We start from the raw sequence: 55,866 nt of genomic DNA, 5'->3' as shown, positions 1-55,866 counted from the left end.
TCCTGACGAGCCGGCTGAGCCGACGCGAGTCGTCGGCGGTGGCGCGCCTGAGGGTGAGGGAGGACATGGTCGGAGTATAGGGGCGTGACCGGATTCGGATCCTTACATTTTCGTTGCGGGAGGATCACTCCGCACGCGGTGCGCCCACCGGGCCGGCTCCCCCGGACCCCTGCGCGCGGGGCCCACTCGCACGGGGCCCACTCGCACGGGTCCCACTCGCACGGGTCCCACTCGCACGGGCCCTGCCCGCACGGGCCCCACTCGCGGGTGGTGCTACTCGCAGGGGCCGAGGTCGTCCGGGTCGACGCTGCCCAGCCGGACGGCCAGCTCGTCGAGCCGGGCCCGCATGGCGCGCATCTCCTCCAGCTCCATGCCGGTCGCGGCGGCGATCCGCCTGGGCACGGCGCGCGCCTGCTCCCGCAGGGCGGTGCCGGCCTCGGTGGGGCGGGCGGTCACGGACCGCTCGTCCTCCGCGGAGCGGCGCCGCTCGACGTATCCGGCCGCCTCCAGGCGCTTGAGCAGGGGGGACAGCGTCCCGGAGTCCAGGCGCAGGTGCTCGCCGATCCGCTTGACCGGCAGCTCGCCGTGCTCCCAGAGCACCAGCATGACCAGGTACTGGGGGTAGGTGAGCCCGAGGTCCTTGAGCGCGGCGCGGTACACGCCGTTGAAGGCGCGGGTCGCGGCGTGCAGCGAGAAGCAGATCTGCTGGTCGAGGCGGAGGAAGTCCTCGTCCCGGTTCGTGTCGAGCGTCTCCATGGCTCCCAGGGTACGGGACATCTCATGGTGAGCCATTAAGTTGTGCACAACTGAATTGCGCGCTACTGTCTCTCTCAGACCCCGACCGCACAGGGAAACGAGGACCCATGAACGCGATCTACACCGCCGTCGCCACCGCCAACGGCCGCGAGGGCCGCGCCGTCAGCTCCGACGGCCACATCGACCTCCCCCTCGCCCACCCGCAGGCCCTCGGCGGCAACGGCCAGGGCACCAACCCTGAGCAGCTCTTCGCCGCCGGCTACGCCGCCTGCTTCGCCAGCGCGATGGGGCTCGTGGCGCGCCAGGAGAAGATCGACATCGCGGACGCCTCCATCACCGCCGAGGTCTCCATCGGCAAGGACGAGACGGACGGCGGCTTCGGCCTCGCGGTCGTCATGCGCGCCGAGTTTCCCGACCACCTCCAGGGTGAGCCCGGCCGCGAGCTGCTGGAGAAGACCCACGCGTTCTGCCCGTACTCCAAGGCCACGCGCGGCAACATCCAGGTCGAGCTCGTCGTCGAGTAGTCCTGTCGCGGTCCCGGCGCCCGAAACGCCGACGAGGGCCCGTACGTGTCGTCCGACACGTACGGGCCCTCCCTGTTTCTCGGCACCCCGCGCCCTCAGGCCGCGGGTTCCCGTTCGGCCGGCACCCGGGCCGCCAGCCACTCCCGGGCCTGGTGGCGGCACGTCCGCCCGTCGTGACCGGGCGGGATCAGGGTGCTGGCGGGGAAGGCGACGATCGCTCCGAGCAGGACCAGGGGCTGCCATCCGTACAGCAGGCCGACGGTCACGAGGGCCCCGCCGACCACTCCCGAGCCCGCGGGTCCGCCGAGCGCCACCGCCAGGTTCCGCGCCGCCCCGAGGCTCTCGTGCGACACGGCCATCGAGCCGCCCCGCCACTCGGCCCGCAGTTCACGGGCCCCGAGGAGGAGCGCCGTCCGGGCGTGGCCGTACTCGTGCACGACGACACTGAGGGGGACGGCGACGAACCCCGCCAGTACGAAGGACCGGAACGTCCAGCCCGCCGGCCAGACGCAGACCAGCATCAGCCCGGTCGCGAGCGCCAGCCAGGCCATCGGCCTGCGGCCGTGGACGAGGGCGACCAGCACCAGGCGCAGCAGGATCACCGCTCCGCCGTCCGGGCGAAGTCGCGGTCCTTGACCCGCATCACCTGCTGGACCGCGCAGAGGGCCGCCCCGCTGACGAGCAGCCAGTGGGCCGCGGTCGCCGCGGCCGTCGAGAGCGCGTCGACCGAGGAGGCCAACCAGAACAGCGCCCCCAGGGTCGCACCGCTCGACAACCCGCTGACCAGCAGGGTCACCCGCTTCTCCGCGAAGTCGGCGGTGACCGTGGCGAGTCCGTACAGGACACTCAGCGCGCTCCCGGCCAGCGCCATGGTGAGGATGACCAGGTCCCGGCCCGCCTCGAAGGGCACCAGGCTGACCACGCGTACGGCGACGACGGTGGCTAGACCCGCGGCGATCGCCCCGAAGGCGTTCTGCCGGCCCCAGCGGGAGAAGCCCCGGGGGTGGATGGCGTAGAGCCAGGCGTTTCCGGCGAGCCGGAACGGGGCGAGACCGGTGATGAGGGAGGAGATGCCGCAGACGGCGAGCAGGAGCAACGAGGCCGTGGCGTCCTGGAGATAGTCGAGGTGGTACAGGACCGCGATGGCCGCCGCGGCGGCGAGGGAGACGGACGTGGCGGAGATGTAGAGCGGGTCGCGCAGCAGTTGGCGCGCCTCCGTCCGGGCGCCGCGTCCCGGCAGCCGGACGAAGCCCAGCCGCCACGGCGCGCCGCTCTCGTTGTTGCGGGCCGTCGTGCCGGCGAACGAGAGGACGTACGCACAGAGCACGCCCCAGGCAAGGCCCGCGACCACCGCGAGGAGCACGCCGGGGAGGGTCTCGGGGACGCCTCCGGTCACGGCCAGCGGCGGGCACAGGACGTACAGGCCCCAGGTGCGGCCGGCGAGGACGAGACCGATTCCGGTGATGAGGAGGACGCCGCAGAGGGAGGCGCTGACGGACTTCACGCCGAGCGCGTCGTTCGACGACCGCATGACCAGCGCCGTCAGGGCCTGGACCGCCAGCGTGGTGACGGTGGCGACCAGCGCGGTGAGCGCGGTGAACAGCAGGGCGACGGCGAGCGCGAGCCAGAAGCCGGTGCCGCCGGTGGCCTGCACGCGCGTGAGCGACAGCACGGTGACGGGGCCGACCAGGAAGGAGGCCACGGTCATCGCGGTGACATACGGGGGGATCAGCTCGCCCAGGGCCCGGTTCCAGCGGCCGACCCCCTTGGAGACGGCGAGGACGCGGACGCCCGCGGGCTGGAGACCGAGGATGTCCAGGATCAGCGTGGCCCCCGACGCCGCGGCCGCCATCCCGGCGAGCGCCGCCCGGTTGACCTCCTTCAGCTGGCGGTCCTGGAGGGCGGTGAGGGTCTGCTCGTGGACCAGCGGGGCCAGCGCCTGGACCTGGAAGGCGACCATCGCGAGGCCGAACACGACCAGGGCCAGCAGGACGGCCGAGGTGACGACCGGGGAACGGCGCAGCATCTGGCGCACGGTGTTGCGCTGGGACCGTGCGGTCGCCCCGGCGATGGCGAGGGAGGGCCGCAGGGAGCGCCGGTTCGAGGGCCGCGGGGACGCGAGGTGGAGCCCGCGCGCGCCGGCGGAGACGGGGGCGGCCGTCATGAGCCCGGCCCCATGAGCTCGGCGAAGATGTCGTCCGCGGTCTCGGAGACGTTCTCCAGGCCGCTCAGGCGCAGCACCGCGGCTTCGAGCGAGGACGTCCCGGCCACCTCGCTGATGGACCGGGGCGCGCCCTGCGCCACGAGCCGGCCGTCGGACAGCACCACGATGAAGTCGCATTCGCGTTCGGCGGTGTGCAGGTCGTGGATGGTGACCAGCGCGGAGCGTCCGGATCGCGTCCAGGTACGCAGCGCGAGCCGCAGGAGCACGGAGCCCTCGACGTCGAGGCCCGAGAAGGGCTCGTCGAGGATGAGCAGCGGGGCGTCGCTGCTGAAGGCTCCGGCGAACTGCAGGCGCCGCTTCATGCCGTGGCTGTACGAGCCGACGAGCTTGGTGAGGGCGCCGTCGATGCCGAAGATCTCGGCCAGCCGCTCCGCGTTCCTCATCAGGTCCCGCGGGCGGTCCTCCAGACCGGCGATCAGACCCAGGTACTCGTGGCCGGTGAGCATGTCGGGCATGGGCAGTTCGTCGGGCGCGTACGACACCAGGCGCTTCGCCGAGTCGGTACCGAGCTTCTCCCCGAAGACCCGTCCGGTTCCGCCGCTCGGTTCGGTCAGCCCGATGACGCAGCGCAACAGGGTGGACTTGCCCGCTCCGTTGGCCCCCACCAGCCCGCACACGGCGCCGGCGGGCATGGTCACGGTGACGTCGCGCAGGGCGTGGCGGCCGCCGAACCGCTTGCTCAGGCCCTCCAGAGCCAGGGGGATCTCGTACGGGGAGTCCTCGGCGCGGGTGGGCGCCGCAACGCTCTCGACGACGGCGGAGTCACCGCGCGGCATGGCCGTCACCCCGCTTCCTGGACAGCGCGCCGTACGCCACGGGGAAGCAGGCGACACCCAGCGCGACGATGACGAGCGGGAAGTACCCGGAGGGCTGCATGCTCAGCTGGGCGTCGGTCTGCACGTAGTCGATGAGGCCCGGCACACTGACCGAACCGTCCCGGGACATCGCGTACATCATGGAGAGCACCAGAGCCGCCAGGCTCAGGCCGGCCCCGCCCAGGAGCGCCAGGAGGGCGGACTTGACGATCTTCTTCACGCTGGGTCCAAGAGGTCGTGGTACGGGTGAAGGGGAAGCCCGCCCCCACGTCGGGGGACGTGGGGGCGAGCCGGGCGTCAGACTCAGTACTTCTCGCAGATGATCTTGAACTCCCAGACGCGCCAGCCGTTCGGGCCGCTCCACTTGACGCGGTCGTAGCCACGGCTCACGCACTGGTACGCGACCAGGGCGTAGGACACGATGCCGGCGACCAGGACGACGGCGATGGCGACGATCAGGACGATCTGCCAGATGCGGTGCGCGAGGAAGCGCGGCTCGTCCTCGGTGCCCTTGGCCTTGGCCAGCGCCATGGAGGCGTGCTGGGTCAGGGCCGCGGGGGCGGTGGTGGCGAGGATCTGGGCCTGGGTGGCAAGACGCAGCGGCGTCTCGCGCAGGGCAGTGAGCACCTGTCGTTCCTTTCGATGGGATCGATACGATCGAGCAGGTGCCCGCCCCGATTGGAGCGGGGCGGGCACTCCCCCGGTGGCGGGGCCGCCGGGATGCCCTGATCCTCTGCGCTCGGCGCGGCCCTGCACACTGCCGATCGCGCGCCTCCTTTGGTTGGTCCGCGGGACAAGTCGGCCGATACGTCACCGTCCGCGCGAACCTGGTTCGTCAGACCTCAGGACCGCAACCGTTTCTGATCGAATTCCCTCTTAACTGTCCCTGGGGCGTGGCTGATTGTCTGGGGTAGGTTTCCTCCCGACCACGGCTTATTGCAGTACTCAGGGGGATTCACCATGGACCACGTCACCCTCATTCATCACCATCCATGGATTCGCAGAGGGCTCGAACAGGCATTGACCGAAACAGGGGAGTTCACCGTCACCGTGTGCTCGTCCGCGGAGGCGGGAACCGCCGCGGTGCGCGATCGGCCGCGGACGAGCGTGCTCGCCGCCGACCAGCTGCCCGGGCTCGATCTGTTCCTCACGGCTCTGCGAGGGCGGGAACTCCGGCGCGTGCCGGTCGCGTTGATCGGCGACCCGGACAGCATGGCGAGCCGGCCCCAGCCCCTGCCGCCGGGCGTTTCGGGGTACTTTCCCGAGGGGGTGGACCCCCGGGCTCTGGCCCACGCCGTGCACACGATGGCCGCCGGCGCGGCCGTGCTGCCGCTCGCGATGCTGTGGTGCTCGTTTCTGCCGGGCCCGAAGCTGGGCGGCCGTGAAGAGAAGCCGCTGCCCGCGTTTCTGACATTGCGTGAGCGCGAGATTCTGGCTCTGATCGGGGGCGGGTTGACGAACGTGGAGATCAGCGGCCGACTGGGGCTCACGGCGTCGACGGTGAAGGCGTACGTCAGCAATATCTACTGCAAGATCGGCGTCGACAACCGGGTCCGCGCCGCCCTCTTCGCCCACGGCATCGACCTGCCCACGGCGCCGGCCGCGTACGCTCCGCTGATGTAGGCACGCGACCGGCCGCGCGAGGGCCGCCCGAGTCCGCGCCGCGCCCCGCGGGCGGCCCTCGCGGATTCCGGCGGCTCAGGTCACCTCACCCTGCGCAGACGCGTCACCACGGTTCGGCGCGTCACCATGCGTCGATGACCGGGGCGTCGGGCTCGTGCCGGCCCCAGGCGCCGCTGAGCCGTCCGAGCCGCTCCGCCGCGGCGATGCCGTGCAGGGAGGCGACCTGGCCGTCGTTCACCCCGAACGCGACAGCGCCCACGACCCGGCCGTCGAGCACCGCGAGCACGGCCGGGGAGCCGTTGACCGTCGCGATGTGGAACGCGGGCGAGCCGCCGGCCAGCCGCCGCTTCGCCGCGGTGGGCTTGAAACCGGCGCGTACGAAGGAGGCGACGCGCTCGGGCGTCCGGACCCGCAGCAGCCGCCTGGCCAGTCCCGCGCCGTCCGAGACCGCCGTCACGTCGTCGGTGAGCAGCGCCACCAGCCGTTCGGTGCGCCCCGACACGGCGGCGGCGAGGAACTCCTCGACGACCCGGCGGGCGGACGCGGGGTCTGTCTCCGCGCCACGGCGGCGCCCGGCGCCGACCCGGGCCCGGGCACGGTGGAGGTGCTGCTGGCTCGCGGACTCGGTGATGTCGAGGATCCCGGCGATCTCGGCGTGGCCGTACGAGAACGCCTCGCGCAGGACGTAGACGGCCCGCTCGACCGGCGAGAGGTGCTCCATCAGCGTCAGTACGGCGAGAGACACCAATTCGCGCTGCTCAAAGGTGTCGGCCGGGCCGAGCATCGGGTCGCCCTCCAGGAGGGGTTCCGGCAGCCAGGCACCGGCCGCGCGCTCGTGGCGCGCCTGGGCCGAACGGAGCTGGTCGAGGCAGAGGTTGGTGGCGACCTTGGTCAGCCACGCCTCCGGCACCCCGACCCGCGCGCGGTCCGCGGCCTGCCAGCGCAGGAACGTCTCCTGCACGGCGTCCTCGGCGTCCGCGGCGGAGCCGAGCAGACGGTACGCGAGCGAGGCCAGCCGGCTCCGGCTGGCCTCGAACCGATCGACGGCTGAGCTGTCCATGCGGAACACCCTAGGGCGCGTCACGAAGGTCCGGCCCGCCCCGCGGACGGACGGCGCTGCTTCCGCGACACGCCTCAGGCGGCGACCCCCACACCGGAAACGGCGGGCGCGGCGGCCAGGCGGCGCCTGCGCTTCGGCATGCCGAAGGTCGGATGGGCGATGCCCCACCCGGCCCCCTTGAGCACGGCCGCCTTGAGCCGCGCGGCGGTCCGGCCGCCCAGGTACCAGGACTTGGACCGGACGTCCCCGTCGACCATCTGGAAGATCGCGTCCCGCCGTCCGAGGCTGATGTGGTTGCCGTAGTACTTCAGCCCGGTGGTCGGGACCTCGTCGCCGGTCAGACGGGCGATGATCGCGGCGGTCGCCTGCATGTTGGTGAATCCGGCCGAGGCGCAGGACATCGGCAGCGGACGCCCGTTCTCGCCGATCGCGTAGGCGGAGTCACCGGCGGCGTAGACGTCCGGGTGCGAGACCGAGCGCATGGTGCGGTCGACGACGATCTGGCCGGTCTCGGCCACCTCCAGGCCGCTCGCGGCGGCGATGGGGTGGACGGCGAACCCGGCCGACCACACGGTCACGTCGGCCGGGATCGACCTGCCGTCGGCGCAGACCGCCCACGACGGCTCGACCGCTTCGACGCCCGTGTGCTCGTGGACCGTGACGCCGAGCCGGTCGAAGGCCCGGCGCAGATGGCGGCGGGCCTTCGGGGAGAGCCAGGCGCCCAGCTCGCCGCGGGCGGCGAGCGCGACCTCGAGGTCGGGCCGGGACTCGGCCAGCTCGGTGGCGGTCTCGATGCCGGTCAGCCCCTCGCCGACCACGAGCACGGTGCCGCCCGCGCCGAGCCCGTCCAGGCGCTCGCGCAGCCGCAGCGCAGAGGCGAGGCCGGTCACGTCGAAGGCGTGCTCGGCCACGCCGGGGACGCCGTGACGGGCGGCGGAGCTGCCGAGCGCGTAGAGAAGGGTGTCGTACCCGAGCTCGCCGTCGCCCTCCTCGCCGGTCACGGCGACGGTCCTGCGCTCGGGGTCGACGCCGGTGACGCGCGCCAGGCGCAGCCGGACTCCGGTTCCGGCGAAGACGTCGGCGAGCTTGCGGACCGCGAGGTCCTGGCCGACGGCGAGCTGGTGGAGCCGCATCCGCTCGACGAAGTCGGGTACGGCGTTGACGACGGTGATCTCGGTGTCGGCGGGCGAAAGCCGGCGAGCCAGGTTCCCGGCGGCGAAGGCCCCGGCGTATCCGGCGCCGAGTACGACGATGCGGTGCTTCATGGCGTTGCTCCTGTCTCGTTCGCGTACCCCCTTGACGAGACGGGGCCCCGATAGCTGACAGAAGCGTGGTGTGACGCCGGTCACCCGGGACGGGCTGTCACGAGCGCCCGCGGAGGGGGCCAAGGGTGGCCGAGGGGTGCGGCATCCGAGTGACGTGGGCGTGTCGGACCGCTTGCGTCGACGCGCGGTACGCACACTGGGAGAGACGCGCGGGCAAGGCCCGCCGCGGTCGTGGAGAGAATCGTCCGACCAGGGAAAGCTCCTGGTCAGAACGATTCTGCTGCACCATGTGATGGTGGGGCGGGTGGGACTCGAACCCACGGCCGACGGATTATGAGTCCGCTGCTCTAACCGGCTGAGCTACCGCCCCTTTACGTGTGGCGCGTACATGTGTGCGCGCCGTCTGCCGCAGCATAGCCGCTCATACGATCTCCTGCTCCGGATGGTCGGGCTCTGCCGCGCGCTGCTCGACCATGAGGACCGCGCAGCGTGGCGCATGGTTCCCGGACATAAGAAAAAGGACCCCGAAGGGTCCTCTTTCGCTTGCTCCCCCGGCTGGACTCGAACCAGCAACCCTCCGGTTAACAGCCGAATGCTCTGCCAATTGAGCTACAGGGGATCGCGCTCCCCCGACTGGACTCGAACCAGTAACCTGCCGGTTAACAGCCGGCTGCTCTGCCAATTGAGCTACAGGGGATTGCTGCGTTGCACCGAACGGATCCACCTCGGGTGTTCCCGGGCGGCGCTCGCTCGCTGCGACACATACATTAGCGCAAGCAGGGGGGTGCTCCGCCAATCGGTATGCCGTGGGCGCTCGTGGGCACCAGTGAAGGATCAGGGAAGCTCAAGGGAAGGGTGGTGCCGCCGTGCGGTACAAGCTGACGTTCGTCGTGGGACTGGCCGTCGGTTACGTCCTCGGCACGCGCTCCGGGCGCGAGCGCTACGAGCAGATGAAGAAGTCCGCGCGGGACTTCTCGCAGAACCCGGCGGTGCGCAACGCCGCCGAGTCCGCTGCGCAGACCGGGCGGCAGGTCGCCGGCAAGGCGTTCCACGTCGTGAGCGACAAGGTCGGCGACAAGCTGCCGGTCTCGGTCACCGACCGGATCCACGCGCTGCGCCACCACAACGGCCAGGTGACCGAGGACGACTGGGGTGTGAGCAACACCTAGCCGGGCAGGCTCCGGCACGGCGTCGGCGGCCGAGCCGGCCGCCGACGGGCCGATGTGTGCCCGAAAACGCGTCTCCTACCCCGCACGCGCTCCCCGTACTCCCCCGCGTGCGGCAGAATCTCCTCCATGGGGATAGTCGCCGGCTTGGACAGCTCTGCCGAGTTCACACGCATCGTCGTCTGCGACGCGGACACGGGTGCCGTGCTGCGCCAGGGGTACGCCCCGCACCCGGGTGAACCCAAGGCCACCGACGTCGACCCGCAGGCCTGGCTGCTCTCGCTCGGCGAGGCGGCCGGCGGCGGGCTGCTCGAAGGGGTGCAGGCCATCGGCGTCTCCGCCCAGCAGAACGGCCTCGTGCCGCTCGACCCGCAGGGCGGCCTCGTGCGGCCCGCGATGGTCGGCAACGACAAGCGGGCGCAGGTCGCCGCCGCGGATCTCGTCGAGGCGTTCGGCGGGCGGCAGGCCTGGGCCGAGGCCGTCGGCTCCGTGCCCCAGGCCGGGCAGCCCGTCGCCAAGCTCCGCTGGCTGGCCCGCTCCGAGCCGGAGAACGCCCAGCGCGTCGCGATGCTCCTCCAGCCGCACGACTGGCTGGTCTGGCAGCTGCTCGGACGGCCCGTGCGCCGCACCACCGACCGCGGGGCCGCCTCCGCCACCGGCTACTGGTCGGCGGGCACCGGTGCCTACCGCCCCGACCTGGTCGAGCTGGCCCTCGGCCACCAGGCCGTGCTCCCCGAGGTCCTCGGCCCGGCCGACCCCGCCGGGACCACCCCCGAGGGGCTGCTGATCTCCGCCGGTACGGGCGAGACGATGGCCGCCGCGTTCGGGCTGGGGCTCGGCCCCGGCGACGCGGTCGTCTCCCTCGGCGCCTCCGGCTCCGTGATGGCCGTGCACCACGAGGCGCTCGCCGACCCCCAGGGTCTGATCACCTCCTTCGCCGACGCGACCGGGATGCACCTGCCCGTCGTCCACACCTCCAACGCCGTGCGGGCGCTCCGCGGCACCGCCGAGATGCTCGGCGCGGAGAGCCTGGAGGAGCTGTCGGCGCTGGCGCTCAAGTCGACGCCCGGTTCCTCCGGGCTCGTCCTCCTGCCGTACCTGGAGGGCGAGCGCACCCCGCAGCTGCCGCACACCGCCGGCACGCTCAGCGGTCTGCGCCGCGAGTCGATGAAGCCCGAGCACCTCGCGCGGGCCGCGTTCGAGGGCATGCTCTGCTCGCTCGCCGACGCCATGGACGTCCTGCGCGGGCGCGGCGTCGAGGTCCGCCGGGTGTTCCTGCTCGGCGCCGCGGCCGGGCTGCCCGCCGTCCAGGCGATCGCCCCCTCGGTCTTCGGCGCGCAGGTCGTCGTCCCGCAGCCCGCGGACTACGCGGCGCGCGGCGCCGCCCGGCAGGCGGCGTGGGCGCTCGGTGTCGCGCGCGGAACGCTCTCCCCCGCCGCTCCCCCGGCCTGGCAGGGCGCCGCCGCGCAGGTCTTCGAGCCGGGTGAGGAGCTGGCGGTCGGCCAGGCGGTGCGGCAGCAGTACGCGGCCACGCGGGAGCAGACGCATCCGGGCGCGTTCGGCGCGTAGCGGCGACGGATTCGGCTGGTAGCGGAGTCCGTTCAAGGTTCGACAAAACCGGCTCGTAACGTCCTGGGAGCGCGGGCGATAGTAGGACCCGTGCTCCTACGACTTCTCCGAACCTTCCTTCGACCGTACAAAAAGCCCATCGGACTGCTGGTCCTGCTGCAGTTCCTGCAGACCTGCGCGTCCCTCTACCTGCCGAGCCTGAACGCGGACATCATCGACAACGGTGTCGTGAACGGTGACACCGGCTACATCCTGCTCTTCGGCGCCGTGATGATCGCCGTCTCGGTGGTGCAGGTCGTCTGCAACATCGGCGCGGTGTACTACGGGGCGCGCACCGCCTCCGCCCTCGGCCGGGACGTCCGAGCCGCGGTCTTCGAGCGGGTGCAGTCCTTCTCCGCCCGCGAGGTCGGGCAGTTCGGCGCGCCGTCGCTGATCACCCGGACCACCAACGACGTCCAGCAGGTCCAGATGCTGGTCCTGATGGCGTTCACGCTGATGGTCTCCGCGCCGATCATGTGCGTCGGCGGCATCGTCATGGCGCTCGGACAGGACGTGCCGCTGTCCGCGGTCCTGCTCGCGGTCGTGCCGGTCCTCGGCGTCTCGGTCGCGCTGATCGTGAAGCGGATGCGCCCGCTGTTCCGGACCATGCAGGAGCGGCTCGACACGGTGAACCGGGTGCTGCGCGAGCAGATCACCGGCAACCGCGTCATCCGCGCCTTCGTGAAGGACGACTACGAGCGCGACCGGTTCAAGGTCTCGAACACCGAGCTGACCGACGTCTCGATGGCGACCGGGCGGCTGATGGCGCTGATGTTCCCGACGGTGATGACGGTCGTGAACGTCTCCAGCGTCGCGGTGGTCTGGTTCGGAGCACACCGCATCGACAGCGGCGGGATGGAGATCGGCGCGCTGACCGCGTTCCTCGCCTATCTGATGCAGATCGTGATGGCCGTGATGATGGCCACCTTCATGTTCATGATGGTGCCGCGGGCCGAGGTGTGCGCCGAGCGCATCGAGGAGGTCCTCGCCACGGAGAGCAGTGTCGTGCCCCCGGCCGAGCCGGTGCGCGAGCTGGACCGGCGCGGCCACCTGGAGGTCCGGAGCGCGGAGTTCCGTTACCCGGGCGCCGAGGAATCGGTCCTGCGGGACGTGGAGCTGGTGGCGCGGCCGGGCGAGACGACGGCGATCATCGGCTCGACGGGCAGCGGCAAGTCGACGCTCCTCGGCCTGGTGCCGCGGCTGTTCGACGTGACCGGCGGCGAGGTGCTCGTCGACGGCGTGGACGTACGGAAGCTGGAGCGCGCGCTGATGGCGCGCACGGTCGGGCTCGTCCCGCAGAAGCCGTACCTCTTCTCCGGCACGGTCGCGACGAACCTGCGGTACGGCAATCCGGACGCGACCGACGACGAGCTGTGGCACGCGCTGGAGGTCGCGCAGGCGGCCGACTTCGTGAAGAAGCTGGAGCACGGCCTGAACGCCCCGATCGCGCAGGGCGGCACGAACGTCTCCGGCGGGCAGCGGCAGCGGCTCGCGATCGCGCGGACCCTGGTGCAGCGGCCGGAGATCTACCTCTTCGACGACTCGTTCTCCGCGCTCGACTACCAGACCGACGCGCTGCTGCGGGAGGCGCTCAAGGCGGAGACGGCGGATTCGACCGTCGTGATCGTCGCCCAGCGGGTGTCGACCATCAGGGACGCCGACCGGATCGTGGTCCTCGACGAGGGCCGGGTCGTGGGCACCGGGCGCCATCACGAGCTGATGGCGGGCAATGAGACGTACCGGGAGATCGTGCTCTCCCAGCTGACCGAGGCGGAGGCAGCCTGATGGCCGGTCCTGGCGGACGAATGATGGCCGGCGGAGGCCCCGACCAGCGGTCGATGGACTTCAAGGGCTCGGGCAAGCGGCTGCTGAAGCAGCTGGCGCCCGAGCGGGGCGCGCTCTGGCTGATGCTGATCACCTGTGTGCTCAGCGTGGCGGCCTCGGTGGTCGGCCCGAAGATCCTCGGCAAGGCGACCGACCTGGTCTTCGCGGGTGTGGTCGGACGGCAGATGCCCGACGGCACGACGAAGGCGCAGGCGATCGAGGGCCTGCGGGCCAAGGGCGACGACGGCATGGCGGACATGCTGTCCGGGGTGGACTTCACCCCCGGGCAGGGCATCGACTTCTCTGCCGTCGGCGAGGTGCTGCTCTGGGTCCTGGTGATCTACGTGGCCGCCGGTCTCCTCATGCTGGTGGCGACCCGGATGTCGATCAAGGTGATCAACCGGACGGTCTACCGGATGCGGGAGGACGTCCAGGCGAAGCTGGCGCGGCTGCCGCTGTCGTACTTCGACAAGGCCAAGCGCGGTGAGGTGCTGAGCCGGGCGACCAACGACATCGACAACATCTCGCAGACGCTCCAGCAGTCGATGGGGCAGCTGATCAACTCGCTGCTCACCATCGTCGGTGTGCTGGCGATGATGTTCTGGATCTCGCCGCTCCTCGCCCTGGTGGCGCTGGTGACCGTGCCGGTGTCGGTGGTCGTGGCGACCAAGGTCGGCAAGCGGTCGCAGCCGCACTTCGTGCAGCAGTGGCGCTCCACGGGCACGCTCAACGCCCATGTGGAGGAGATGTACACCGGGCACGCGCTGGTGAAGGTCTTCGGGCGGCAGGACGAGTCGGCGGCGGACTTCCGCGAGCAGAACGAGGCGCTGTACGAGGCGGGCTTCAAGGCCCAGTTCAACAGCGGTGTCATGCAGCCGGTGATGTTCTTCATCTCGAACCTCAACTACGTGCTCGTCGCCGTGGTCGGCGGGCTGCGGGTGGCGAGCGGAACGCTGTCGATCGGTGACGTCCAGGCGTTCATCCAGTACTCGCGCCAGTTCTCGATGCCGCTGACACAGGTCGCGTCGATGGCGAACCTCGTGCAGTCGGGCGTCGCCTCGGCCGAGCGGATCTTCGAGCTGCTCGACGCGGCGGAGCAGGCACCGGACGCGCCGAGGAGCGAGATGGGGGCACCCCCGGCCGAAGGCTGGGAGACGTCCGTGCTCGGCAAGGTCGCCCTGGAGGAGGTGGCGTTCCGCTACGAGCCGGACAAGCCGCTCATCGAGGACCTGTCGCTGACCGTGGAGCCCGGCCAGACGGTCGCGATCGTCGGGCCGACCGGCGCCGGCAAGACGACGCTGGTCAATCTGCTGATGCGCTTCTACGAGGTGACGGGCGGCCGCATCACCCTCGACGGTGTGGACGTCTCGGCCATGACCCGCGAGGACCTCAGGTCCGGCATCGGCATGGTCCTCCAGGACACCTGGCTGTTCGGCGGGACCATCGCCGAGAACATCGCGTACGGAGCGAGGGGCGAGGTCACCCGGGAGCGGATCGAGGAGGCGGCACGCGCCGCACACGCGGACCGCTTCATCCGGACCCTGCCCGACGGCTACGACACGGTCATCGACGACGAGGGCGGGAACGTCAGCGCGGGCGAGAAGCAGCTGATCACGATCGCGCGGGCGTTCCTGTCCGACCCCGTGATCCTGGTCCTCGACGAGGCGACCAGCTCCGTCGACACCCGCACCGAGGTCCTCATCCAGAAGGCGATGGCCCGGCTGTCCCACGGGCGTACGTCGTTCGTGATCGCGCACCGGCTCTCCACCATCAGGGACGCGGACGTCATCCTGGTGATGGAGAACGGCTCGATCGTCGAACAGGGCACGCACGAGGAGCTGCTGGCGGCGGACGGCGCGTACGCGCGGCTGTACGCGGCCCAGTTCGCCCAGGCGGTCGCCGAGGTCGACTGACGGCGGTCAGTCCAGGTAGCCCCTGAGCTGGTCCGCGAAGGCGTGGTCCCGCAGCTTGTTGAGGGTCTTCGACTCGATCTGGCGGATGCGTTCGCGCGTCACGCCGAAGAGCCGGCCGATCTCCTCCAGGGTGCGGGGCCTGCCGTCGTCGAGGCCGTAGCGGAGCTGGACGACCTTGCGTTCGCGCTCGCCGAGGGTGGAGAGGACGGCCTCGAGGTGCTCGCGCAGCAGCAGGAAGGCCGCCGACTCCACGGGGCTCGTGGCGTCCCCGTCCTCGATGAGGTCGCCGAGCGCGACGTCGTCCTCCTCGCCGACGGGGGCGTGCAGGGAGACCGGCTCCTGGGCGAGGCGCAGCACTTCGCCGACCCGTTCGGGGGCCAGGTCGAGCTGGGCTGCGACCTCTTCCGGGGTGGGCTCGTAGCCGCGTTCCTGGAGCATGCGGCGCTGGACCCGGATCACCCGGTTGATCAGTTCGACGACATGGACGGGGACGCGGATGGTCCGGGCCTGGTCGGCGAGGGCCCGGGACATCGCCTGGCGGATCCACCAGGTCGCGTACGTCGAGAACTTGTAGCCCCGCGCGTAGTCGAACTTCTCCACGGCGCGGATCAGTCCGAGGTTCCCCTCCTGGACCAGGTCGAGCATGGTCAGCCCGCGTCCGACGTACCGCTTGGCGACGGAGACGACGAGCCGCAGGTTGGCCTCGATGAGCCGGCGCTTGGCCATCCGGCCGAGGACGACGAGCCGGTCGAGGTCGAGCGCCAGCTGGGAGTCCAGATCGGGGGTGGACGCCAGCTTCGCCTCGGCGAAGAGCCCGGCCTCGACGCGGCGGGCGAGCTCGACCTCCTCGGCGGCGGTGAGCAGCGGGATGCGGCCGATCTCCCGCAGGTACTGGCGGAACAGGTCGGAGGAGGGCCCGTTCCCGCCCAGGTCGACGCGGCGCGGTACCGGCTCCGGTTCCGGTGTGTCGTCCACGAACTCGGCGGGCTCGGGCGGGTCGGCCGGCTCGGCCGGCTCCGCGGAGGCCGGCGCCTCCGGGTGATGGACGGCCGGGCGCTGCCCGGGCACGAGATCCGTCGGGGACAGGGTCTGGGTCTGCACGGGGGCGACCTCCAGGGTGATCGCTGCCGGTGCTCCGGGGGCTCAGGCACCGCTCCCCAGTGTGGGGTACGACACATCACCGCCACGAGGGGCGTGCGGTGACTTTTTGAGTTCGCGAGGTGACCGAACGTCAGAGCGCGTCGGCGCCGTTGGTGCGCAGCGACTGGGCGTACTGGGTGAGGACCCACAACTCGTTCTGCACTGCGGCCAGTTGTGCGGGGTCGCCGTGGGTGCCGAGGCGGGCCAGGCTGCCCTGGATGTCGCGTACGCGGCGGTCGACGGCCCGCAGGCGGACCGAGACGAGCTGGGCGCCCGCGTAGACCTCGTCGACGACCTTGGCGAAGATCGTCTCGACGGCGAGTTCGGTGACGAGCGCGCGGACCGTGTCGTCGGGGGCGGCCTCGCGGACGGCCGACAGGTAGTCGTCGGGGGCGCCGGTGGCGCCGCCGGCGTCCTGGACGCACTGGCGGACGGCCGCGTAGGGCGGGGCGGTGAACTCGTCGACGCCGTACGCGTCGAAGGCCGGGGAGACGAGCTCGGGGCGCTGGAGGGCCAGCTTGAGCAGCTCGCGCTCGGTGCGGTGCGCGGGGCTGCGCAGGTTGAGCGCGGGCCCGGAGGGAGCGGCCGAGGGGGCCGGTGCGCCGTACTCCCCCGCAGCCCTTCCGGCACGGGAGGCGCCGCCGTGCTGCGGGGCCGCCGGCGCGGCGGCGCCCCGGCCGCCGCGGTCGCGCTGCCAGCGGGCGATCTGGCCGACGCGCCTGACCACGAACTGGGTGTCGAGGATGCCGAGCATGCCCGCGAGCTGGACGGCGACCTCGTGCTGGGAGGCGATGTTCTTGATCCGGGCGACGATCGGCGCGGCCTCGTCGAGGGCGGCGGCCCGGCCGGCCGGGGTCTCCAGGTCGTACCGCCGGACGATCTGGCGCAGCGCGAACTCGAAGAGCGGGGTACGCGGCTCCACGAGCTCGGCGACGGCCTGGTCGCCCTTGGCGAGCCGCAGGTCGCAGGGGTCCATGCCGTCGGGGGCGATCGCGATGTACGTCTCGGCGGCGAACTTCTGGTCGTCCTCGAAGGCGCGCAGGGCGGCCTTCTGGCCGGCCGCGTCGCCGTCGAAGGTGAAGATGACACGGGCCGAGCCGTTGTCCATCAGGAGCCGGCGGAGGATCTTGATGTGGTCGCTGCCGAACGCGGTGCCGCAGGTCGCGATGGCGGTGGTGACGCCGGCCAGGTGGCAGGCCATGACGTCGGTGTAGCCCTCGACGACGACGGCCCGGCTGACCTTGGCGATGTCCTTCTTGGCCAGGTCGATGCCGTAGAGCACCTGGGACTTCTTGTAGATCGGCGTCTCGGGCGTGTTCAGGTACTTGGGCCCGTTGTCGTCCTCGCGAAGCTTGCGCGCGCCGAAGCCGACGACGTCGCCGCCGACGTCCCGGATGGGCCACATGAGGCGGCCGCGGAAGCGGTCGATGGGGCCGCGGCGGCCGTCCTGCGAGAGCCCGGAGAGGATCAGCTCCTTGTCGGAGAAGCCCTTCCCGCGCAGGAAGCGGGTGAGGTGGTCCCAGCCGGCCGGGGAGTAACCGACGCCGAAGTGCGCGGCGGCGGCCTGGTCGAAGCCGCGCTCGGCGAGGAACGTGCGGCCGATCTCGGCCTCGGGCGAGTCGAGTTGGTCGATGTAGTACTGGGCGGCGACCTTGTGCGCCTCGACCAGGCGGATGCGCTCGCCCCGCTGGTGGCCGGGGTTGTAGCCGCCTTCCTCGTAGCGCAGGGTGATGCCCGCCTTGGCGGCGAGGCGCTCGACCGTCTCCGAGAAGGAGAGGTGGTCGATCTTCATCACGAAGGCGATGGTGTCGCCGCCCTCCTGGCAGCCGAAGCAGTGGAACAGCCCCTTGCTCGGGCTGACCTGGAAGGAGGGCGACTTCTCGTCGTGGAAGGGGCAGAGACCCTTGAGGTTGCCACCGCCGGCGTTGCGGAGCTGCAGGTACTCGGACACGACGGCGTCGATCGGGACCGCGTCCCGTACCGCCTTCACGTCGTCATCGTTGATCCTGCCTGCCACGCATGAATTCTACGGGCGGGCGGGCGGCTCCTCCCCCAGGAGGACGCCGCCGGCTGCGCCTGTCTCCTCAGATCAGGCTCTCCAGAGGGACGGACGGGTCCGCGAGGGCGTCGGTGTCCACCGGGGACTGGGCGCGGATGAGGCGCTGGATCGGCTCTGTGACGTCCCACACATTCACGTTCATCCCGGCGAGCACCTTGCGGTCCTTGAGCCAGAACGCGATGAACTGCCGTTTGCCGACGTCGCCGCGCAGCACCACCTGGTCGTACGAACCGGGCGGGGCCCAGCCCGAGTACTCCATGCCCAGGTCGTACTGGTCGGAGAAGAAGTACGGGACGCGGTCGTACGAGACGTGCTGTCCGAGCATGGCGCGGGCGGCGGCCGGGCCGCCGTTGAGGGCGTTGGCCCAGTGCTCGACGCGGAGCCGGGTGTGCAGGACCGGGTGAGCGGCGGCGGCGACGTCACCGGCCGCGAAGATGTCGGGGTCGGAGGTGCGCAGCGACTCGTCGACGGCGACGCCGCCGCCGTGGGCCCGGTCGACCAGGGCGAGCCCCGCCGCCTCGGCGAGGGCGGTGCGCGGGGCGGCGCCGATCGCGGCGAGGACGGCGTGGGCGGGGTGCTCCTCGCCGTCGTCGGTACGAACGGCGAGGACCATGCCGTCCTGGCCGACGATCTCGGTGAGCCGCGCGCCGAAGACGAAGCGGACGCCGTGTTCGGTGTGGAGATCGGCGAAGAGCTGGCCGAGCTCGGGGCCGAGGACCTGGTGGAGCGGGGTGGGCTCGGACTCCACGACGGTGACCTCGGCGCCGTAGCCGCGGGCCGCGGCGGCGACCTCCAGACCGATCCAGCCGCCGCCCGCGATCACCAGATGGCCGTTGTCCCGGCCGAGGGCGGCCAGGACCTGGCGCAGCCGGTCGGCGTGGGCGAGCCGGCGCAGATGGTGGACGCCGGCGAGTCCCGTGCCGGGGATGTCGAGGCGGCGCGGCTCGGATCCGGTGGCGAGCAGAAGCCGGTCGTAGCGGATCGTGGTGCCGTCGCCGAGGCGTACGGTGCGGGCCTCGCGGTCGACGACCGTGACGGGCTGCCCGAGGTGCAGCTCGACCTCGGCGCGGGCGTACCAGGCGGGCTCGTGCACGAAGACGCTCTCCCGCGCCTCCTTGCCGGCCAGATAGCCCTTGGAGAGCGGTGGGCGTTCGTAGGGGTGGTCGCGCTCGTCGCCGATGAGGATCACGCGGCCGGTGAACCCCTCGGAGCGGAGCGTCTCCGCCGCCTTGGCCCCGGCCAGTCCCCCGCCGACGATGACGAAGGTCTGATCTGCGTCGACCACTTGATGCCTCCTCGTTGCGTCCGCTTCTACGCTACGCCTCCGGTCGTTCGGCGAGCCGTACCGCCTCGGGCGCTCCGCCGAGCGTCCCGCACGGAGCGTGATGGCGAAAGAGGGCGAGCGCCGGACGGCCGGGGCGGACGCCCCTAGGGGCGGTGGGGCCTGAGGCGGGCGTGGAGGGTGGAGGCGGCGGCGTCGGTGAGGGAGGCGATCTGGTCGATGATCACCCGCTTGCGTGACCTGTCGTCCTCCGCCGCGTCGAAGAAGGCCCGGAACTGCGGGTCGAGTCCCTCGGGGGCACGGGCGGTGAGCGCCTCGGCGAGTTCGGCGAGGATGATGCGCTGGTCGGCGCGGAGCGCCTCCTGCTCGGCGCGCTGCATCACGTACCGGTCGGCCACGGCCTTGAGAACGGCGCATTCGTTACGGGTCGCGCGGGGGACGACGAGCTCCGCCGCGTACCGGGTGAGCCGGCCGCTCCCGTAGGCCTGGCGGGTGGCGCCCTCGGCGGCGAGGCAGAAGCGGCCGATCAGCTGGCTGGTGGCGTCCTTGAGCCGGGCCTGGGCGACCGCCGATCCGTCGTAGCCGTGCGGCCACCAGTCCTGGTCGACGAGGCGGTCGAGGGCCTCTGCGAGCTCCTGCGGATCGGTGTCGTGCGGTACGTACCTGCCGATGGCGACGGCCCAGATGTCGGCGCGCTCGGGCTCGGCGAAGAGCATGTTCGGGTCGATGTGGCCGGCGTGCAGACCGTCCTCGAAGTCGTGGACCGAGTAGGCCACGTCGTCGGCCCAGTCCATGACCTGTGCCTCGAAGCACTTACGGTGCGCGGGGGCGCCCTCGCGGGCCCAGTCGAAGACGGGCAGGTCGTCCTCGTACACGCCGAACTTCGGCGAGCCGGGGTCCTCGGGGTGCCCGCCGCGCGTCCAGGGGTACTTGGTGGCGGCGTCGAGCGCGGCGCGGGTGAGGTTGAGGCCGACGCTGACGGGGCGGCCGGTGGAGGCGTCGGCGATGAACCGCTTCGGCTCGATCCGGGTGAGCAGCCGCAGCGACTGGGCGTTGCCCTCGAAGCCGCCGCAGTCCTTGGCGAAGTCGTTGAGCGCGACCTCTCCGTTGTGCCCGAAGGGCGGGTGGCCCATGTCGTGGGCGAGGCAGGCGGCCTCGACGAGATCGGGGTCGCAGCCGAGCGCGGCGCCGAGCTCGCGCCCGACCTGGGCGCACTCCAGGGAGTGGGTGAGCCGGGTGCGGGGGCTGGCGTCCCAGGCGTGACTGCGCGAACCGGGGGTGACGACCTGCGTCTTGCCGGCCAGTCTGCGCAGGGCGCTGGAGTGCAGCACGCGCGCCCGGTCCCGCTGGAAGGCGGTCCGCCCGGGCCGCTTGTCGGGCTCGGCGGCCCAGCGTTCGGTCGCGTCGTCGTCGTAGCCGGGGGTGTCCGTGAAGCCTTCCATGCACCGAAGGTAACGGGCGGGACGGACAGTGGGGCGAGGACGTGCGGTCGAATTCGGCCCGTGCGTGCGCAGAGGGGGCGTTCGCCGGGGCGGGAGCGGGATTCCCTCAGGCGGAGGCGAGTTGTCGCCAGGTGGCGGCGGGGGCGGCGAGGGACCGGTCGTAGCGGTGGAGGATCAGGCGGGCGAGGGCCGGGTGATCGCCGAGCGGGGGCGCGGCGATCCAGGGGGCATGGGCGGCGGCGCGGCCGGCGAAGAGGCCTGGGGCGGTGAAGCAGGAGGCGACGGCGACCCGGTGGCGGCCCCGCGCGGCGAGGACGCGCACCGCGTCGGGGACGGTCGGGGTGGCGGCGGAGGTGTACGCGGGCAGGACGGGCACACCGCCCAGCCGCTCGGACAGGGCGGCGGCGATCCGGCGGACGGCGGCGAGGCCCTCGGGGTCACGGGACCCGGCCGCGGCGAGGACGACGCCGGTGGCGCGCGAGGCGCTGTCGGCGGAGGTCCACCCCGCTTCGGCGAGCCGGTCGGCGAGGGCCTCGACGAGCAGCGGATGCGCGCCGAGGGGCGCGGCGATCCGGACCTGGCCCTCGGGCAGCGCGGCGGCCGCGGCGGGCAGGTCGTGCTTGACGTGGTGGCCGGGCCCGAAGAGGAGCGGGACGAGGACGGCCCCGGGTCCGGCCGCTTCCCGCCCCGGGAGTCCTGCCGGGACGCGCGCCGTGGCCTCTTCGGTGACGTCCGGCGTGACGCCGGGCGTGACGCGGGCCGTGACGCCCGGCGTGGAGCGCGCCGTGCCACCCGGCGTGACGCGCGCCGTGCCACCCGGCGTGGAGCGGGCCGTGACGCCCGACCGCATGTCCGCCGTGACGTCGGCGAGGACGCCCGACCCGATGCCCGCCGTGACGTCGGCGAGGACGTCCGGCAGCAGCGGGGCGTTCAGTTCGATGTGTGCCAGGCGGACGTCGAGGCCGGGGCGGAGTTCGCGGATGCGGTCGACGAGGTGGGAGAGGGTGACGGCGGCGCGCGGGTCACGGCTGCCGTGGCCCACGGCGACGAGGGCGGGGCGGCGCCGGACGTCGTACGGGCGGACCCGGCTCAGGCGCTCCGCGAGCCGCGTGGTGATCGTGCCGAGCAGCTCGGCCGTGCTGTCGAACGTACTGTCCCGCTCCGTCATGCACCGATCCTGACGGCGCCGCGTTGCCTCCCCGTTGCGTGGGCGTCACGAGTGTTTTCCACCGGCTCACGGACCGCCCCGCGGAACTGTCAGGCGTCGGCGGACAGCCAGACCCGGAGGGGGCCGATCTCCTCGAAGCCGGCGGCGAGCGCGGGCGGCAGGTCGTCGCCCGACTCGTAGCCGACGACCGGGCCGCCGCCGTCGGCCAGGCTCAGGCAGCCGGCCCAGGCCTCGGCGGGGTCGGTTCCGTCGGCGGCGAAGAGGTTGGAGACGCCGGTCACCCGGCCGTTCCCGCTGAGCACCGCTCCCCCGGCGATCCGGCCGTCGGCGCCGTATCCCGCGACCACGCGGGTCGCCGGGTCGTCGAGGAGTCCGGCGCGGAAGAGCGCGGCCTCGTCGGCGTCGCCCCCGCTCCAGGCCGTCGCCCACGCGGCGAGTTCCGCCGGGGTACGGACGGCCCGCCAGCGCGTCCCGTCCGGCGCGGCGGGGGCCGGGCGTCCGGCGGGCCGGTGGATCCAACTCGCCTCGAAGAGCGGCCGGAAGCCCTCGCCGGTCAGGTCGAGGCGGGCGAAGGAGTCCTTGACCGAGGCGCCGGGGGCCCGGCGGTCGATGCCGCCGAGGACGTCCCGTACGGACGCGTCGGCCGTGAGCGTCACGGCGTCCGGATAGTACGGCGGGGTGCGGCGCCCGTTCGTCCAGGCCCGTGGCCCGAAGGCGCCCGGGCGGCCGTGGGCACGGCACATCGCCTCGCACCACTCCGCGTTGTTGAGCGCCGCCTCGGTGATCATCTGCGGATCGTACGGCTTACCCCCTTCTTCCCTCATTCTTTTATCTAGCGGAATATCTTTTCCATCATGCGAATGACTCCGACCGCCCCGCCCCGGCTCTCCAGACGCGTCGCCGCCGAACTCGTGGGCACCGCCGCCCTCGTCACCGTCATCGTCGGCTCCGGCATCCGCGCCGAGGCCCTCAGCCGTGACGTGGGGGTGAGCCTGCTGGCCAACTCCCTCGCCTCCGCGATCGGCCTCGGCATCCTGATCGCGCTCCTCGGCCCCCTCTCCGGCGGCCACCTCAACCCCGCCGTCACCCTCTGCGAGTGGTGGGCCCGCCGGGGCGAGGAGGACGCCCCGGGCCCCGGCGAGGTCGCCGCCTACTGCGCCGCCCAGCTCGTGGGCGCGGTCACCGGCGCACTGCTTGCCGAGACGATGTTCGGCCGGGCGCCCGGCACCTGGTCCACCCAGGTCCGCTCCGACCACCACCTCCTCCTCGGCGAGACCGTGGCCACCGCGGGCCTCGTCCTGCTCGTCCTCGGGCTGCGCCGCATCGGCCGGCTCGCGCTCGCCCCGCTCGCGGTGGCCGCCTACATCGCGGCGGCGATCTGGTTCACCTCCTCCGGTTCCTTCGCCAACCCGGCGGCGACCGTCGGCCGCGCCCTCTCCGACTCCTTCACCGGCATCGCGCCCGGCTCGCTGCCCGGGTTCGTCGGGGCGCAGCTCCTCGGGACGCTGCTCGGCGTCGCCCTCGCCGCCCTTCTCTACGGAGGCGGCGAACCGAACAGCCCCGATCCGCGTCGAACAGGGTGACGGGGCAGGCAAGATCCACGGAGGTTCGTCCATGCGACGCGTACGCGTACCCGCCCAGCTGAAACGGGTCGCGCAACTGCTGCCCCCGGGCGCCCTGCCACGGCGCCCGTCCGCACTGCTGCCGCGCACCCGGCGGGCCCGCCGCCGTACCGTCCAGGCCGTCATGCTGGGCACCGTCCTCGCCCTCGCGCCCGCCACCTGGATGCACGCCGTCGCCGACGGCCGCCTGCGGACCACCGCCGACGTCCCCGCACAGGACGTCGCCGTCGTCTTCGGCGCCGGCCTCTGGAAGGGCCGGCCGACGCCGTACCTCGCGCACCGGCTCGACACGGCCGCCGAGCTCTACCGCGCGGGGAAGGTCAGGGTCGTCCTCGTCACCGGCGACAACAGCCGGGTCGAGTACGACGAGCCCGACGCGATGCGCGCGTACCTCACCAAGCGCGGAGTGCCCGACCGTCACATCGTCAGCGACTACGCGGGCTTCGACACCTGGGACTCCTGCGTCCGCGCCAAGAAGATCTTCGGCGTCGACCGGGCCGTCCTCGTGACGCAGGACTTCCACATCAGGCGGGCCGTCGCCCTCTGCGGGGCGGCCGGCATCGACGCGTACGGGGTCAAGGTCGTCGAACCGCACGACTCCGTCTTCTACTACGGCGGCGTCCGCGAGCTCGCCGCCGCGGGCAAGGCGGCCCTGGACGCGACGCTGCGGCCGGACCCGCACTTCCTCGGGGAGCGCGAGGAGGGCGTGACGGAGGCGCTCGCCCCGGCGCGCTGACCCTCGGCTCGCCCCGCCGGGCCGGCGCCCTCACCCCCGGCCCGGCGAGGACCGGCCCCCGGCTCGCCCCGGGGCCGCCCGGCCCTCACCTCCGGCCCGGCGTACGGCGGAGGAGAGCGCCCATCGCCCGTAATGCGGGGCGTCGCCTCCCGTAACACGGCCGGAGCACGCTTTCCGCATGTCCGAGGCTGCCACCACCCCCACGCACTGCCCCTACTGCGCCCTCCAGTGCGGCATGGGGCTGCGCCCCGCGAACGGCTCCGTGGAGGTGGTCGACCGCCCCGACTTCCCCGTCAACCGGGGCGCGCTGTGCGGCAAGGGCCGTACCGCCCCGGCCGTACTCTCCTCCCGGGTCAGGCTGACCGGGCCCCTGGTCCGATGCCCTGACACGGGGGTCCTGAGGTCGGCCACCTGGGAGGAGGCGCTCTCCGCCGTCGCCGACGGACTGCACCGGACCCGCGTCGACCACGGACCCGATGCCGTGGGGGTCTTCGGCGGCGGCGGGCTCACCAACGAGAAGGCGTACACGCTGGGCAAGTTCGCCCGGCTCGTGCTCGGCACCTCGCAGATCGACTACAACGGACGCTTCTGCATGTCGTCCGCCGCGGCCGCGCACCAGCGGGCGTTCGGTCTCGACCGCGGGCTGCCCTTCCCGCTGGAGGACGTCCCGCGCACCGGCTGCGTGATCCTCGTCGGCTCCAACCTGGCCGAGACGATGCCGCCGGCGCTGCGCTACCTCACCGAGCTGAAGGCGAACGGCGGGAAGCTGATCGTCGTCGACCCGCGCCGCACGCGCACCGCCGAGCAGGCCGACCTCCACCTCGCCCCGCGCCCCGGCACCGACCTCGCGCTCGCCCTCGGACTCCTCCATCTCGTGGTCGCCGAGGGGCGGGTGGACGAGGAGTTCGTCCGGGAGCGCACGGCGGGGTGGGAGGCGGCCCGCGCCGGGGCGATGGCGCACTGGCCGGAACTGGTCGAGCGCATCACCGGCGTACCGGTGCCGCTCCTGCGGGACGCCATGCGGATGTTCAGCGACGCGGAGAGCGGGATGGTGCTCACCGCGCGCGGCCCGGAACAGCAGTCGAAGGGCACGGACACGGTCGGCGCGTGGATCAACCTCTGCCTCGCGACGGGACGGGCCGGGCGGCCGCTGAGCGGGTACGGGTGCCTCACGGGACAGGGCAACGGCCAGGGCGGCCGCGAGCACGGCCAGAAGGCCGACCAGCTCCCCGGCTACCGGAAACTGGACGACCCGGCGGCGCGGGCGCACGTGGCGGGGGTGTGGGGAGTGGACCCCGCGTCGCTGCCCGGGCCCGGCCGCAGCGCGTACGAACTCCTGGACGCGCTGGGCGGCGAGGTGAAGTCGCTGCTCCTGATGGGCTCCAACCCCGTGGTCTCGGCGCCGCGCGCCGCGCACATCGAAGGGCGGCTGCGCTCGCTGGACTTCCTGGCCGTCGCGGACGTGGTCCTGTCGGAGACGGCGGAGCTGGCGGACGTGGTGCTGCCGGTCACCCAGTGGGCGGAGGAGACGGGGACGACGACCAACCTGGAGGGCCGGGTGCTGCTGCGGCGGCGGGCGATCACCCCGCCGGACGGCGTCCGCACGGACCTGGAGGTCCTGCACGGCCTCGCGGCGCTCCTCGGCTGGGAGAAGGGCTTCCCGACCGACCCGGAGGAGGTCTTCGACGAGCTCCGCCGTGCGTCGGCGGGCGGCCCGGCGGACTACTCCGGCATCAGCTACCGCCGTATCCGCGAGGAGGACGGCGTGTTCTGGCCCTGCCCGGAGCCCGCCGAGGGGGAGCCGCCCCATCCCGGGAGCCCCCGCCTCTTCCTCGACCGGTTCGCCACGCCCGACGGGCGGGCGCGGTTCGTGCCGGTGGTGCACCGGGGTCCCGCCGAGGAGACCGATGCCGCGTATCCCGTCGTGCTGACCACCGGCCGGGTCGTCGCGCAGTACCAGTCCGGGGCGCAGACCCGGCGCGTCGACGAGCTGAACGCCGCCGCGCCCGGGGCGTTCGTGGAGCTGCATCCGCGGCTCGCCGAGCGGATCGGCGTGGCCGAGGGCGAGCGCGTCGCCGTCGTGTCGCGGCGCGGGCGGGCCGTCGCGCCCGCCCGGATCACCACGGCCATCCGGCCGGACACGGTCTTCATGCCGTTCCACTGGCCCGGCGAGGGGCGCGCCAACACCCTCACCAACCCCGCGCTCGACCCGGTCTCCCGGATGCCCGAGTTCAAGACGTGCGCGGTCCGGGTCGAGCCCGCCAGTCCCCGCCCCTGATGAGCGGTCCGAACGGCGTGCCCGGCGCCGCGAAGTAGACCCAGGCCCGGACGGCCGCCCCGTCCCGGACCCGTACCACCTCGCGCTCGGACCGCTCGTACCCGGCGGGGAGCTCCACCCGGTCCAGTACCGCGAGGAGTTCGCCGTACTCCCCGGGCGCGGCCGTCACCAGGTCCCCCGCGACCAGACCCTCGCCCGGCACCACGTAGGGGTAGCCGGGCCCGTCGTGGAGGAGCGCTCCGGTGAGCCGGGCCGGTTCCTCCCGGGCCGTGCGGCCCAGCAGGAACCGGTCGTGGTTGTACTCGCCCGGCCGCAGCGTCCCGTAGACGAAGAAGGGCAGCTCGGTCATCCGGCGGCGGGCCCGGTCGTCTCGGCCTCCAGCCACGCCAGGTAGGCCGCCGATGCCCCGACCACGGCGGTGGCGAGGACCTCGGGCGTCTCGTAGTCGTGCGCGGCGAGGAGATGGGCCTCCAGCTCCTCGTAGCGCGCCGCCGTCGTCTTGAAGAGCACCTGCCACTCCTCCTCGGTCTCGATCGCCTTCCGCCAGTGGTAGACGGAGGTGACCGGCCCGGAGATCTGCGCGCAGGCGGCGAGACGGGCCTCGACCGCCCCGCGGGCGAGCTCCTGTGCCTTGGCGGCGCTGTCGGTGGTGGTGAGCACGGTCCATGCGAGGGTCATGCCCTCACCGTACTCAGGCCGCCCGGGCGAACTGGGCCGCGTAGAGCCGGGCGTACGCGCCGTCCGCCGCCAGCAGCTCCTCGTGCGTGCCCTGTTCGACGATCGAGCCGTTCTCCATCACCAGGATGACGTCCGCGTCCCTGACGGTGGAGAGCCGGTGCGCGATCACGAACGACGTACGGCCCTCCCGGAGCGAGGACATGGCCCGCTGGATGAGGACCTCGGTGCGGGTGTCGACCGAGCTGGTCGCCTCGTCGAGGACCAGGATCGCCGGCTCCGAGAGGAACGCCCTGGCGATGGTGACGAGCTGCTTCTCGCCCGCGCTGAGCCCGGCGCCGTCCTCGTCGAGGACCGTGTCGTAACCCTCGGGCAGGGTCCGGATGAACCGGTCGGCGTGGGTGGCCATGGCCGCCTCGACGACCCGTTCGCGCGAGACCTCGCCGCTCGCTCCGTACGCGATGTTCTCGGCGATGGTCCCGCCGAACAGCCAGGTGTCCTGGAGGACCATGCCGATGCCGGACCTGAGGTCCTCGCGGGTCATGGCCGAGACGTCCACACCGTCGAGGGCGATGCGGCCGCCCGTCACCTCGTAGAAGCGCATCAGCAGATTGACCAGCGTCGTCTTGCCGGCGCCGGTCGGCCCGACGATCGCGACCGTCCGGCCGGGCTCCACGGTCAGCGACAGGTCCTCGATGAGCGGCTTGTCCGGCTCGTAACGGAACGCCACCTCCTCGAACGTGACCCGGCCGGCGACCGTCGCAGCGAGCGGGGCGCGCCCGGACACGGGCACGGGCTCGGGCTCGAGGGACTCCTCCTGCGCGTCCAGCAGGTCGAAGACCCGCTCGGCGGAGGCGACCCCGGACTGCAGCAGATTGGCCATGGCCGCGACCTGGTTGACGGGACCGTTGAACTCGTACGAGTACTGGATGAACGCCTGGACGTCTCCGATGCTCAGCGTTCCGCTCGCCACCCGCAGCCCGCCGACGACCGCGATCAGGACGTAGTTGAGGTTGCCGACGAAGGTGAGGGCCGGCTGGATGAAGCCGGACACGAACTGGGCGCGGAAGCTCGCCGCGTACAGCTCCTGGCCGAGTTCGTCGAAGCGCGCCACGGCCGCGTCGCGCCGCCCGAAGACGACGACCTCCGCGTGCCCGGTGATCATCTCCTCGACATGGCTGTTGAGGCGGCCGGTGACGGCCCACTGCCGCACGAACTGCGGCTGGGCGCGCTTGCCGATCCGGGCCGCGACCACCACGGAGAGAGGGACGGTCGCGAGGGCGACGAGGGCGAGCAGCGGCGAGATCCAGCACATCATCACCAGCACGCCGACGATGGTGAGCAGGGCCCGGACCATCTGGCCGAACGCCTGCTGGAGGGTCTGGGTGATGTTGTCGATGTCGTTGGTGGTGCGGCTGAGCACCTCGCCGCGCGGCTGCCGGTCGACGTACGAGAGCGGCAGCCGGGCCAGCTTGCGCTGGGCCTCGGCGCGCAGCCGGTGCCCGGCCCGCTGGACGACGGTCGTGGCGAGGCGCTGCTGGATCCAGTTGAGCGCGGCGGCGCCGGCGACGGCCGCGAAGGCGGCGGCGAGCGCCTGGCCGACGGCGCGGAAGTCCACCCCGGCCGGGCTCGCGGCGCCGGAGACGACGAGGTCGGTGGCGTGGCCGAGGATCAGCGGGCTGAGGACGGCGAGGGCGACGCTCGCGGACGCGGCGGCGAGCACGCCGAGGAGCCGGGGGCGGTCGGGGGCCATGGTGCGCAGCAGGCGCAGGCCGGAGGAGCGGAAGTGCAGGGAGCGTTCGAGGGACGGGGTGCTGATGCCGGGGCCGCGCTGCTGGACGGCCGGTCCCCGGCGTTCGGGGGCACTCACGCTGCTTCCTCCTCGGTGAGCTGGGAGAGGACGATCTCCCGGTAGGTGGCGTTGTCCCGCATGAGTTCCTCGTGGGTCCCGCTGCCGACGGCCCGGCCCTGGTCGAGGACGACGATCCGGTCGGCGTCGCGGATCGTGGAGACGCGCTGGGCGACGATGACGACGGTCGCGTCGGCGGTCTCCGCCGCGAGGGCCTCCCTCAGCAGCGCGTCGGTGCGGTTGTCGAGGGCGGAGAAGGAGTCGTCGAAGAGGTACACCCGCGGGCGGGCGACGAGGACCCGGGCGATGGCCAGGCGCTGGCGCTGGCCTCCGGAGAGGTTGGTGCCGCCCTGCGAGACCGGAGCGTCGAGGCCTTCGGGGAGCTTCCGCACGAAGTCGGCGGCCTGGGCGACCTCCAGCGCGTGCCACAACTCGTCGTCGGTCGCCCCGGGTCTGCCGTACCGCAGGTTGCTCGCGACCGTACCGGAGAAGAGGTACGGCCTCTGCGGGACGAGTCCGACGCTACGGGCGAGGAGTGCGGGGTCCATGTCGCGGACGTCGACGCCGCCGACCGTGACCCGGCCGCCGGTGGCGTCGAAGAGCCGGGGGACGAGGCCGAGGAGGGTGGTCTTGCCGCTGCCGGTGGAGCCGATGACGGCCGTGGTGCGACCGGGGCGGGCGGTGAGGCTGACGGAGCGCAGGACGGGTTCCTCGGCGCCGGGGTAGCTGAAGTCGGCGTCCTGGATGTCGAGCCGGCCGGCCTCGCGCAGTTGGCGGACGGGCGCGGCGGGCGGGGTGACGGACGGTTCGGTGGCGAGGATCTCCTGGATGCGTTCGGCGCTGACCTCGGCACGGGGCATGTGCATCAGCAGGAAGAGCACCATCATCACCGACATCATGATCTGCAGCAGATAGCCGAGGAACGCGATCAGCGAACCGGCCTGCAGGGCCCCGGACTCGATCCGGTGGGCGCCCGCCCAGATGACGGCGACGGTCGCCAGCTCCCAGACGATCAGCACGATGGGGAACATCAGGGCCTGGAGCCGGCCGACCCGCACTCCGACCGACCGCAGTTCGCCGTTGGCGGCGGCGAAGCGCCGCTGCTCGTGCCGGTCGCGGACGAAGGCGCGGACGACCCTGATGCCCGTGATCTGCTCGCGCATCACCCGGTTGACCCCGTCGACGCGTTCCTGCATCCCGCGGAAGAGCGGTCGCATGCGCAGGACGACGGTGCCGACGGCGCCCGCCATGAGCGGGACGAAGAGCAGGAGCAGCAGCGCGAGCGGAACGTCCTGGTCGAGGGCCATGACGATGCCGCCGACGCAGAGCAGGGGCGCCGCCACGAGCATCGTCAGGACGAGGACGGCGAACGTCTGCACCTGCTGGACGTCGTTGGTGGTGCGGGTGATGAGGGAGGCGGTGCCGAAGCGGCTCATCTCCCGGGCGGAGAAGTCCTGGACGCGGCGGAAGGCGGCCGCGCGCAGATCGCGGGCGACACCCATGGCGATCCTGGCGCCGTGGTAGACGGCGGCGGCCGCGGCCACGGCCTGGAGGAGGGTGACGGCGGCCATCAGGGCGCCGCCGGTGAGGACATGGGCGGTGTCGCCGCGCAGCACGCCGTTGTCGATGACGTCGGCGTTGAGGGTGGGGAGGGTCAGGGAGGCGACGGACTGGACGAGCTGGAGTAAGACGACGAGGGCCAGAGTGCGCCGGTAGGGCCGGAGCCGGCCCGCCACGAGTCGGAGCAGCATGGGTGCGTCGCCCCCTCAGGCGCCGTAGGGGCGGGCGGACTTGGCGTCCCGCAGGGCGTGCGCCCACCAGGCGATCCGGTCGAGCATCGTCTTGGCGGCGGCGTCCGGTCCGGTGGGGTCCTTGTGTCGCCCGTCCTCCTCGAAGTCGCCGTGGGCGTTGTGGAAGGAGACGGTGTCGCGGACGGTGACGGCGTGCATCTCGGCGAAGACCTGGCGCAGTTGCTCGACGGCACGCAGGCCGCCGGAGATCCCGCCGTAGGAGACGAAGCCGACGGGCTTGGCCTGCCACTCGGTGTAGTGCCAGTCGATGAGGGACTTCAGGGGGGCGGGGAAGGAGTGGTTGTACTCGGGGGTGAGGACGACGAACGCGTCGGCGGCGGCGAGGACCGGGGAGACCTTGGCGAGCTCGGCCGAGGCGGCGGCGTCGGGGTGGTGGGTGAGGGCGGGCAGATCGACGTCGGCGAGGTCGACGACGTCGACGGTGTAGTCGGTGCGCTCGGCGAGGCGGGCGCGGAACCAGGCGGCGACGACGGGCGCGAACCGCCCCTCGCGGTTGCTGGCGACGACGAGGGCGAGCTTGAGCGGCGTGGAGTCCGCGTGGGTGATGTCCATGCCGAGAATCCTGATACCTCAAGTTTGGTTGAGGTCAAGCGCCGATCTTCGGGACGCGTCGGCCTACGGTGGGAGGCATGACGGCTTCTCTCCCGCACATCGAGATCGACGGCGCCCCGGCGGGCGATCCTGCGCTCCTCGCCACCCTGTTGAGCGGCTTCGGCCACTTCACCGCGATGCAGGTGAGGGCCGGGCGGGTCCGCGGTCTCGGCCTGCACGTCGACCGCCTGGACCGCGCCACCCGCGAGCTCTTCGGGCAGGGCGTCGACGGCGAGCGCGTCCGGGGCCTCCTGGCCGGCGCACTGAGGACGACGGGCCTCGACGACGCGACCGCGCGGGTGTACGTCTACGAGGGCGTCCGCCTCGTGACCGTCCTGCGGGCCCCGGCCGCCGCACCGCGAACCCCGCAGCGCCTGAAGTCCGTCGACTACTGGCGCCCCGCTCCCCACATCAAGCACCTGGGCGGCTTCGGCCAGTCCTACTACGGCGAGGCGGCCCGGCGCGAGGGCTACGACGACGCCCTCCTGGTCTCCCGGGACGGCGAGATCGCGGAGGGCGCGGTCACCAACATCGCCTTCTGGGACGGCACGTCGGTGATCTGGCCCTCCGCGCCCTGCCTCACGGGCGTCACGATGGCGCTCCTGGAGCAGCGCCTGGGCTCCGTACGGCGCCGGGTGACGATGGCCGGTCTCCCGGACATGCGGGCGGCGTTCGTGACGAACTCCCGCGGTGTCTCGCCGGTGGGCGGGATCGACGCGCTCGGGCTCGCGGTGGACGAGGGGCTCATGGGGCGGGTGCACGAGGCGTACGAGTCGGTGCCGTGGGAGCGGCTGTAGGGAGCGGTCTCGGAAGGATCCTTTCACCCCCAACACGACTCGTCTCCAAGGTTGTTCGAGGCCGGGTGCCAGGTAGCATCGACGGTACGGGTGGGCGACATGGGGGTCCGGAGATGGTCGCGAGGTACGTCGTCTCGCCACGGGGCGGCCGTCGCTCCCACCCCGACATCACCTCCGCCCTGCGGGCCGCGGCCGCCCGGGGCAGGGCCGCCCAGATCGAGATCGCGCCCGGCCACTACGACGAGACGCTGTTCGTCCGGGGCGAGGTGCGGCTGTTCGCGCGTGACGGCGCGGGTTCCGTCGTGGTGAGCCGGCCGCGCGGGCCGGTGCTGGAGACCTCCGGAGCGGTGCGCGTCGAAGGGCTCGTGCTGACCGGCGGTGACGCCGAGACGGACGCGGTCGCCTGCCAGGGCGGAACGCTCACCCTCGAACGGACCGAGATCCGGGTGCGGGGCGGCGTCGCCGTGCACGCGCGGCCGCACACCGCCGTCACCCTGCGGGACAGCACGGTCCTGCACGGTCGCACCGTCTTCACCGGGTCCTCGGGACTGGTCGAGCGGTGCCGGTTCACCGACGCCGCCGACAACGCGATCGCCGTGATCGAGGGGGCCCGGGTCGGTGTCCACGGCTGCCGGATCGAGGGCAGCCGGATCCACGGGGTGCGGGTCTGCGACGCGTACGCCGTGGTCACCGGCTGCGAGCTGACGGGCACCGGGCAGGCGGCGCTCATGGCGGACACCCGCGCCGAACTCACCGTGGCCGACTGCGCGATCACCGCCGTGCACGCGGAGGGGATCATGTTCATCGAGCAGTCCCGGGGCTCCGTGGACCGCACCCGCGTCACCGAGGCGCGGCACGGGATCGGCGCGGCGAGCGGCGCGGACCCGGTGGTGCGCGGCTGTGTGCTCAGCGCGTGCCGTGACACCGGCATCAACGTGCAGACCTCGGCCCGGGGCAGGTTCGAGGACTGCCAGGTCGTCGGCGCGGGGAACGTCGCGGTGTTCTCGACCAAGGGCGGCGCGCCGGAGGTCCACGGCGGCCGCGTCTGCGGCGGCAACGTCGGCATCGCGGTCACCGAAGGCGCCCGGGGCCGCTTCACCGGCATCGCGATCGAGGATCTGACGGGCTCGGCGCTGCGGGTCTTCGACGACGACTCCACGGCCCTGTTCGAGCGTGTCCGGGTGGACCGCTGCCCGTCCGGCCTGGAGGTACGGGGCAACGGAGGCACCACGGCCGAGGCCGTCGACACGGTGTTCCACGACTTCGCGCTGGCGGCTGTGGCCGTCGGGGGCCAGGCACGCGTCTCGCTCAAGGGCATCACGGCGGAGCGGGGGCTGCTGGGCTTCGGCGTCGGCGAGGAGGCCTCGCTGCGCGTGGCCGACAGCCGGGTCGGGGAGGTGACGAGTGGCGGTGCCGTGGTCCTGAACAGCGCCCGGCTCTTCGCGACGGACCTGTCCGTCACCGGCTCGGAGGCGCTGGGCCTGTACGGCAAGGACTCGGCCTATCTGGACGTCACGCGCGGCGCGTTCAGGGAGTGCGCACTCGTCGGCGCGGCCTTCGACGACGAGTGCGGCGGCCGGCTGGTGGACTGCTCCGTGAGCGGGTCGGCGGGCACGGCCGTACGGCACAACGGGCGGGTCGACCTGATCTCGCTGAACACGTCGCTGGCGGTCGTCCGCGTCGAGGAGCCGGTCGAACTGCCGCCGAAGATCGTCAACATCTTCAACGGACCGGTCTTCAACGACCGCGTCGTCAACAGCCAGATCCTGTGGAACAACGACAACGTCCACATCACCCCGCGGCACACGGCAGAGGACGGTCCCGGCACATGAGTGATCCGCAGCACGTGAACCGCTACGACGGCCCGGTGTTCAACGGCCCGGCCACGCAGAACCAGCTCGCCTGGAACAGCGAGAACGTCACCCAGAACCAGCAGGTCAACAGCGCGGTCGCGCCGGGCTACGAGGAGCTGGCCGCGCGCATGACCGAGCTGCTGCGACAGCTGCCCGAGGCGGGCCTCGGCGAGCGGGACCGCGAGGAGGCGGAGGACGCCGTCGACGGCGTCCTGGAGGTGATCACCCGGCCGGATCCCGAGGAGAGCAAGGTACGCCGCGCGCTCGCCACGCTGAGGGGAGTCCTGGCGCCCGTCGCGACGGGCGTCGCGGCCGGCACGACGGTGGGGGCCCAGGAGTGGGCCAGGGCGGCGATCGAGGGCCTGATCGTCTGATCCCCTGAGGCAGCCGCCGAGCCCGGACCCGACGCCCCCCGGCGGGGCGGGGATCCGTCCGCCCGGCAGGCGGGGCTCGTGCGGCCCGGCACGGCGGGACGCCGTCCGCCCGGCACGACGGGACCCCGTCCGCCCGGCAGGGCGGGACCACGTCCGCCCGACAGGGCAGGACCACGTCCGCCCGACACGGCGGGACCCCGTCCGCCCGGCAGGGCGGGACCCCGTCCGCCCGGCAGGGCGGGACCGCGCCGCACGGAGGGGTGGGGATCCTCGGTCGCCCACGCGCTTGGCCGGCGCGCCCCTCGGTGGGTGGCCTCGGGACCGCTCGGTGGCGGGGCCGCCCGGGGCGGGCCGGTCGTGTCACCCGTTCGACACGGGCCGTCAACTGACTCTCCGTAACCCCTCCTGACCTGCGCAAACACCACCTGGGCAAGGCGCCGCACCGCACCGGACGGCGTAATTCTGACCCTCCCTCAGCAGGCGCGCGGCGCGTCGCGGCTCTTATCTCGGTCCTAGGAGGTAGGTCCCGGGAAGTCCCTCCCGGGAGGCCTCCCCGGCATGACCGCTCGCGCGCCCCGGAGGACCCCATGCGCACCACTGCCCGCCTGCTCACCGGTACCGCGTTGACGGTCGCCGCCGTCGGTGCCCTCGGCGCCCCCGCGTTCGCCGGGGAATCCGAGACGCTCGAGGTCTATCCGTCCTCCGCGACACCGGGCACCACCGTCACCGTCAACACGCTCGCCTGCGGCAAGCACGGCCACGGTGTGGGAGACGCGCAGTCCCTCGGCGCGGGCGACTTCCAGCTGAACCCGAGCACGCACAAGGAGGTCGTGGTCGGCCAGTTCAAGGTCCCGCACCACACCAAGGCCGGTACGTACTGGATCAGCGTCGCCTGCGACAACGGCAGGACCGCGCGCGGTGAGCTCCGCGTCGAGCACAAGGTCCCGACCGGCCATGTGAGTACCGGTGTCGGAGGCAGCGTCGGCCCCGACACCACCCAGATCGCGGCGGGCGCGGCGGTGCTGGCCGCGGCTGCCGTCGGCGGTACGTGGCTCCTGCGCCGCCGGGCGAGCGGCGCGCAGGACGGCTGAGACGTACCGCACGTCCTGCCCCCGCCGCGCGCCCGCATGAGGCCCGGCGGGGGCAGGGCCACACCCGGGGGACCCCCACCCGGGGTTCCGCTCCCCCACACGGGGCCCTTCCCCCCGCACCACCCGAGAGGGCAGAACGTGAGCAACAGGAGCAAGGGCTGGGGCATAGCCGTCGCCGCGTGCGTCGGCATCTGGCTCGTGCAGAACGGGTCGGAGAACGTCACGCCGCCGGTCCCGTCCGCCGCCCAGGCCTTCGCCGCCGGCCCGAACGCGCACACCACCGCGGCCGCCGACCCGCTGCCGCCCTCCGCTCCGGTCCGGCTCCGCATCCCCGAGATCGACGTGGACACGCCCTTGATGGGGCTCGGCCTGGGACCCGACGGCTCCCTCGAGGTACCGCCGGCGGACGACGGCAACCTGGCCGGCTGGTACGAGGGCGGCACCACGCCCGGCGCCGAGGGCACCGCGATCGTCGCCGGCCATGTCGACAACAAGCGGGGCCCCGCCGTCTTCTACGCCCTCGGGGCGCTCAAGAAGGGCAACCGGATCGAGGTGGACCGCCAGGACGGCCGGACCGCCGTCTTCACGATCGACGCCGTCGAGGTGTACCCGAACAAGGCGTTCCCCGACGCGAAGGTCTACGGCCGGGCGGACCGGGCCGAGCTGCGCGTGATCACCTGCGGCGGCGGCTTCACCGAGAAGAACGGCTACCAGGGCAACGTGGTCGCCTTCGGCCACCTCATCGGCGTGCGCTGACCCCGCTCAGGACCACTGGTCGAAGGCGAGCTTGGCGACCAGCGAGAAGACGACGACGAGCAGCACGCCGCGGACGAACTCGGCCCCCTTGCTCAGCGCCATCCTCGCCCCGACCATCCCGCCGGCCAGGTTGAACACGGCCATGACCGCCGCCAGCTGCCAGAGCACGCTGCCCTGGTAGGCGAACATCGCGAGCGCGCCCGCGTTGGTGCACACGTTGACGATCTTGGCCGTGGCGGAGGCGGTCACCAGGTCGAGATGGAGCACGGCGGTGAGCGCGAGGACCAGGAACGTGCCGGTGCCCGGCCCGAACAGCCCGTCGTAGAAACCGATGCCCCCGCCGACGAGCACGATCGCGGTGACGACCCGGGCCCGGCCGACGGGCCCCGTGGCCTCCGTCTGCGTCCCGAAGGAGGGCCGCAGCATCACGAAGGCCGCCACGCCGACGAGCACGACCATGATCACGGGGCGCAGGACGTCGCTGCTGATCCCGGCGGCGAAGAAGGCACCCGCCATCGACCCGGCGAGGGCAGCGAGCCCTATCCGTACGGCCGTCTTCACCTGCACCGGGGCCTTGCGTACGTAGGTGACGGCGGCCCCGGACGTTCCGACGATCGCGACGGCCTTGTTGGTACCGAGGATCTGGGCCGCCGGGACGTGCGGGAGCCCGAGCAGCAGGGCGGGCAGCAGCAGGAGCCCTCCCCCTCCGACCACGGCGTCGATCCAGCCGGCCACGAGCGCGGCGAGGCAGAGCACGATGAGCGTGGTCAGGGATATGTCAGGCATGCCCGCGAGCCTACGGAGGAGATGGGTGTGCAGTCCATCAATCCCCGGAGAGTTGATAGACGTCTGAGGTTGTGCCGGCCGGCGACCGGTCGGGCGCGGGCGGCGCGGCCGGTTCGACGGCGGCCGTGAGGAAGGTGGCGGCGAGGGCGCCGGCGGCGAGGAGCCCGGCGGCGACCTGCCGTCTGGCGCGGTCGGCGGCGTGGACGCGCCGGGCGCGGTGCCGCATGCGGTGCTTGGCGCGGTGCTCAGTCATGACTGAAGTCCTCGGAGTGGATGCGGCGGGCGGGAACCCCGGCCCGGACGAGTGAGGCGGTGGCGGCCCGGGCCATCGCGGGCGGGCCGCAGAGATAGACGTCGTGGGCGGCGAGGTCGGGAACCAGGTTGCGCAGGGCCTGCGGGGCGAGCGGGTCGAAGGAGCCGTCGGACGGGCCGAGGAGGTAGTGCAGGGCGGCTTCCCGTCCGCGCGCGATCCGTTCCAGCTCCTCGCGCAGGACGAGCCCCTCGGCGTCGGAGGCGCGGTAGAGCAGCGTCACGTCGCCCGGCCCGCCGGGCAGGGTCTCGAAGAGCGCGCGCATCGGGGTGATGCCCACGCCCCCGGCGAGCAGCAGCACCTTCCGCCGCGTGCGGCGGTGGGCGGTGAGCGCCCCGAACGGTCCGGTGGCGAGCACGCGGGTGCCGGGGCGCAGTCGGCGGATCCGGCGGGTGTGGTCGCCGAGTGCCTTCACCGTGATCCGCAGGGTGTCGTCCCGGACCGGCGCGGAGAGGGAGAACGGGAGCGCGGTGCGCCAGAGCCGCCGGGACAGGAACCGCCAGCGGAAGAACTGGCCGGGTTCCGCGCACAGCCGCTCCAGGCCGGTGCCACGGATGGTCACGGAGACGACGTCCGGGCTCTCGTCGCGCACCTCGGTCACGCGAAGGGTGTGGCGGAGTGCCTGCCGGACGGGGACGACGATCCGGTACCAGACGAGGACGACGGCGACGGTCGCGTGCGCCATCGACCAGCCCCAGAGCGCGAGCACGCTTCCGGTGAGGTCGGGCCCGGCGAGCTGGTGCACGAAGCCGAGGGCGGCGGCGAGGTGGCTGAGCAGATGGACCGCCCGCCAGGTCTCGTGGCGCAGGCGCCGCCGGGCGGCCCGGGCGGAGGTCACCCCGACGGCGACGAGGAGCGCGGTACCGGCGGTGGCGGCGGCGAGCGCGGGGTAGGAGAGCAGCCCTCCGGCGGCGGTGACGAGATCGGTACGGGTGTGCACGGCGTACCCGCAGAGCGCGAGGAGCGCGTGGGCACCCACGAGGCCGAGGACGTACCGGCCGCCGAAGGCGTGCCACCGGGCGAGCCGGTCGGCCCCGACGCCGTGCTCGACGGCGGGGACGCGGGCCATCAGGAAGAGCATGACGAGCACGCCGTATCCGGCGAGCAGCCCGGTGAGGTGGGCGCCACCGGCGAAGAAGGCGTCGAGCCGCGCGGAGGGCTGCGCCTGGACGCCCCAGACGAGGGCCACTCCCCCGGCCCCGCCGACGAGGCCGTCGCGCAGCCGGTCGGGGGAGACGCGCGGCGGCACGGGGGTTCGGGGTGCGGGGGTACGGGGTGCGGGGGTACGGGGTGCGGCGCTACGGCGCGCGGGCGGGACGCGCCGGGCCGCGGGGTCACGAGGCGCGGGCGGGACGCGCAGGGCCGCGGGCGCGGGCGCGGGCCGCACGCGCCCCTCGCGCTGCTCCAGGTAGGCGGCGAGCGCCGGATGGGTCGGTTCCTGAACCTCGGTGGTCACAGCACCGCACACTAGGGTCCGGCGGTATACGAGAACCCCAGGTCAGCCCCTCCCCCGCGATCCTTAAGGCCCTCTTGAGGGCGCCCTGACCACCGGTTAAGCCTCACACCCGCACGCCTCACAGTGCCCTCTCCCGGGAGCTGAGATCAGCGTTCCGTGCGGGAAACAGTCGGGATGCCGACGGGTAACACCGGCCCCGCACGCTTCGGTGCATGAGTACACGGATCGTGGTGGTCGGAGGCGGAACGGCGGGTGTCCGGCTCGCCCAGCGCCTGCCTGTCACCCTCCTCGGCGAAGAGCCGCACGCGCCGTACAACCGGGTGCTGCTCGCGGACGTCCTCGCCGGGCGGTACGCACCGGAGGTGATCGCGCTGCCCGCCCCCCTGGAGCCGGTGCGGCGCGGGGTGCGGGCGGTGCGGATCGACCGGGCCGCCCGGACCGTGGCGTGCGAGGACGGGACGGAGGTCGGCTACGACCGGCTGGTCCTGGCCACCGGCTCCAACCCGGTCCTTCCGCCGCTGCGCGGACTGCGCGGCGCGCGGCTGCCGTCGGGCGTCCACCCCTTCCGTACGCTCGACGACTGCCTGGAGCTGCGGGGCGTCGTCCGCCCCGGGGTCCGCGCGGTCGTCATCGGCGGCGGACTGCTCGGGGTCTCCGCCGCCCGCGCGCTGGCCGCGCTCGGCGCGGAGGTCGTGCTGACCCAGCAGGGCGAGCGGCTCATGGAACGTCAGCTCGACGCGTCGGCATCGGAGTTGCTGCGGTCGCACGTGGAGTCCCTCGGCGTCGAGGTGCACACCGAGTGCCGGGTCAGCGGGCTGCGGCAGCGGGACGGAGCGGTCACGGCGGTCGAACTGGCCGACGGTTTCGTGCTCGACGCGCAGGTCGTGGTCCTCGCGTGCGGGGTGCGGCCGCGGACGGGTCTCGCCCGGGACGCGGGGCTCGACGTGCGGACGGGTGTCGTCGTCGACGACCAGCTGCGGACCTCCGACCCGTACATCCACGCCATCGGCGACTGCGCCGAGCACGCCGGCCGCGTGTACGGCCTGGCGGGCCCGGCGCTGGAACAGGCGGACGCGCTCGCGGACGTCCTCGGTGCGCAGACGGCCGTCGCCGCCGACGGCTCCCCGGCCGGGCCCGGCGCGGTCCGCCCCGCCTACACCGGCACCCGCGCCCTGACCCGGCTCACGCTGGGCGGGCCCGAGGCCCTCGACCTGGCCGCCTTCGGCGAGGCCACACCGCTGCCGGGGGACGACGTGGTCCAGCTGACCGACGCCACCCGGCGCGCCTACCGCAAGGTCGTCGTCCGCGGCGACCGGCTCGTCGGCGGCGTACTGCTCGGCGATCTCGCCGCGGTCGGAACGCTCGCCCGGGCGTGGGAGGGCGACGAGGCCCTGCCCGACGCTCCCCTGCTTCATCTGCTCACCCATGACGGAGGCTCCTGAGATGCACACCCCCACCCTCGTCCTGGTCGGCCACGGCATGGTCGGCCAGCGGTTCCTGGAGGCGCTCGCGGACCGGGGCGTCACCGAGCGCGCGCGGGTCGTGGTCCTCTGCGAGGAGCCGCGCCCCGCCTACGACCGCGTCCAGCTGACCTCGTACTTCAGCGGCCGGACCCCCGACGACCTGTCGATGGTCGAGGACGGCTTCATGGCGAAGTACGGCATCGAGCTGTACGTCGGCGACCCGGCCGAGTCGGTCGACCGCGCGGCCCGTACGGTCACGGCCCGCTCCGGGCAGGTCTTCGCGTACGACACCCTCGTACTGGCCACCGGCTCGTACCCCTTCGTACCGCCCGTCCCGGGCAGGGACGCGCGCGGCTGTTTCGTGTACCGGACGATCGAGGACCTGTTCGCGATCGAGGAGTACGCCAGGACGGCGACGACCGGCGCGGTCGTCGGCGGCGGGCTGCTCGGCCTGGAGGCGGCGGGCGCGCTCAAGGGGCTCGGACTCGACACGCACGTCGTGGAGTTCGCGCCCCGGCTGATGCCGGTGCAGGTCGACGAGGGCGGTGGCGCTGCGCTGCTGCGCACGATCGAGCAGATGGGTCTCACGGTCCACACCGGCACCGGCACGCAGGAGGTCGTGACCGAGGACGGCGCGGTCACCGGGATGCGTCTCTCGGACGGCTCCGAGGTGGCCACGGACATGGTCGTCTTCTCCGCGGGTGTGCGGCCCCGGGACCAGCTGGCGCGCGACTGCGGCCTGACGGTGGGCGAGCGCGGCGGCATCGCGGTGGACGACCGGTGCCGGACGTCCGACCCGTCCGTCTACGCGATCGGCGAGTGCGCGCTCGCCTCGGACGGCCGGGTGTACGGCCTGGTGGCGCCCGGCTACGAGATGGCGCTGACCGCGGCGGCGACGATCGCCGACGAGGCCGAGGAACGCTCCTTCACGGGCGCCGACATGTCGACCAAGCTGAAGCTGCTCGGTGTGGACGTGGCCTCCTTCGGGGACGCGCACGGCACGGCCGAGGGCTGCCTCGACGTCGTGTACTCCGACTCCCGCTCCGGGGTCTACAAGAAGCTCGTGGTCGACCGGGAGGGTGTGCTGCTCGGCGGTGTCCTGGTCGGCGACGCCGACTCGTACGGAATGCTGCGGCCGCTCACCGGCTCGGTGCCGCCCGTCTCCCCGGAGCAGCTGGTCCTCCCGGCGGGCGCGGGCGCTCCGGTGGCGCTGGGGCCGTCGGCGCTCCCCGACGACGCGGTCATCTGCTCGTGCCACAACGTCACCAAGCACGCGATCAGCCAGTGCGCGACGCTGCCGGAGGTGAAGAAGTGCACCAAGGCGGGTACGGGCTGCGGCAGTTGTGTGAAGCTCATCGGCCAGCTGCTGCCGGAGCCCGCGGACAAGGGGCTGTGCGGCTGCTTCGCGTACACCCGCAGTGAGCTGTACGAGATCACCCGCACGCTGCGGCTGACCTCCTTCGCCGAGCTGCTCGACTCGCACGGCCTGCCGGAGGCGCGGGGCGGCGAGGGCTGCGAGGTCTGCAAGCCGACGGTCGGCTCGATCCTGGCCAGTCTCGCGCCGACGATCGGGGCGGGCGGCTACATCCTCGACGGCGAGCAGGCCTCCCTCCAGGACACCAACGACCACTTCCTCGCCAACCTGCAGCGCAACGGCTCGTACTCGGTCGTGCCGCGCATCCCGGGTGGAGAGATCACCCCGGAGAAGCTGATCGTGATCGGGGAGGTGGCCCGCGACTTCGGGCTGTACACCAAGATCACGGGAGGTCAGCGGATCGACCTGTTCGGTGCGCGGGTCGACCAGCTGCCGGCGATCTGGACCCGGCTGGTCGACGCGGGCTTCGAGTCGGGGCACGCGTACGGCAAGTCGCTGCGCACCGTGAAGTCCTGCGTGGGGCAGACCTGGTGCCGCTACGGCGTCCAGGACTCGGTGAGGATGGCGATCCAGCTGGAGCTGCGCTACCGGGGTCTGCGCTCGCCGCACAAGCTCAAGTCGGCGGTCTCCGGATGCGCGCGGGAGTGCGCGGAGGCCCAGTCGAAGGACTTCGGCGTCATCGCCACGGCGAACGGCTGGAACCTGTACGTCGGCGGCAACGGCGGCGCGACCCCGCGCCACGCGGACCTCCTGGCGCAGGACCTGTCGGACGCCGAACTGGTGCGGCTGATCGACCGGTTCCTGATGTTCTACATCCGTACCGCCGACCGCCTGGAGCGCACCTCGGTGTGGCTGGAGCGCCTGGAGGGCGGGCTCGGCCATCTGCGGGACGTGGTCGTCCACGACTCGCTGGGGCTCTGCGACGAGCTGGAGGCGCTGATGGCGGCCCATGTCGACGACTACCAGGACGAGTGGGCGGCGACCCTGGACGACCCGGAGCGGCTGCGCCGCTTCGTCTCCTTCGTGAACGCGCCGGACGCGCCGGACCCGTCGGTGCGGTTCGTCCCGGAGCGCGACCAGATCAAGCCGGACCTGACCGTCCTCACCATCGGAACTCTGGAAGGGGTCTGAAGCCCGATGAACCTCGAACTCTCCCACGACGCCGAGACCGACGCCTGGACGACTGTCTGCGAGACCTCCCGGCTGACCCCCGGCCGGGGTGTGGCCGCGCTCCTTCCCGACGGCCGGCAGGCGGCGCTCTTCCTGGACCGGGCGGGGCGGGCGTACGCGATCGAGAACCGCGACCCGTTCACGGGCGCCCAGGTCCTGTCCCGGGGCCTCCTCGGCTCGGCGGGCGGCCGTACCTTCGTGGCCTCGCCGCTCCTGAAGCAGCGCTTCGACCTGGAGACGGGGAGGTGCCTGGACGACGAAGGGGTGTCGGTGACGGTCTTCCCGGTCCGCACGGTCCGGGTCGAACCGGTCTCCGGAACCGACCTGGTGATCGACGGCGGCGTATCGGCCTGAGGCGGTCAGACGTAGGCTGTGCGGTCCTCCTCCGGAGCAGGAACGAGGGGGCCGCATGGCCACGCCCGGCCGCAGCGCCGGCAGCACCACCGGCATCGGCACAGGCGCAGGCACCCGCCCGGGCACTCGTTCACCGGCCCGTCGTTCCTGATGATGCGGGGTGCGCCCGGCGCCTCGTGGCGGGCGTGGTGGACCCTCGACGACGTCGCCGGCGAGCGGCTCCGGATTGCCTCGGAGCAGCTCACCGGCGTGACGTACGACGGTCCGAAGGGGTGACCGGCGGGGATGCCCGCCCGGTGATCAGCCCTCGATGGCGGCCGGGTCCATCCACATGACCTCCCAGTGGTGGCCGTCCGGGTCCGTGAAGGAGCGGCCGTACATCGTGCCGTAGTCCATGGGCTCCTTCGCCGGCGTACCACCGGCGGCGAGCGCGCCGTCCGCCAGCTCGTCGACCTTCTCGCGGCTCTCGGCGCTGAGCGCGAGGAGCACCTCGCTCGTCCTGGTCGCGTCGGCGATCTCCTTGCCGGGCGCGGTGAACTCCTTGAACTTGGGCTCGGTCAGCAGCATCGCGAAGATCGTGTCGCTGATGATCACGCATGCGGCCGTGTCGTCGCTGAACTGCGGGTTGAAGGAGTAGCCGAGCTTGCCCCAGAAGGCCTTCGAGGCTTCGAGGTCCTTGACCGGCAGGTTGACGAAGATCATCTGGTTCATGGTGTCCGCTCTCTCATGTGGCCCGGGGTGTCTCGGGTGCTCCTGTGCGCTTTCGAGAGTTAAGACGGCGGGCCCCGTGGAAACTCATCGGCGCGCGGGAGGTTTTCCGAGTCGGAGGCGCGGCCGTCCCCGTGCCGCGCCGTGCGCCGGGGTGCGCGCCGCCGGACCCCGCTGACATGCCGCCGGACCCACTGATATTCCGCCCGACGCTTCCCCTTCATCGGTTGTTGCTGCACCGTCAACTCGGTACCAACTCCGTACTCCTAGGTTCCGAAAGCGCGCGACCCCGCCGCCGACCGGTGCGGCGGGTTCACACACCACCCCCTCTGGAGTGAGACGTGGAGCGACGCAGTTTCCTGCGCGGAGCGGTCATCGGCACGTCGGCGGCCGCCTTCGGCGGCACCCTGATGCGCGGGGCGGCCTACGCGGCCCCCGCCCAGCCCGGCGCCGGCCCCTACGGGGCCCTCGGCCCGGCCGACGCCAACGGCATCCTGCTGCCGAGCGGATTCAGCAGCCGGGTCATCGCCCGGTCGGGACAGACCGTCCCCGGCACCTCGTACACCTGGCACAACGCCCCCGACGGCGGCGCCTGCTTCGCCGACGGAAGCGGCTGGATCTACGTCTCCAACTCGGAGATCAACCCCGGCGGCGGCGCGAGCGCGGTGAAGTTCGGCTCCACCGGCAACGTCACGGGCGCGTACCGCATCCTCTCCGGCACCCGCACCAACTGCGCGGGCGGCAAGACCCCGTGGAACACCTGGCTCTCCTGCGAGGAGGTCAGCCTCGGGTACGTCTACGAGACCGACCCGTACGGCGTGAACGCGGCCGTCCGCCGCGCCGCGATGGGGCGCTTCAAGCACGAGGCCGCCGCGGCCGATCCCGTCCGCAAGGTCGTCTACCTGACCGAGGACGAGACCAGCGGCTGCTTCTACCGGTTCATACCCACCACCTGGGGCGACCTCTCCTCCGGGACGCTCCAGGTGCTGGTGGCCGGCACCGCCACCTCCGGCTCCTTCACCTGGCAGAACGTCCCGGACCCGGACGGCTCTCCGACCGCGACGCGCAGCCAGGTCTCCGGCTCGAAGAAGTTCAACGGCGGTGAGGGCTGCCACTACGCCAACGACACCGTCTGGTTCACCACCAAGGGCGACAACCGTCTCTGGCAGCTCAACCTCACCACCAACACCTACGAGCTCGCGTACGACGACTCGCTGGTGTCCGGCGGCGGCGCCCCGCTGACGGGCGTCGACAACGTCACCGGCTCCTCCTCCGGCGATCTGTTCATCGCCGAGGACGGCGGCAACATGGAGATCTGCATCATCACGCCGGACGACGTCGTCGCCCCGTTCCTGCGGATCAGCGGCCAGTCCGGCTCCGAGATCACCGGGCCCGCCTTCTCCCCCGACGGCAGGCGGCTGTACTTCTCCAGCCAGCGCGGCACCTCCGGCAGCTCCTCCGGCGGCATCACCTACGAGGTGACCGGCCCGTTCCGCGCGTAGAGGCGCTCGGCGGGGGCCGCCGACACGGCCCCCGCCACCCTTCGCCGGGCGCCGCCCAGCAGGGCGGCGCCCAGCGGCGTCAGGGTGTGCAGGACGGCGTTGCCGTGCCGCAGGGTGGCGACCAGGCCCGCCTCGCGCAGGACGCCCGCGTGCTGGCTGGCCGAGGCGAGCGACACCCCTGCCCTGCGGGCGAGTTCGCTGGTCGTGCCGCCGTCGCCGATCGCGTGCAGGACCGCCGAGCGCGTGTTGCCGACCAGCTTGGCGAGCGACGAGCCGCCCGGCTCGTGGACGGTCGGCGCCTCGCAGTGCGTCGTCGGGTAGACGAGCACCGGCGGCAGCGTCGGGTCGCGCAGGACGACCGGGGTGCCGCGGCAGAAGTACGAGGGCTGCAGCAGCAGGCCCCTGCCGTCGAGGTGCAGGTCGCGCGCGACGGGATAGTCGGCCTCCAGGACCGGCGAGCGCCAGCGGAACATCGGCGGCAGCGAGGCGAGGAGCTCCTCGGCGCCCCCGTCGAGCAGCGCCCGGCCGCGCAGCGCGCGGTCGGCCTCGACCCGGGCGCGGATGTGCGGCCAGTACGGCTCGATCGCCGCGCGGTGGTAGCTGCGCAGGGTCCCGATGAGCCGGCCGAACGATTCGGCACCGCCCTCGGCGAGGGCCCGCAGCGAGTGCGGCACCGTCCGGCCGCCGGCCCGGTCCGCGCCGAGGAGGGCCAGCTCGGTCCCGAGCCGCTCCCGGGGGGTCTCGCGGAGCGCCTGAAGGGCCTCGTCGAGGCCGTGGAGGCCCTCGGGAGGAGTCAGGAAGTCGGGGAAGTAACCGCGACTCGGAACGAGGGCGGCGAGCAGTCGTGTCTCTCCGTTGAGCCGTGGACGCGTGTCGGAACGCCATTCTCCGTAGACGACCGGCCCGCGCCGGTCCCTAAGCCGATGAAAGCTGAGAATCGTTTCCCACAGAACGTCCGGCCGGGCCGCCATCCGCACCCCCGCCACATCGCTCGCGGTGAAATGAATCCGCAGCATTGAACCCCCACCTGTGCACTCGCAACCGCCCCCGTCGACGAGTATGCACATCATCACAGCACGTTACCAGGGTGTTTCAGCCACACTTGAAAAGCATCGCGGCGACCGGGGGCAAACGGAAAAGCTGTGGGGGTCGGGCAGGAAACCTTCAGGACCGAGGTGGCGTGGCGAAGACCGTGGGGGGCTTTGCACGCCCGGCGGCGGTCGGCGAGGGTTGCGGCTCACCTGCCCGGCATGGGTAATGGGCGCGGCCACCGGGTGGGGATCCGGGGGTCGCGCCCGTCCCGTTCTTTGCGGGACCAATCGTGGAAAGTTCAATACCGAAAGTTCAACGGCCAATAATTCAATCGGCCTCGATTGAACACAAACTCACATCCGGCGAACATCCCGGGGCGGCTCCGGGGTGGACGAAATACGACGGGGCGGACACCTCCGCACAAGGTGTCCGCCCCATCTCTCTTGCGACCCGGAGCCGCCGCCCATCGGTTGAGGGTCGGGGACGAGCGGCGACTCCGGTGACCTTTGCTACTGAACGTCCGGTCAGCGGCCGTCCAGCAGGGCCGAGCCCGAGGGCTCAGCGGCTGTCGGAGCCCTTCGACTCCGCCGCGGCCCGGCCGGCCTCCAGGCGCGCCACCGGGATCCGGAACGGCGAGCAGGAGACGTAGTCGAGTCCGACCTCGTGGAAGAAGTGCACCGACTCCGGGTCGCCGCCGTGCTCACCGCAGACGCCGAGCTTGATGTCCGGGCGGGTGGCCCGGCCGGCCTGGACCGCGCTGCGGACCAGGGCGCCCACGCCGTCCTTGTCGATGGTCTCGAAGGGCGAGACACCGAAGATGCCCTTCTCCAGGTACGCGGTGAAGAAGCTGGCCTCCACGTCGTCCCGGGAGAAGCCCCAGACCGTCTGCGTGAGGTCGTTGGTGCCGAAGGAGAAGAACTCGGCGGCCTCGGCGATCTGACCGGCGGTCACGGCGGCGCGCGGCAGCTCGATCATGGTGCCGAGCGCGAGCTTCAGCTCCACACCCGTCTTGGCCTGGACCTCGGCGATGACCTGCTCGGCCTCGTCGCGGACGATCTCCAGCTCCTGGACGGTGCCGACGAGCGGGATCATGATCTCGGCACGCGGGTCGCCCTTGGCCTCGATGCGCTGGGCCGCGGCCTCGGCGATCGCCCGGACCTGCATGGTGAACAGACCGGGGATGACCAGGCCGAGCCGGACACCGCGCAGACCCAGCATCGGGTTCTGCTCGTGCAGCCGGTGCACGGCCTGGAGCAGGCGCAGCTCGTTCTCGTGCGGCTCCTTGCGGGCCTCGGCGAGGGCGACGCGCACGGACAGCTCGGTGATGTCGGGCAGGAACTCGTGCAGCGGCGGGTCGAGCAGCCGGACCGTGACGGGCAGCCCGTCCATGGCCTCGAAGAGCTCGACGAAGTCCTTCTTCTGCAGCGGGAGCAGGGCCTCGAGGGCCTCGGTCCGCTCCTCGTCGGTGTCGGCGAGGATCAGCTTCTCGACCATCTCGCGGCGCTCGCCGAGGAACATGTGCTCCGTGCGGCAGAGGCCGATGCCCTGGGCGCCGAAGCGGCGGGCGCGCGAGGCGTCCTCGGCGTTGTCGGCGTTGGCGCGGACGCGCAGCCGGCGGACGCGGTCGGCGTAGGCCATGATCCGGTGGACGGCGGCGACCAGCTCGTCGGCGTCGTCGGCGCCGGCGTGCATCCGGCCCTCGAAGTACTCGACGACCGGGGACGGTACGACGGGTACCTCACCGAGGTACACCTTGCCGGTGGAGCCGTCGATGGAGACGACGTCGCCCTCCTCGACGACCACACCGGAGGAGGTGGTCATCCGGCGGCGCTTGGTGTCGACCTCGAGCTCCTCGGCGCCGCACACACAGGTCTTGCCCATGCCGCGGGCCACGACGGCCGCGTGCGAGGTCTTGCCGCCGCGCGAGGTCAGGATGCCCTCGGCGGCGATCATGCCGTCCAGGTCGTCCGGGTTGGTCTCACGGCGGATGAGGATGACCTTCTCGCCGGAGCGCGACCACTTGACGGCCGTGTACGAGTCGAAGACGGCCTTGCCGACGGCCGCGCCCGGGGAGGCGGCGATGCCGCGGCCGATCTGCTCGACCTTGGCGTTCTCGTCGAACTTGGGGAACATCAGCTGCGCGAGCTGGGCGCCGTTGACGCGCTGGAGCGCCTCGGCCTCGTCGATCAGGCCCTGGTCGACGAGCTGGGTCGCGATCCGGAAGGCGGCACCGGCGGTGCGCTTGCCGACGCGGGTCTGCAGCATCCACAGCTGACCGCGCTCGATCGTGAACTCGATGTCGCAGAGATCCTTGTAGTGGGTCTCCAGGGTCTCCATGATCTGCATCAGCTGGTCGTACGACGCCTTGTCGATCGACTCGAGCTCGGCCAGCGGCACGGTGTTGCGGATACCGGCGACGACGTCCTCGCCCTGCGCGTTCTGCAGGTAGTCGCCGTAGACGCCCTGGTGGCCGGAGGCGGGGTCGCGGGTGAAGGCGACGCCGGTGCCGGAGTCCGGGCCGAGGTTGCCGAAGACCATGGAGCAGATGTTGACCGCGGTGCCGAGGTCGCCGGGAATGCGCTCCTGGCGACGGTAGAGCTTGGCGCGGTCGGTGTTCCAGGAGTTGAAGACGGCCTCGATGGCGAGGTCCATCTGCTCGCGCGGGTCCTGCGGGAAGTCGCGGCCGGCCTCGGCCTTCACGATCTTCTTGAAGTGCTTGACGATCTTCTTCAGGTCGGCCGCGTCGAGGTCGGTGTCGACGGTGATCTTCTTGGCGGCCTTGGCCTCGTCGAGGGCCTCCTCGAAGAGCTCGCCGTCGACGCCGAGGACGGTCTTGCCGAACATCTGGATGAGACGGCGGTACGAGTCCCAGGCGAAGCGCGCGTCGCCGGCCTGGGCGGTCAGGCCCTCGACGGACGCGTCGGAGAGGCCGATGTTCAGGACGGTGTCCATCATGCCCGGCATGGAGAACTTGGCGCCGGAGCGCACCGAGACGAGCAGCGGGTCGTCGGCCTGGCCGAGCTTCTTGCCCATCTTCTGCTCGAGGGCGTCCAGGTGGGCGGTGACCTCGTCACGGAGCTCGACCGGCTCGGAGCCGCTGTCGAGGTAGACCTTGCACGCCTCGGTGGTGATCGTGAAGCCGGGGGGAACCGGGAGGCCGAGGTTGGTCATCTCGGCGAGGTTGGCACCCTTGCCACCGAGCAGGTCCTTCAGGTCCCTGTTGCCCTCGGTGAAGTCGTACACGAACTTCTGATCTTTGTTTTCCGACACGTGTCTCGACTCCTCGAGGACTCGGTGGCTGCCCTGACGGCGAGGAACATACCCAGATCGAAGGCTCCTGTGGAGGTATGCCTACCGGTCACATGGTCTTAACCACCCGTCCGCCAGCGCATCGAAAGTAACTGACGAGTAGCTTCCGCTTTCAGACTCCGAAGCCCCCTTGACTCAAACCCGAGGTTACCCGCTCACATGAGCGACTTCTTGAGCATCTGCGTTCAACTCTTGAACACAAGAGGGGTGGCACCCAGTGCCACCCCTCCATAAGTGCAACGCCTCGTAATCTGCTCATCTGAGCAGCACCCCTATCAAGGGTGGCGAGGATCACGCCGAACTTCGGCCCGATTTTCCACGATCCGGACCACCGGGGGTCACCCCCCGGACGTGTCCAGCTCGGCCTCCTCGCTGACACCCGCGCAGTCGTAAGGGTCCTTCAACCAGCCGTCCGGCAGCACCACGCGGTTGTTGCCCGACGTGCGGCCGCGCGGGCCGTCCGCGCCCGTCGGCCACGGCTGGTCCAGATCCAGCTCGCTCAACTGAGCGCTCAGCTCGTCCAGGGACGAGGTGATCGCCAGCTTCTTGCGCATCTCGGAACCGACCGAGAAGCCCTTCAGGTACCAGGCCACGTGCTTGCGGAAGTCGATGACACCGCGCGACTCGTCCCCGAGCCACTCGCCGAGCAGCCGCGCGTGCCGCACCATCGCCTCCGCGACCTCGCGCAGCCCCGGCTGGGCGTAGGCGCCGGTGCCCTCGAAGCCCGCCACCAGGTCCGCGAAGAGCCACGGCCGCCCCAGGCAGCCGCGCCCCACGACCACGCCGTCGCAACCGGTCTCGCGCATCATCCGCAGCGCGTCGTCCGCCGACCAGATGTCGCCGTTGCCGAGCACCGGGATCTCCGGCACGTGCTCCTTGAGCCGCGCGATGGCGTCCCAGTCCGCCGTACCGCCGTAGTGCTGCGCCGCCGTCCGCCCGTGCAGGGCGATCGCCGTCACGCCCTCCTCGACCGCGATCCGCCCCGCGTCCAGGAAGGTGATGTGGTCGTCGTCGATGCCCTTGCGCATCTTCATCGTGACCGGCAGGTCGCCCGCGTTGGAGACGGCCTCGTTCAGGATCGCGCGCAGCAGCGGCCGCTTGTACGGCAGGGCCGAGCCGCCGCCCTTGCGGGTCACTTTGGGGACCGGGCAGCCGAAGTTCAGGTCGATGTGGTCGGCCAGGTCCTCGTCCGCGATCATCCGTACGGCCTTGCCGACCGTCACGGGGTCGACGCCGTAGAGCTGGATCGACCGCGGCTGCTCGCTCGCGTCGAAGCGGATGAGCTGCATGGTCTTCTCGTTGCGCTCCACCAGCGCCCGCGTCGTGATCATCTCGCTCACGAACAGGCCCTTGCCGCCGCTGTACTCACGGCAGAGGGTACGGAAAGGGGCGTTGGTGATGCCGGCCATCGGCGCGAGCACCACCGGCGGCTGCACGAGGTGCGGCCCGATGGAGAGGGGGGAGAACGCGGTCATTCAGCCATTGTCGCGCACTGCGGCACTCCTTAGGCAGCCGTACGATCCGCACATGCCCGAGCTCACATCCGCGCCGCCCGGCCGGGACCGGAAACGGGTCATCCTGGCGATCTGCTGCATGAGCCTGCTGATCGTCAGCCTGGACAACACCGTGCTGAACGTCGCGCTCCCCGCCATGCAGCGTGACCTGCACGCTTCCGTGGCGGGCCTGCAGTGGACCATCGACGCCTACACGCTGGTCCTGGCCTCGCTGCTGATGTTCGCGGGCTCGACCGCCGACCGGATCGGCCGCCGCAAGGTCTTCGTGACCGGTCTCGTCTTCTTCACCCTCGGCTCGCTCCTCTGCTCGCTCGCCCCCAGCCTGGAGACCCTGGTGGTGTTCCGGATGATCCAGGCGGTCGGCGGCTCGATGCTCAACCCGGTCGCCATGTCGATCATCACCAACACCTTCACCGAGCCCGCGGCGCGCGCCCGGGCCATCGGGCTGTGGGGCGGGGTGGTCGGCGTCTCCATGGCGGCGGGTCCGGTGGTCGGGGGGCTGCTCGTCGACTCGGTGGGCTGGCGCGCCGTGTTCTGGATCAACCTGCCGGTCGGCCTCGCCGCGCTGCTGCTGACCCTGCGCTACGTCCCCGAGTCCAAGGCGCCCAGGCCCCGTCGCCCCGACCCGGTCGGCCAGGTGCTGGTCGCCGCCTTCCTCGGCTCGCTCACGTACGCGATCATCGAGAGCAGCCTGCCCTTCGCCGGCGTCGCGCTGGCCTCGCTCGCCGGGCTGCTGTTCTACGAGCCCCGGCGCCGGGAGCCGCTGATCGACCTACGGTTCTTCCGGAGCGCTCCGTTCAGCGGCGCCACGGTCATCGCCGTCTGCGCCTTCGCCGCCCTGGGCGGATTCCTCTTCCTGAACACGCTCTACCTCCAGAACGTGCGCGGGCTCTCCGCCCTGGAGGCGGGCATGTACATGCTGCCGATGGCGTCCATGACCCTGGTCTTCGCCCCGCTCTCCGGGCGGCTCGTCGGGGCGCGCGGACCGCGGCTGCCCCTGCTGCTCGCGGGGACGGCGATGGCGGCGGGCTGCCTGCCCTTCGCCGCCTTCGAGGCCGAGACGCACGATCCGATGCTCTTCGCCGGGTACGTGCTCTTCGGGATCGGCTTCGGCATGGTGAACGCTCCGATCACCAACACCGCCGTCTCGGGCATGCCCCTCTCCCAGGCGGGGGTGGCGTCGGCCGTCGCCTCCACCAGCCGGCAGATCGGCCAGACGCTCGGCGTCGCCGTCGTGGGAGCCGTCCTGGCCGCCGGGGTCGGCACGCTCTCCCGTACGGACGACTTCGTGGCGGCGAGCAGGGGCGGTTACTGGATCATGACCGGCTGCGGTCTCTGTGTGCTCGTGGTCGGCGCGCTGACCAGCGGGAAGTGGGCGATGGGGACGGCGGAGAGGACGGCGCGGCGACTGGAGGCGGAGGAGGCTCAGACACCCGCGGGAGCGACCTGCTCCGCCTCCTGAACCGCGAGCGCCAGGAGCCGGTCGAGTCCCGCACGGGACTCCTGGTCGACCGGTACGTACGTCACCAGGCGCGGTCCGGAGGTCGGGCCGAGCCACACGTTGGTGTGCTCCAGGTGCAGGGGCCCGACATGGGCGTTACGAATAATCTTGGTGCGGCCGCCCTGGGCCACCACCTCGTGGCGCGCCCAGATCTCCCGGAACTCCGGCGAGGCGGCCTCCAGCCGCTGCAGCATCGCCTTCCAGGCGGGCTCGGCGAGGTGCTCGGCCATGGAGGCCCTGAACTTGCCCGCCATCGCCCGCGTGACGTCCGGCAGCTCGGCGACGGCGGCCCGCCACTCGTCGTTGGTGAAGGCCAGCCAGATGCAGTTCCGGTCCTCGCGCGGCAGCTCGTCGAGATCGCAGAGCAGCCTGCCGTACGTGCGGTTGTAGGCGAGGATGTCGTACCGGCTGTTCTGGACGCAGGCGGGCAGCGGCTCCAGCTGGTCCAGCATCGCGCGCAGGGCGGGCGTGACGGTCGGGCAGGGCGCCTCCGGGTTCGGGTCGGTCTCGCCGCCGAGGGCGAAGAGGTGGGTGCGCTCGGTCGCGTCGAGCTGAAGGGCCCGGGCGAGGGCGTCGAGGACCTGAGGCGAGACGTGGATGTCCCGGGCCTGTTCCAGCCACGTGTACCAGGTGACGCCGACGGCGGAGAGGTGCGCGACCTCCTCGCGGCGCAGTCCGGGGGTGCGGCGGCGCCGACCACGGGGCAGGCCGACCTGCTCGGGGGTGATCCGCTCGCGGCGGCTGCGCAGGAAGGCGGCGAGTTCGTGCCGCCGGACATCGGTCCGCGCCCCGGCCTCCGGGGCTCGCGTGGTCCCGGCTGCCGGGGCTCGCGTGGTCCCGGCCTCCGTGCCCCGTGTGCGCGTGGTCTCCACGGCCATGGTCGTCATGCTCCCAGGGTGCCGGGGCGCTCAGCCCATTGCCAGGTAGTGCTAGTACCAGGATAAAGACACTCTGGTACCAGGCTGAGTCTGAGCGGATCGTCGACAGCGTGCCTACTCCAGCCTCCACCACCGCCCCCGCCCGCGGGACCGGCTCCGCCGTCGGTCGCGCGGCCCCCGCCCTCGGCCCGCTCGGACTCTTCACCGTGCTCCTCGGCGCCGCGCTGCCGCTGATCGACTTCTTCATCGTCAACGTCGCCCTCCCCACCATCGACCACGATCTGGCGGCCGGTCCGGCGATGCTGGAGCTGGTCGTGGCCGGCTACGGACTCAGCTACGCCGTACTGCTCGTACTCGGCGGGCGGCTCGGCGACCTCTTCGGCCGCCGCCGGCTCTTCCTCGTCGGCATGGCCGCCTTCGGCGTGACCTCGCTCGCCTGCGGCCTGGCCCCGGACGCCTGGACGCTCGTCGGGGCGCGTGTGGCACAGGGTGCCTCAGCCGCACTGATGCTGCCCCAGGTCCTCGCGACCATTCACTCCTCGACGACAGGAGCACGGCGCGCGAAGGCGCTGAGCCTGTACGGAGCCACCGCCGGGCTCGCGATGGTGGCCGGTCAGATCCTGGGTGGGGTGCTCGTCGCGGCCGACCTCGCGGGCAGCGGCTGGCGGGCGATCTTCCTGGTCAACGTGCCGGTGGCGGTGGCCGGACTGCTGCTCGCCGTGCGGACCGTCCCGGAGACCCGCTCGGAGCGCCCGGCACCGGTCGACGTCCCGGGCACCCTCCTCCTCGGCCTGGCGCTGCTCACGCTCCTCGCCCCCCTCACGGAGGGGAGGGCGGCGGGCTGGCCGCTGTGGACCTGGGTCGCGCTCGGGATCTTCCCGTTCGCCGCGGGGGCGTTCTGGCGGGTGGAGCTGCGGGCCGACCGGCGGGGCCGTACGCCGCTGGTACCGCCGAGCCTGCTCGGTCTGGTCTCCCTGCGCCGGGGGCTCGCCCTGGTACTGCCGTTCTCGGTCGGCTTCGGCGGCTTCATGTTCGTGATCGCGGTGGCGCTCCAGCAGGGCCTGAGGATGAGCGCGGTGGTCTCGGGCCTCACGCTGGTCCCCATGGCGGTGGCCTTCTTCGGCGCCTCGCTCGCAGGCCCTCGGCTGGTACGGCGCTGGGGCACCCGGGTCGTCACGGCGGGCGCCCTCGTCCAGGCCTTCGGCATCGGTCTGCTCGCCCTCGCGGCCTGGGGCTCCTGGCCCTCCCTCTCGGCCTGGAGCCTCCTGCCGGGCATGGCCGTGGCGGGACTCGGCCAGGGTCTCCAGCTCCCGGTCCTGTTCCGGGTCGTCCTCTCCGAGGTGCCGGCGGACCGGGCGGGCGTGGGCAGCGGCGTCATGGTCACCACCCAGCAGTCCGCCCTGGCCCTCGGCGTTGCCACGCTCGGCTCCCTGTTCCTGTCGCTGTCGGCGTCCGGCTCGATGGGGACGGCGCTGACGGTGACGCTCCTGATCCAGGTGGCGGCGGTGCTCCTGACCGCCCTGATGAGCCTGCGCCTGCCGCGCGCCGTGAGCTAGCCCGCGCACCGGCGGGCACGCGCATCGGCGCTCCACGCACTGGCCGACACGCACACTGGCCGACACGCACGTGGGCCCGGGTCACCTTCCGTGACCCGGGCCCACGTCGTCGTAGCGACTGCGGCTACTCCTGGCCGCCCGCGGTGTCCGCGGTGGCGGTCTCGGCGCCTTCGGCACCCAGCGCGCGCTCGCGCATCTTCCTCAGCAGCTCCTGCTTCTGGTCGACGGCGGCCCTGCGGTCGGCGCTGCTGTTCTGAACGGCGCCCTGCTGGTCGCCTCGTGACAGCTTCTTGCGCTGTCCGCCGACGCCGAGGAGGTTGTTGCGGCCCTTGGCCATGGGGTTCTCCCATTGGTGAGAAGTGGTGAGGGGATCGTCCGGCGGGGCGGGCGTCGAGGCCCGCCGCGCTCTCACTCGTAGATCTGGAAGAACGAAGACATGGCGTAGACGCTACCCGCCCCGCACACGCCAGACACCCGATTTTCCGTCGCACCATCCACGCGAATGACAAACATTGAAATCTGTCAGTCGTCATGCCATAGTTGTCATGCGTCGCTCCCCCGACGTTCCGCGTCCCTCCCGAGGAGACCCCCATGACCTCCACCCGCACCCTCCCGACCCGCCGCCTCGGCGCCACCGGCCCCGAGGTCTC

General features: G+C 72.4%; 50 protein-coding genes and 3 tRNA genes (2 of these 53 only partly in view). 21 read left to right on the top strand and 32 right to left on the bottom strand.

What is annotated here, in order from left to right; all coding sequences use genetic code 11:
• Together ACF1G2_RS08195 and ACF1G2_RS08190 are read right to left on the bottom strand one after the other, a co-directional pair.
• A protein-coding gene (locus ACF1G2_RS08195) for a GNAT family N-acetyltransferase (protein WP_391797456.1) crosses the window boundary here: on the bottom strand, positions 1 to 67 show its start. The gene continues 380 nt to the left of window position 1, outside the view; 67 of the gene's 447 nt are visible here — the first part of the coding sequence; its start codon is at positions 65 to 67; its stop codon lies off the left edge, out of view.
• Positions 68 to 273: 206 nt separating this feature from the next.
• The gene (locus tag ACF1G2_RS08190) at positions 274 to 756 is read right to left on the bottom strand and encodes a MarR family winged helix-turn-helix transcriptional regulator (RefSeq protein WP_391797455.1); all 483 of its coding nucleotides are present in this window, start codon (positions 754 to 756) and stop codon (positions 274 to 276) included.
• Between the two features lie 107 nt (positions 757 to 863).
• Here ACF1G2_RS08190 and ACF1G2_RS08185 point away from each other — a divergent pair, with 107 nt between their 5' ends.
• Positions 864 to 1,280, top strand: coding sequence for an organic hydroperoxide resistance protein (locus ACF1G2_RS08185; RefSeq protein WP_352190772.1), 417 nt, complete (start codon positions 864 to 866; stop codon positions 1,278 to 1,280).
• A gap of 95 nt (positions 1,281 to 1,375) precedes the next feature.
• Here the strand turns inward: ACF1G2_RS08185 and ACF1G2_RS08180 are convergent, their stop codons facing one another.
• The 5 genes from ACF1G2_RS08180 to ACF1G2_RS08160 form a co-directional block, all read right to left on the bottom strand.
• Positions 1,376 to 1,882, bottom strand: a complete 507-nt coding sequence (locus ACF1G2_RS08180; protein ID WP_391797454.1) for a hypothetical protein — start codon at positions 1,880 to 1,882, stop codon at positions 1,376 to 1,378.
• Positions 1,879 to 3,444, bottom strand: a complete 1,566-nt coding sequence (locus tag ACF1G2_RS08175; protein WP_391797453.1) for a hypothetical protein — start codon at positions 3,442 to 3,444, stop codon at positions 1,879 to 1,881. Before ACF1G2_RS08175 ends, ACF1G2_RS08180 begins: the two co-directional genes overlap by 4 nt.
• Complete coding sequence (locus ACF1G2_RS08170; protein WP_361434900.1) at positions 3,441 to 4,280, bottom strand: ABC transporter ATP-binding protein; 840 nt, start codon at positions 4,278 to 4,280, stop codon at positions 3,441 to 3,443. Before ACF1G2_RS08170 ends, ACF1G2_RS08175 begins: the two co-directional genes overlap by 4 nt.
• Positions 4,267 to 4,539 (bottom strand): hypothetical protein, encoded by a 273-nt coding sequence (locus ACF1G2_RS08165; RefSeq protein ID WP_361434901.1) that lies wholly within the window; start codon positions 4,537 to 4,539, stop codon positions 4,267 to 4,269. The genes ACF1G2_RS08170 and ACF1G2_RS08165 overlap by 14 nt, the downstream gene beginning before the upstream one ends.
• Before the next feature lie 83 nt (positions 4,540 to 4,622).
• The gene (locus ACF1G2_RS08160) at positions 4,623 to 4,946 is read right to left on the bottom strand and encodes a hypothetical protein (RefSeq protein ID WP_352190777.1); all 324 of its coding nucleotides are present in this window, start codon (positions 4,944 to 4,946) and stop codon (positions 4,623 to 4,625) included.
• Between the two features lie 333 nt (positions 4,947 to 5,279).
• Between ACF1G2_RS08160 and ACF1G2_RS08155 the strand changes: the two genes are divergently transcribed.
• Positions 5,280 to 5,942 (top strand): response regulator transcription factor, encoded by a 663-nt coding sequence (locus ACF1G2_RS08155; protein ID WP_361434902.1) that lies wholly within the window; start codon positions 5,280 to 5,282, stop codon positions 5,940 to 5,942.
• Positions 5,943 to 6,063: 121 nt separating this feature from the next.
• On the opposite strand, the gene ACF1G2_RS08150 is transcribed toward ACF1G2_RS08155, so the two are convergent.
• The 5 genes from ACF1G2_RS08150 to ACF1G2_RS08130 form a co-directional block, all read right to left on the bottom strand.
• Positions 6,064 to 7,002: a sigma-70 family RNA polymerase sigma factor gene (locus ACF1G2_RS08150; RefSeq protein WP_391797452.1), complete on the bottom strand. Its 939-nt coding sequence runs from the start codon at positions 7,000 to 7,002 to the stop codon at positions 6,064 to 6,066.
• A 74-nt stretch (positions 7,003 to 7,076) separates the two neighbouring features.
• Complete coding sequence (locus ACF1G2_RS08145) at positions 7,077 to 8,267, bottom strand: NAD(P)/FAD-dependent oxidoreductase (RefSeq protein WP_391797451.1); 1,191 nt, start codon at positions 8,265 to 8,267, stop codon at positions 7,077 to 7,079.
• Between the two features lie 293 nt (positions 8,268 to 8,560).
• A tRNA-Ile gene (locus ACF1G2_RS08140) sits at positions 8,561 to 8,637 on the bottom strand.
• A gap of 176 nt (positions 8,638 to 8,813) precedes the next feature.
• Positions 8,814 to 8,886 (bottom strand) — tRNA-Asn (locus ACF1G2_RS08135).
• 5 nt (positions 8,887 to 8,891) lie between these two features.
• Positions 8,892 to 8,964 (bottom strand) — tRNA-Asn (locus ACF1G2_RS08130).
• Positions 8,965 to 9,133: 169 nt separating this feature from the next.
• Between ACF1G2_RS08130 and ACF1G2_RS08125 the strand changes: the two genes are divergently transcribed.
• From ACF1G2_RS08125 to ACF1G2_RS08110, 4 genes are all read left to right on the top strand, one after another.
• Entirely contained in the window at positions 9,134 to 9,436 is a 303-nt protein-coding gene (locus ACF1G2_RS08125) for a YtxH domain-containing protein (protein WP_391797450.1), read from the top strand.
• Between the two features lie 126 nt (positions 9,437 to 9,562).
• Positions 9,563 to 11,002 (top strand): FGGY family carbohydrate kinase, encoded by a 1,440-nt coding sequence (locus ACF1G2_RS08120; RefSeq protein WP_391797449.1) that lies wholly within the window; start codon positions 9,563 to 9,565, stop codon positions 11,000 to 11,002.
• A gap of 90 nt (positions 11,003 to 11,092) precedes the next feature.
• Positions 11,093 to 12,826, top strand: a complete 1,734-nt coding sequence (locus ACF1G2_RS08115; protein ID WP_391797448.1) for an ABC transporter ATP-binding protein — start codon at positions 11,093 to 11,095, stop codon at positions 12,824 to 12,826.
• Entirely contained in the window at positions 12,826 to 14,778 is a 1,953-nt protein-coding gene (locus tag ACF1G2_RS08110; protein WP_391797447.1) for an ABC transporter ATP-binding protein, read from the top strand. The genes ACF1G2_RS08115 and ACF1G2_RS08110 overlap by 1 nt, the downstream gene beginning before the upstream one ends.
• 6 nt (positions 14,779 to 14,784) lie before the next feature.
• Here ACF1G2_RS08110 and ACF1G2_RS08105 read toward each other — a convergent pair whose 3' ends face one another.
• From ACF1G2_RS08105 to ACF1G2_RS08080, 6 genes are all read right to left on the bottom strand, one after another.
• Positions 14,785 to 15,900 (bottom strand): RNA polymerase sigma factor, encoded by a 1,116-nt coding sequence (locus ACF1G2_RS08105; RefSeq protein WP_352190816.1) that lies wholly within the window; start codon positions 15,898 to 15,900, stop codon positions 14,785 to 14,787.
• A gap of 109 nt (positions 15,901 to 16,009) precedes the next feature.
• Positions 16,010 to 17,935, bottom strand: a complete 1,926-nt coding sequence (dnaG, locus tag ACF1G2_RS08100; RefSeq protein ID WP_391797446.1) for a DNA primase — start codon at positions 17,933 to 17,935, stop codon at positions 16,010 to 16,012.
• A 67-nt stretch (positions 17,936 to 18,002) separates the two neighbouring features.
• The gene (locus tag ACF1G2_RS08095) at positions 18,003 to 19,262 is read right to left on the bottom strand and encodes an NAD(P)/FAD-dependent oxidoreductase (RefSeq protein WP_391797445.1); all 1,260 of its coding nucleotides are present in this window, start codon (positions 19,260 to 19,262) and stop codon (positions 18,003 to 18,005) included.
• Between the two features lie 143 nt (positions 19,263 to 19,405).
• Positions 19,406 to 20,701 carry a deoxyguanosinetriphosphate triphosphohydrolase gene (locus tag ACF1G2_RS08090; protein WP_391797444.1) on the bottom strand — a complete coding sequence of 432 codons (1,296 nt, stop codon included), beginning with the start codon at positions 20,699 to 20,701 and terminating at the stop codon, positions 19,406 to 19,408.
• A gap of 106 nt (positions 20,702 to 20,807) precedes the next feature.
• Positions 20,808 to 21,869, bottom strand: coding sequence for a sirohydrochlorin chelatase (locus ACF1G2_RS08085; protein ID WP_391797443.1), 1,062 nt, complete (start codon positions 21,867 to 21,869; stop codon positions 20,808 to 20,810).
• Between the two features lie 89 nt (positions 21,870 to 21,958).
• On the bottom strand, positions 21,959 to 22,657 hold the full coding sequence (locus tag ACF1G2_RS08080; protein WP_391797442.1) for a hypothetical protein: 699 nt from the start codon (positions 22,655 to 22,657) through the stop codon (positions 21,959 to 21,961).
• Between the two features lie 66 nt (positions 22,658 to 22,723).
• Between ACF1G2_RS08080 and ACF1G2_RS08075 the strand changes: the two genes are divergently transcribed.
• The 3 genes from ACF1G2_RS08075 (at position 22,724) to ACF1G2_RS08065 (ending at position 26,505) form a co-directional block, all read left to right on the top strand.
• Positions 22,724 to 23,452 carry an aquaporin gene (locus ACF1G2_RS08075; RefSeq protein ID WP_391797441.1) on the top strand — a complete coding sequence of 243 codons (729 nt, stop codon included), beginning with the start codon at positions 22,724 to 22,726 and terminating at the stop codon, positions 23,450 to 23,452.
• Positions 23,453 to 23,546: 94 nt separating this feature from the next.
• The gene (locus ACF1G2_RS08070; protein ID WP_391797592.1) at positions 23,547 to 24,227 is read left to right on the top strand and encodes a vancomycin high temperature exclusion protein; all 681 of its coding nucleotides are present in this window, start codon (positions 23,547 to 23,549) and stop codon (positions 24,225 to 24,227) included.
• Between the two features lie 178 nt (positions 24,228 to 24,405).
• A complete protein-coding gene (locus tag ACF1G2_RS08065; protein ID WP_391797440.1) occupies positions 24,406 to 26,505 on the top strand; it encodes a molybdopterin oxidoreductase family protein in 2,100 nt (699 codons plus the stop codon).
• On the opposite strand, the gene ACF1G2_RS08060 is transcribed toward ACF1G2_RS08065, so the two are convergent.
• Genes ACF1G2_RS08060 through ACF1G2_RS08040 form a run of 5 tightly spaced genes read right to left on the bottom strand, consistent with a single transcriptional unit; the run spans position 26,459 to position 31,392 of the window.
• A complete protein-coding gene (locus ACF1G2_RS08060) occupies positions 26,459 to 26,854 on the bottom strand; it encodes a gamma-glutamylcyclotransferase family protein (RefSeq protein ID WP_391797591.1) in 396 nt (131 codons plus the stop codon). The genes ACF1G2_RS08065 and ACF1G2_RS08060 overlap by 47 nt on opposite strands.
• Positions 26,851 to 27,183, bottom strand: coding sequence for a divalent-cation tolerance protein CutA (cutA, locus tag ACF1G2_RS08055; RefSeq protein WP_391797439.1), 333 nt, complete (start codon positions 27,181 to 27,183; stop codon positions 26,851 to 26,853). Before cutA ends, ACF1G2_RS08060 begins: the two co-directional genes overlap by 4 nt.
• Before the next feature lie 13 nt (positions 27,184 to 27,196).
• Positions 27,197 to 29,050, bottom strand: coding sequence for an ABC transporter ATP-binding protein (locus tag ACF1G2_RS08050; protein ID WP_391797438.1), 1,854 nt, complete (start codon positions 29,048 to 29,050; stop codon positions 27,197 to 27,199).
• Positions 29,047 to 30,780, bottom strand: a complete 1,734-nt coding sequence (locus ACF1G2_RS08045) for an ABC transporter ATP-binding protein (protein WP_391797437.1) — start codon at positions 30,778 to 30,780, stop codon at positions 29,047 to 29,049. The genes ACF1G2_RS08050 and ACF1G2_RS08045 overlap by 4 nt, the downstream gene beginning before the upstream one ends.
• A 15-nt stretch (positions 30,781 to 30,795) precedes the next feature.
• Complete coding sequence (locus ACF1G2_RS08040; RefSeq protein ID WP_391797436.1) at positions 30,796 to 31,392, bottom strand: NADPH-dependent FMN reductase; 597 nt, start codon at positions 31,390 to 31,392, stop codon at positions 30,796 to 30,798.
• Positions 31,393 to 31,469: 77 nt separating this feature from the next.
• Between ACF1G2_RS08040 and ACF1G2_RS08035 the strand changes: the two genes are divergently transcribed.
• From ACF1G2_RS08035 to ACF1G2_RS08015, 5 genes are all read left to right on the top strand, one after another.
• Positions 31,470 to 32,228, top strand: a complete 759-nt coding sequence (locus ACF1G2_RS08035) for an aminotransferase class IV (protein ID WP_391797435.1) — start codon at positions 31,470 to 31,472, stop codon at positions 32,226 to 32,228.
• 113 nt (positions 32,229 to 32,341) lie between these two features.
• Positions 32,342 to 34,060 carry a right-handed parallel beta-helix repeat-containing protein gene (locus ACF1G2_RS08030; RefSeq protein WP_391797434.1) on the top strand — a complete coding sequence of 573 codons (1,719 nt, stop codon included), beginning with the start codon at positions 32,342 to 32,344 and terminating at the stop codon, positions 34,058 to 34,060.
• The gene (locus ACF1G2_RS08025; protein WP_391797433.1) at positions 34,057 to 34,455 is read left to right on the top strand and encodes a hypothetical protein; all 399 of its coding nucleotides are present in this window, start codon (positions 34,057 to 34,059) and stop codon (positions 34,453 to 34,455) included. Before ACF1G2_RS08030 ends, ACF1G2_RS08025 begins: the two co-directional genes overlap by 4 nt.
• A 587-nt stretch (positions 34,456 to 35,042) precedes the next feature.
• Positions 35,043 to 35,546 carry a hypothetical protein gene (locus tag ACF1G2_RS08020; RefSeq protein WP_391797432.1) on the top strand — a complete coding sequence of 168 codons (504 nt, stop codon included), beginning with the start codon at positions 35,043 to 35,045 and terminating at the stop codon, positions 35,544 to 35,546.
• Positions 35,547 to 35,684: 138 nt separating this feature from the next.
• On the top strand, positions 35,685 to 36,302 hold the full coding sequence (locus ACF1G2_RS08015; RefSeq protein WP_391797431.1) for a class F sortase: 618 nt from the start codon (positions 35,685 to 35,687) through the stop codon (positions 36,300 to 36,302).
• A gap of 6 nt (positions 36,303 to 36,308) precedes the next feature.
• On the opposite strand, the gene ACF1G2_RS08010 is transcribed toward ACF1G2_RS08015, so the two are convergent.
• Genes ACF1G2_RS08010 through ACF1G2_RS08000 form a run of 3 tightly spaced genes read right to left on the bottom strand, consistent with a single transcriptional unit; the run spans position 36,309 to position 38,647 of the window.
• On the bottom strand, positions 36,309 to 37,088 hold the full coding sequence (locus tag ACF1G2_RS08010) for a TSUP family transporter (RefSeq protein ID WP_391797430.1): 780 nt from the start codon (positions 37,086 to 37,088) through the stop codon (positions 36,309 to 36,311).
• Positions 37,089 to 37,125: 37 nt separating this feature from the next.
• Entirely contained in the window at positions 37,126 to 37,341 is a 216-nt protein-coding gene (locus ACF1G2_RS08005; RefSeq protein ID WP_391797429.1) for a hypothetical protein, read from the bottom strand.
• Complete coding sequence (locus tag ACF1G2_RS08000) at positions 37,334 to 38,647, bottom strand: ferric reductase-like transmembrane domain-containing protein (protein WP_391797590.1); 1,314 nt, start codon at positions 38,645 to 38,647, stop codon at positions 37,334 to 37,336. The genes ACF1G2_RS08005 and ACF1G2_RS08000 overlap by 8 nt, the downstream gene beginning before the upstream one ends.
• 419 nt (positions 38,648 to 39,066) lie before the next feature.
• On the opposite strand from ACF1G2_RS08000, the gene ACF1G2_RS07995 reads away from it, so the two are divergent.
• Genes ACF1G2_RS07995 through nirD form a run of 3 tightly spaced genes read left to right on the top strand, consistent with a single transcriptional unit; the run spans position 39,067 to position 43,216 of the window.
• On the top strand, positions 39,067 to 40,296 hold the full coding sequence (locus tag ACF1G2_RS07995; RefSeq protein WP_391797428.1) for an NAD(P)/FAD-dependent oxidoreductase: 1,230 nt from the start codon (positions 39,067 to 39,069) through the stop codon (positions 40,294 to 40,296).
• A gap of 1 nt (position 40,297) precedes the next feature.
• Positions 40,298 to 42,823, top strand: a complete 2,526-nt coding sequence (gene nirB, locus ACF1G2_RS07990; protein WP_391797427.1) for a nitrite reductase large subunit NirB — start codon at positions 40,298 to 40,300, stop codon at positions 42,821 to 42,823.
• A gap of 6 nt (positions 42,824 to 42,829) precedes the next feature.
• Positions 42,830 to 43,216, top strand: coding sequence for a nitrite reductase small subunit NirD (gene nirD, locus ACF1G2_RS07985; protein ID WP_391797426.1), 387 nt, complete (start codon positions 42,830 to 42,832; stop codon positions 43,214 to 43,216).
• A gap of 300 nt (positions 43,217 to 43,516) precedes the next feature.
• On the opposite strand, the gene ACF1G2_RS07980 is transcribed toward nirD, so the two are convergent.
• Positions 43,517 to 43,927 carry a VOC family protein gene (locus ACF1G2_RS07980; RefSeq protein ID WP_391797425.1) on the bottom strand — a complete coding sequence of 137 codons (411 nt, stop codon included), beginning with the start codon at positions 43,925 to 43,927 and terminating at the stop codon, positions 43,517 to 43,519.
• A 338-nt stretch (positions 43,928 to 44,265) separates the two neighbouring features.
• Here ACF1G2_RS07980 and ACF1G2_RS07975 point away from each other — a divergent pair, with 338 nt between their 5' ends.
• A complete protein-coding gene (locus ACF1G2_RS07975) occupies positions 44,266 to 45,426 on the top strand; it encodes a PhoX family protein (RefSeq protein ID WP_391797424.1) in 1,161 nt (386 codons plus the stop codon).
• On the opposite strand, the gene ACF1G2_RS07970 is transcribed toward ACF1G2_RS07975, so the two are convergent.
• The 3 genes from ACF1G2_RS07970 to dusB form a co-directional block, all read right to left on the bottom strand.
• Entirely contained in the window at positions 45,396 to 46,442 is a 1,047-nt protein-coding gene (locus tag ACF1G2_RS07970; RefSeq protein WP_391797423.1) for an ArsR/SmtB family transcription factor, read from the bottom strand. The two genes, ACF1G2_RS07975 and ACF1G2_RS07970, sit on opposite strands and share 31 nt — an antisense overlap.
• Positions 46,443 to 47,016: 574 nt before the next feature.
• Complete coding sequence (gene ppdK / locus ACF1G2_RS07965) at positions 47,017 to 49,728, bottom strand: pyruvate, phosphate dikinase (protein WP_391797422.1); 2,712 nt, start codon at positions 49,726 to 49,728, stop codon at positions 47,017 to 47,019.
• 377 nt (positions 49,729 to 50,105) lie between these two features.
• Entirely contained in the window at positions 50,106 to 51,242 is a 1,137-nt protein-coding gene (dusB, locus tag ACF1G2_RS07960; RefSeq protein ID WP_391797421.1) for a tRNA dihydrouridine synthase DusB, read from the bottom strand.
• A gap of 52 nt (positions 51,243 to 51,294) precedes the next feature.
• Here dusB and ACF1G2_RS07955 point away from each other — a divergent pair, with 52 nt between their 5' ends.
• Entirely contained in the window at positions 51,295 to 52,743 is a 1,449-nt protein-coding gene (locus tag ACF1G2_RS07955) for an MFS transporter (RefSeq protein ID WP_391797420.1), read from the top strand.
• On the opposite strand, the gene ACF1G2_RS07950 is transcribed toward ACF1G2_RS07955, so the two are convergent.
• A complete protein-coding gene (locus ACF1G2_RS07950; protein ID WP_391797419.1) occupies positions 52,707 to 53,669 on the bottom strand; it encodes a helix-turn-helix transcriptional regulator in 963 nt (320 codons plus the stop codon). The genes ACF1G2_RS07955 and ACF1G2_RS07950 overlap by 37 nt on opposite strands.
• Positions 53,670 to 53,770: 101 nt before the next feature.
• On the opposite strand from ACF1G2_RS07950, the gene ACF1G2_RS07945 reads away from it, so the two are divergent.
• Complete coding sequence (locus ACF1G2_RS07945) at positions 53,771 to 55,216, top strand: MFS transporter (RefSeq protein WP_391797418.1); 1,446 nt, start codon at positions 53,771 to 53,773, stop codon at positions 55,214 to 55,216.
• A 124-nt stretch (positions 55,217 to 55,340) separates the two neighbouring features.
• On the opposite strand, the gene ACF1G2_RS07940 is transcribed toward ACF1G2_RS07945, so the two are convergent.
• Complete coding sequence (locus ACF1G2_RS07940) at positions 55,341 to 55,553, bottom strand: DUF6243 family protein (RefSeq protein WP_391797417.1); 213 nt, start codon at positions 55,551 to 55,553, stop codon at positions 55,341 to 55,343.
• Positions 55,554 to 55,807: 254 nt separating this feature from the next.
• Here ACF1G2_RS07940 and ACF1G2_RS07935 point away from each other — a divergent pair, with 254 nt between their 5' ends.
• Positions 55,808 to 55,866, top strand: partial view of an aldo/keto reductase gene (locus ACF1G2_RS07935; protein WP_391797416.1) — the start only. 976 nt of this gene lie beyond the right edge of the window; only the first 59 of its 1,035 coding nucleotides appear in the window; the start codon lies at positions 55,808 to 55,810; its stop codon lies off the right edge, out of view.

This window comes from Streptomyces sp. NPDC013457 (assembly GCF_043089925.1).
Taxonomy (GTDB): domain Bacteria; phylum Actinomycetota; class Actinomycetes; order Streptomycetales; family Streptomycetaceae; genus Streptomyces.
Note: the sequence above shows the minus strand (reverse complement) of the source record. Positions and strands in the feature narration are given on the sequence as shown.

Excerpts from the sequence above, each read along its gene's own strand:
- ACF1G2_RS08080 (WP_391797442.1), bottom strand. The coding sequence starts at position 22,657 with ATGATCACCGAGGCGGCGCTCAACAACGCGGAGTGGTGCGAGGCGATG.
- ACF1G2_RS07940 (WP_391797417.1), bottom strand. The coding sequence starts at position 55,553 with ATGGCCAAGGGCCGCAACAACCTCCTCGGCGTCGGCGGACAGCGCAAG.
- ACF1G2_RS07980 (WP_391797425.1), bottom strand. The coding sequence starts at position 43,927 with ATGAACCAGATGATCTTCGTCAACCTGCCGGTCAAGGACCTCGAAGCC.
- ACF1G2_RS08110 (WP_391797447.1), top strand. The coding sequence starts at position 12,826 with ATGGCCGGTCCTGGCGGACGAATGATGGCCGGCGGAGGCCCCGACCAG.
- ACF1G2_RS08030 (WP_391797434.1), top strand. The coding sequence starts at position 32,342 with ATGGTCGCGAGGTACGTCGTCTCGCCACGGGGCGGCCGTCGCTCCCAC.
- ACF1G2_RS08145 (WP_391797451.1), bottom strand. The coding sequence starts at position 8,267 with ATGAAGCACCGCATCGTCGTACTCGGCGCCGGATACGCCGGGGCCTTC.
- ACF1G2_RS08120 (WP_391797449.1), top strand. The coding sequence starts at position 9,563 with ATGGGGATAGTCGCCGGCTTGGACAGCTCTGCCGAGTTCACACGCATC.
- ACF1G2_RS08155 (WP_361434902.1), top strand. The coding sequence starts at position 5,280 with ATGGACCACGTCACCCTCATTCATCACCATCCATGGATTCGCAGAGGG.
- nirD (WP_391797426.1), top strand. The coding sequence starts at position 42,830 with ATGAACCTCGAACTCTCCCACGACGCCGAGACCGACGCCTGGACGACT.
- ACF1G2_RS08185 (WP_352190772.1), top strand. The coding sequence starts at position 864 with ATGAACGCGATCTACACCGCCGTCGCCACCGCCAACGGCCGCGAGGGC.
- ACF1G2_RS08065 (WP_391797440.1), top strand. The coding sequence starts at position 24,406 with ATGTCCGAGGCTGCCACCACCCCCACGCACTGCCCCTACTGCGCCCTC.
- ACF1G2_RS08020 (WP_391797432.1), top strand. The coding sequence starts at position 35,043 with ATGCGCACCACTGCCCGCCTGCTCACCGGTACCGCGTTGACGGTCGCC.
- cutA (WP_391797439.1), bottom strand. The coding sequence starts at position 27,183 with ATGACCCTCGCATGGACCGTGCTCACCACCACCGACAGCGCCGCCAAG.
- ACF1G2_RS08090 (WP_391797444.1), bottom strand. The coding sequence starts at position 20,701 with ATGGAAGGCTTCACGGACACCCCCGGCTACGACGACGACGCGACCGAA.
- ACF1G2_RS07950 (WP_391797419.1), bottom strand. The coding sequence starts at position 53,669 with ATGACGACCATGGCCGTGGAGACCACGCGCACACGGGGCACGGAGGCC.
- ACF1G2_RS08035 (WP_391797435.1), top strand. The coding sequence starts at position 31,470 with ATGACGGCTTCTCTCCCGCACATCGAGATCGACGGCGCCCCGGCGGGC.
- ACF1G2_RS08170 (WP_361434900.1), bottom strand. The coding sequence starts at position 4,280 with ATGCCGCGCGGTGACTCCGCCGTCGTCGAGAGCGTTGCGGCGCCCACC.
- nirB (WP_391797427.1), top strand. The coding sequence starts at position 40,298 with ATGCACACCCCCACCCTCGTCCTGGTCGGCCACGGCATGGTCGGCCAG.
- ACF1G2_RS08190 (WP_391797455.1), bottom strand. The coding sequence starts at position 756 with ATGGAGACGCTCGACACGAACCGGGACGAGGACTTCCTCCGCCTCGAC.
- ACF1G2_RS07995 (WP_391797428.1), top strand. The coding sequence starts at position 39,067 with ATGAGTACACGGATCGTGGTGGTCGGAGGCGGAACGGCGGGTGTCCGG.
- ACF1G2_RS08005 (WP_391797429.1), bottom strand. The coding sequence starts at position 37,341 with ATGACTGAGCACCGCGCCAAGCACCGCATGCGGCACCGCGCCCGGCGC.
- ACF1G2_RS07970 (WP_391797423.1), bottom strand. The coding sequence starts at position 46,442 with ATGCTGCGGATTCATTTCACCGCGAGCGATGTGGCGGGGGTGCGGATG.
- ACF1G2_RS08075 (WP_391797441.1), top strand. The coding sequence starts at position 22,724 with ATGCGAATGACTCCGACCGCCCCGCCCCGGCTCTCCAGACGCGTCGCC.
- ACF1G2_RS08175 (WP_391797453.1), bottom strand. The coding sequence starts at position 3,444 with ATGACGGCCGCCCCCGTCTCCGCCGGCGCGCGCGGGCTCCACCTCGCG.
- dusB (WP_391797421.1), bottom strand. The coding sequence starts at position 51,242 with ATGACCGCGTTCTCCCCCCTCTCCATCGGGCCGCACCTCGTGCAGCCG.
- ACF1G2_RS08150 (WP_391797452.1), bottom strand. The coding sequence starts at position 7,002 with ATGGACAGCTCAGCCGTCGATCGGTTCGAGGCCAGCCGGAGCCGGCTG.
- ACF1G2_RS08010 (WP_391797430.1), bottom strand. The coding sequence starts at position 37,088 with ATGCCTGACATATCCCTGACCACGCTCATCGTGCTCTGCCTCGCCGCG.
- ACF1G2_RS07955 (WP_391797420.1), top strand. The coding sequence starts at position 51,295 with ATGCCCGAGCTCACATCCGCGCCGCCCGGCCGGGACCGGAAACGGGTC.
- ACF1G2_RS08045 (WP_391797437.1), bottom strand. The coding sequence starts at position 30,780 with ATGCTGCTCCGACTCGTGGCGGGCCGGCTCCGGCCCTACCGGCGCACT.
- ACF1G2_RS08085 (WP_391797443.1), bottom strand. The coding sequence starts at position 21,869 with ATGACGGAGCGGGACAGTACGTTCGACAGCACGGCCGAGCTGCTCGGC.
- ACF1G2_RS08025 (WP_391797433.1), top strand. The coding sequence starts at position 34,057 with ATGAGTGATCCGCAGCACGTGAACCGCTACGACGGCCCGGTGTTCAAC.
- ACF1G2_RS08040 (WP_391797436.1), bottom strand. The coding sequence starts at position 31,392 with ATGGACATCACCCACGCGGACTCCACGCCGCTCAAGCTCGCCCTCGTC.
- ACF1G2_RS08060 (WP_391797591.1), bottom strand. The coding sequence starts at position 26,854 with ATGACCGAGCTGCCCTTCTTCGTCTACGGGACGCTGCGGCCGGGCGAG.